The sequence below is a fragment of the Mesorhizobium sp. B1-1-6 genome, assembly GCF_006443035.1.
Lineage (GTDB): Bacteria > Pseudomonadota > Alphaproteobacteria > Rhizobiales > Rhizobiaceae > Mesorhizobium.
The window spans coordinates 1-56,111 of sequence record NZ_VFWR01000006.1 but is presented as its reverse complement, the minus strand read 5'-3'; the positions used below and the strand labels follow the sequence as shown (position 1 = coordinate 56,111).

Below are 56,111 nucleotides of genomic sequence, written 5' to 3'. Positions count from 1 at the left end.
AAGACAATCGGAGCGGTCATCGTAAGCGTGCCGCGTGGGACGCTGTATTCTCCGGCGGCCTGCGTTTCGGCCTCCTCGACCTGTTCCAGGATGCGTTTGCATGCGGCAACGTAGGCGACGCCCGCCTCTGTCAGCGACAGTTTCCGCGTGGATCGAACCAGCAGCTGGGTGTTGAGGTGCGTCTCAAGTTCGGCAACCTTCCGGCTGATCGTCGGCAGCGGGACGCCGAGTTGCCGGCCCGCCGCCGAGAAGCTGCCTGCCTCGGCGGACGCCACCAAAATCGACATTGCATCAAGCCGGTCCATTTTCTCTCACATTCCGAGAGGCCATTTCTCACGATTACCGGATTATGTCGTGGAGCGGTAGGGGCTACACAGCGGTTCGAAGGCCAAGCGTGCCAGATTTGAATGGAGAGGAGAGAGAATGTCCCGCATCGCTATTCCCGGGCGCGATGATGCACCCGCCGAGTCTCAGCCGATACTCGACAACGTCAACAGGATGCTGGGGTTTGTGCCGAATCACTATCGCCTCATGTCCATAAGCCCGAATGCGCTCAGCGGTTGGGCGGGGCTGATGGGGCCAGTGTCGAAGACCCTCGATCTGAAGACCCGGGAAGGGATCGCACTAGCAGTCTCGGAGGCTAACGGTTGCGATTACTGCCTTGCCGCGCACAGCTACGTCTCGACAAATTTGGCGAAGATTCCCCCGGAGGAGATTGCGCTAAACCGTCAGGGCTGCTCCAGCGACCCCAAACGCAAGGCTGCGGTTGCTTTCGCGAAGGCGCTCATCGAAACGCGCGGCAAAGTCTCCGACGCCCAGTTCGAAGCTGTCAGGGATGCAGGCTGGACCGATGCCAACATCGTCGAAATAATCGCGCTGACCGCTCAGTTCCTGTTGACCAATTTCATCAATAATGCGGTAAGGACCCCGATCGATTTTCCAGCGGTCAGCCCCGCGAAGACAGATTAGCGGGGTGAATTCGATTGCTGGGCCGAAACAGCGGATGGCCGGGCGGCCCTCCTAGTTCCGATGCCAACTTAGTTTGCTCGCGGGCGCCAAGCGTCCAGTAGCGGCTCGGGGCGCTTCGGCGCGTCCACGAGACCGAGCGCGGCAATTCTGTGATAATCGGCGCGAACCTTGCCTGGCGCTAATCCGGGTCGATATTCGGAATGGGAAGCTCGCTCAGGTCGTCATCATAGTTGGCTGCCGGCCCGACGCTGACGCTATCGTTGGTGCGGATGTCGGCGCTGAGGCCGAGGGTTCGCCCGACAGGACACAGGTCGGCGGCCTGCATCAGCTGGGCCCGTTGATCTTTGCTCAGGTTTCCTTCGAGCGCGATGGATCGCTCGAACACGTCGCGCTCTCCCTCTTCACCGTGGTGATACGACACGGCCACCTCGAGGTGGGACAGAGGGAATTTGCGCCTTTGCGCTTGGAATCGTATCGTCATCGCTGTGCATGCAGCGAGCGAAGCGCTCAGTAATTCGTATGGATTCGCACCAGCCGCCCCGCCGTTCACGGCGCCGATCGAGAACTCCGATGCACCGGCACGCCCGTTGAGTGCATCGGCGCTATTTAGATCGCCCGCTACCACAGCCTGTGGGCCGGGGGTGCCACCACTGCCTGAATGCGTCATCCTGCTCTCCTTTCAGATCCTGACAGGACCCCTGGTGAGCCCGTCACAGACACTTCTCATTCACTTCAAGCGCTTGCCGCCATCTCGCGAGATCGGTAGTCGTTGGTGCACGTTTCTTCTCCGGCAGTGCCGTGCCGAACGCTCAAGGGACAGATCCTCCCGTTGCAGGCGGTCAGGAGTGCGGACTGTCTCCGCGTGTGGCGTCCGCATAATATTGTGGCGCCTCGCGCCGATCGTATTTCCCATAGTCCCGCACGATGCGAACCGTCCGGATTCTCGCCTTGTCGTTCGGCGCAGAAGCGTCCTCGTAGGCTTGCGCGGCCGCGGCGTCCTTCCAAGTTATCAGGAGGATCAACTCGCCGGGTGTGAGGACGGCGTCGAAGATGTCCCACGACGTGCTATCGGCGGCGAAGGGATTCAGGCCGAGCCATTCAGCGCAATCGTATGGATTGTTGGTCTGCTTCCACTGTGCAGGTCGAGAGGCGTTGATCAGTGTCACGGTCGTTCCCTCGCCGACCTCCGTCTCGTCGAGCCTCTGTTCCGTAAGGGCGTACCCTTCCGGGAGGTGATTGTCGGCGGTGACTTGGCCAACGCGCAGGCGATAGTCGGCTAGGATTTCGTCGCGGCCTTTCTGCTGGAGCTCGTGGTGATGTATGCGGGTGCGCCAACGAACCAGCGACTTCTCGTCTCGCCAGTTCGACAGTGAAAGGATCCAGCCTTCACGAATCAGGCTCTTGTAACGGATGTTGTCGACGAAGCCTTCTTCTTGCTCCAGTTCGGGACGCAGCTTCTCGGCATTGTCGAGGTAGTCGTCCCTTTTGTCAGTGTTTGGGAGAACTTCGAAAATTACTGAAAACATGGCCGTATCCCGTTTCTATAACCCGTGACGCTGTTGATTTCGATTTCGAAGTGACCCGACCCGTGCCATGACACGGCGTTGACGAAGGTTCCAGCCGATGGCGATCGAGATGGATAATGGCCGGCAACAACTAAGCTGGAGCCTTCCAACCGCAAATAAGAGGATCGAGCTTTGCCGGTTGGGCTGGTAGCCCTTGCAGTCGAATTTGATAAATTCACCGTACGCATGAGTAGGCTCTCTAAACCTCTCGTTTAGGTTGCGTTTTCGCATGGGTTGGACGCGGCCGATTATCCCGCTGACTGCGGCATCTCGCCTGATGCGGAGCGGTCGTACGCGAGAAGAAGCGCTTTTCAGGCACCGTAGCGTTCGGTCTTGATCAACCCGGGCTCCAACTCCAGTGCGAGAGCGGCATCCGCCGCGATGTTGACGAAGGGATTTGACCCACACACGAAGACAGCGCCAGGCGAGGCGGGCAGCCTCCTCGTCACATCGGCGACCATTTCCGCGTCGATTCTCCTGCTGAAATCCTTGCCACGCTTTGCCGGCTCGCGGGTCAGCGCCAAGGCAAAGGCGAAATCGGGCAGCGAACTCTCGAGTCCGAGGAGCTCATCCCTGAACAGGACGTCGTTCCAGGTCCGCGAGGAAAGCAACAGTGCGACCGGGACATGCTCACCGCTTGCTTTTCTATGCCGGATCATGGCCATAAGCGGTACCACGCCGGAGCCGGCGCCAATCAAAAGCACAGGCTTCTCGGTCGGCCCGGGCCAAAGAAAATGCCCGCCAAGTGGTCCGCGAAGCTCGATCGTATCGCCGACCTGAGCGACATCGTGGAAAAACGGCGAGACCTCACCATCCGCGAGGCGCTCGATGGCGAGTTCGATCACGTCCGAACCGTCCGGGGCGGAAGCGATCGAGTAGCTGCGCATAGCCGTGTAGCCGTCGGGCGCAGTCAAGCGGACATCAACGTGTTGGCCGGCCTTGTAGTCGAACGATTTCGCGAGGCGGAAGCAATAGCTCTTGATGGTTGGCGTTCTCGCGACAATCTCGACAATCGCGCAGCTCTGCCAACGCGCTGTGGCCGAAAACGCATCAGTCATTCGTATAGCGCTGCTCACGCCATGGGTCGCCATACACGTGGTAACCGCGCAGCTCCCAGAAACCGGGCTCGTCCCGTTGGGTGAACTGAAGTCCGTTCACCCACTTCGCCGATTTCCAGAAATAGAGATGAGGCACAAGCAGGCGCGCCGGCCCTCCGTGATCGCGCGGAAGCGGCTGCCCTTCATATTTAAGCGCGACCATCGCCTTGCCCGTCGCAAGGTCCGCGAGGGGCACGTTGGTTGAGTATCCGTCGTAGCAATGCGCGAGCGCGAAAGAAGTCGGAGCGCCAAGACCGGCGTCGGCGAGAATGTCGTCGATGGCCACGCCCTCCCATGCCGTATTGAGCTTCGACCACGACGTCACGCAGTGGATGTCTCTCGTCATCTTGGTTTTTGGAAGGGAATTGAATTCCGACCAATTCCAGACCTTGACCGGACGAGGTCCGACCTTGAGCGTGAAAGTCCAGTCCCCGGTTTCGATGCGCGGCGTGGGGCCGGCGGTGAGCACCGGAAAATTATCGACGAGATGCTGTCCCGGGGGGATCCGGTCCGATAGGTCCGATCCGGATTGCGGGCCTGTGAAACCACGAGTGACCATGGCGGATTTCCTCTGTCCTTGGTAAACATACGCCGGTCCGCACAAAACGCTAAACTGTCGTGGGCCGGGCGCGAATGCATGGGCGAGAATGAAACGGGCCGCGCCGAAAGAGAAATGACCTCGCGCCATGGAGTCGATAGCCGCGCGTTATGATGATCGTCCCGAAGCTGCGTCGACCCCACATCTGCCTGACGTGGACTGCTCCAGCAGCTCAGTCAGCATCCTGACGGCCTCCGTTAGCTCAAGGACCTCGCGCTCCCGCAGTTGGTCGATCTTCTCATGCAACAGCTCGATTTCGAGCTCCGCCTTCACATTGATGCGGTAATCATTCTCGGCCGCTTTGCGATCGATATCCCGTTGCCTGTTCTGGCTCATCATGATGATTGGCGCGGCATAAGCCGCTTGGAACGAAAGCGCGAGGTTGAGAAGAATAAACGGATAAGGATCCCAGCCCCTGATTGCGCCGAGGATGTTGGCGGCGATCCAGACGAACAGGATCAGGCTCTGAATGATGATGAAGGTCCACGATCCCATCACGGTGGCGACCGCGTCCGCGATCCGTTGCCCTAGCGACATGCCCGCGACGGCCGTCGGCTCATCCATGTCCTGAAGGCGAAGTGAGCGGCGCGCTTGCCTGAGATCAGCGAGCAGGTCGCGCTCGGCTTCTTCCATGCCGTCCTGATCTTCTAGCTTCTCGTTCACGCTGCCAATACCATTTCGCTCGAATGCACGGCCGACACCGCCGGGCGTTCCCGATGTTTGATTATCGCGTCGTTCAGCCGCGCGTCGCCGTGAGCGTTATGTTTCGGAAGAGGCAGGGTAAAGGTATTGTATCAATAACTGCCGGGAATGCCGTGAAGCACCGGCACCTGCAGCGATCCTAGGCAGCACGAAGTTCTTTGAGAAGGAAGTCTGTAAATACTCGCGCGGCAGGCTTGACGGCCTTTCCGCTGACGAAGAGCGCATTCACCTCCATCGAGCCGAAATCCCAGTCGGCCAGCACACGAAGGAGCCTGCCGGTCTCAAGTTCCGGGCGCACGCTGTTTTCGCTCGACGCCGCGATACCCAGCCCGGCCACCGCGCTTGCGACGGCCACTTCGTTGGTGGTGATGTCCAGTTGGCTGTCGACACGCACGGTGGTGATACGGCCGGCCTTGCGGAAGGAGAACGTCGGGGAGGGATGGGCCGGACTGATGATCACCGAGTGGTGAGCGAGGTCCGACGGCATCGTCGGGGCGCCGCGCTTCCGCAAGTATTCCGGGGATGCGGTGAGTATTCTCGGCTGATGAATGAGCTTGCGCGCGGTCGCGCTCGAATCGGGGAGGGGGCCGAACTGGAATGACACGTCGAGCCCTTCGGTCACGAGGTCCGGGTACCGGTCAGTCACCCGAAGCTCGACCTTCAGTGCCGGATGCTGCTCCACAAATGCGGGAAGGCGTGGGATGATTTCCCTAAGCGCAAGGCTTATTGGTGTGCCGATGCGGAGAGAGCCGCGCAACTCTCCCGTTCCGCGCGCTTCGTGGTCGGCCTCGTCGAGTGCCCCCAGGATGGCCTCCACGCGCATCAGATAGGTGGCTCCGGCTTCCGTCAGCGTCACCGCTCGTGTCGTGCGGCTGAAGAGCGTCGCGCCAACCTCCTCCTCGAGCGCGGCGATCAGCCGGGATGCCGAGGGCTGCGACAGACCGAGCTCGCGACCGGCACGAGAAAAGTTGCCGACGCGCGCGGCCCGGACAAATAATCTCAGTGCTGATAGTCGGTCGCCCATCGCTCGGTACGCTCGCACCGCGCTAGCCGAAGGCCTGGATGTAGGCGGACGCAGTTTCGGTCGATTCGACCATGGTAGCGACCGCCGCGGCCAGGCCGGCGATCCAAAATCCTCGGCGCCCGTCTGAAGCGAAAACTGCAAGTTGCGCTATCGAGCGTGGCTTTCCAAGCATTCGTCGGTCTCCTCGGCGGCTCCGTTCATTTTACAAGAAAATAGCGCCTATCGACTTTATGTATAATCGTACATTTGCGAGACATTGTCTCTCAAAAAATGAGAGACGATTGCTTTCGTGCACATCATGTGGCTATCGGTACCGCCAGCCAACGGAGTGTGAACCATGGCGGTGGGGTCCACGGCATCGCCGCGCATCTGGACACAGCACAAGATTGTCTCGGCGAAATCGCCAGGATGAAGGTGCGGCCGCGGCGCAACGGCGAGACAAGCTCACCATTTCGAATGCTACTGCCTGGGTGTGTCCGATCGCATGGCTTGGACGATCGGACACCGTGGCCGATCCTTTCGCAGCATCGCCAGCGTCATCATCTCGGCGATCGTCTCGCTTGTGACGAGACCGACCAGCTTGCCGGCGCCGTCGACAACACCAACGGTCGCGGCGGAATTCTCATGCATCAACTTCAACGCCTGCTCCAAGGTGGCGCGACTGGACACAGTGAGAACCGGTGAAGCGGACAAGGCGTCAGATACGCGCGCGTCGGTCCCCGCCTGTTTCACAAATTGAAGGGTGTTGGCGCGATCGAGCACGCCGACAAGACTACCTCTGACGTCGACAACCGGGAAAACCCGCTGCGAGGTTTGCAAGACGAGGTTTACGGCTTCCTCGATGTGGGCGTCGGGTTTCAGAGTGACGAAGTGACTCTGCATTGCCTGGCTTACGGGCACGCCGCGCGAGACAGCGCGCAGGGCGACCGAATGTGCTTCCGACGCGGCGGCCAGATAAACGAACACAGCGATAAAGACGAGGATCGGGTTATGGAAGAGTCCGATGAAGCCGAGCACGAAGGCCGTGAACTGGCCAATTGCCGCGGCGCGTTCGGTCGCGCGCACGTACCCCATCCGGCTCGCGAGCGCTGCACGCAGCACACGACCACCGTCCATCGGGAAGGCGGGAATGAGATTGAACAGCGCGAGAAACAGGTTGAGCGTGGCCAGCCGATCCACAATAGGGATCTGCATGTTGTCGATGCCCATCGCGGCGCTTGCGTGCGGCTCCGCATGCGCGAAGGCGATCAGGGCGCCCGCGATCACCACATTCACCGCAGGGCCGGCGATCGCGATGAGGAATTCCTGCCACGGCTCCTCGGGAATGCGCTCGAGCTGAGCGACACCGCCGATCGGCAGCAACGTCACGTAAGGTGTCGCAACCCCAAAAGCCCTGGCGGCAAAGATATGCCCGAATTCGTGGAGCAACACGCACAAGAAAAGGAGCACGACAAAGAGCAGGCTGCTCCAGGCGATGGTTGCGCCGCCCGCGGTATAGCTCGCGAAGAAGATCCACGCGAGAAACAGAACGAATGTGATGTGCAGGCGAACGGTGGTTCCCGCGACCCTTCCAATATTCAGCGACCAGGACATATAAGCCTCACTCGATCAATTCTGCTGTCATTGCGCACGCGCTTCCCGCACTACTTCGTTGCCGTCCAATCGACGAGCAGGGTGTCCCTGCGGCGAGCAGCCAAGACCGTCTTTGCATTGATATGGGTGGAAGCATCCAAGCCCCGGCGCTCAACGCCGCGGGCCCGCTCGGGTTTCAGCGACGTCTCGGACAAACCGGTTGAGGTTGATATCGAAACCATCCTGAAGGACCACCCCGTCAGGCCCGATGGCAACAAACCATGGCGTACCACCGGTCCGGAAGTTCTCCATCGTGGAGGGATAGGCGCCGAGCGGCGAACGCCCATCATATCCGAAGGGAATCCGGAGGCTGTAGCGCTGCTGGTCCACCTGCAGCGTGTCGCGAGTGTTCACGGAGTCACCTTCGAAGACCGTCTGGACTGCGGCGAAGCCGACATCCTTCATGCGCGGATCATTGACCAATGCCTGCAAGGCCGGGAAGCCGCGCGAGTGGCAACCGGGGCACCAGTGCTGGTAAAAAAAGAGAAGCCTGTGCCGGTCACCGAGCTCCTTCAGGGTCAGCGGCGGGCGCGCAATTCCATCCGCGTCAATCCAATAAGGAACCGCGAGTTCAGGGGCACGTCGTCCTGCGATGCTCTGAGTCATGATTATTCTCGCAATTCTTATTGCGGCGGCTGCATGCCCTTCAATTCGCCTGACCGCGCTCGCGCATAATCGTTATTGTCGTGCAAGCCGCTGGTAAAGCTATGGTCTCCATAACCCCCCGTAATGCCGCGACCGTCGCGAGAACAACGGACGGCAACGTCTCGGCCGTTGTGGGTCGGCTCGCAAAGAGCCATACGCGGAGCCTGGCCGAGCGCGGCCTATAAGCAACCCGCGCGCCCGCGTTCATTCCGATAACAGACGGCTATCAACTCCATGGCGAGAGGTGATTTTCCTTTAGGCCGCAGTGAACTCACTCTTCGACCAATCGTCGGCCCCTCGCTTACGGGCTGTAGTCGGCGTTCCATCGAACGATCGCAGGCCAGGAGGCTCGGAATGCAGATCAATGAGACAAGTGAATCGCGCCCTCGCACCCTCGACAGCGAGCGGCTGGAGGACATTGTCGTATTGGGCGACCGCGCCGGCCTTGCACTCGGCGTTCAGCCTGCGTTCAGTGCGAGAGACCTGGTCGCTGATGGCGACAATAACGGCACCTTCGCATCCAGGTGCGTGGAGATTCCCGTCATCGGGGCCAATGGCGAAGTGTCAGGTGTCTTGTGCCACACCAGTTGGTACGATACGCGCGGTATGAGCGCACTTCGCCCGCAGCAGGAGATGCACACCACGGGGGATCCAGCGCGGTTCATCGTTCACGACATCAATAACGTTCTGGCCGTGATCGCCAGCGGGTTGCGGCTCATCGAGCGTCAGGGCAGTGCCGAGCACCGACGGGCCATCGTCTCCAGATTGCAGGACGCTATCACGAGAGGTGCGATGCTCAGTCGCCAGTTTCTCGACACGGCGCGGCAGCAGTGCAACGCAAGCGACGGGTCGGTGGCAGGCAGTCGGCTTGCGGCGATGGCTGGAACGCTCGATCGCGCGTTGCACCCAGACGTCGCGGTCCGAACCGCAATCGATTCCGACCTATGGGCCATCAATGCCGACTGCGAAGAGTTATATTACGCTTTGCTGAATCTTTGCCGGAACTCGGCCGATGCGATGCCGAAGGGCGGCACAATTACCATTTTGGCGCGGAACGTCGAAGCGACCGCCGGATCGGCGGCGGGGTTCGTCGAGATCGCCGTGGTCGACGACGGAATCGGTATGCCACAAGACGTTCTCTCGAAGGCGGCCATCCGGTACTTCACCACAAAGCCCGTTGGGAGCGGATCCGGTCTAGGCCTTTACCAGGTCTACCGCTTCGCGGAGGGACGAGGCGGCGCGATCCGCATAGAAAGTGAACCAGGAGTCGGCACGGCGGTGAGGATCGTTTTACCTCGAGTGGCGGCATCCGCGCTCCCCATTAGCGGCGTTGCCGAGATTGCCTACACGCCGTCGCCCGATGGCGGCGTATTCCACGTCGTCGACCCGCGACTGCAATACCGACGTCTTAGTCGGCAGGAATGGTTCGGCGATGCAGCTCACGTCCCCGCCCGGCCGTCTCGATCGTCCGGTCGACCACAAGACGGAACACGTGCTTGGCCCTAGCGACGCCGAGATTACGCTTGTCGAGTATGGCAGCTATGCCTGCCCACACTGCAGGGCGGCCAATGAGCGTATCGCGCAGGCGCGGGATCAGCTTGGCGATCGCGTGTGCTACGCCTTCCGACATAGGCCACTGACGGACAACAACCTTTCTTTCAGAGCCGCCGTGCTCGCGGAACTCGCGCCTACACGGGATGCATTCTGGGCCGCGCACATCAAGCTGATGACGAGATCAATGCAGCTTACCGAGGAAGATCTCCTCGCGGTGGCTGCCGACCTCGGCGTGGACCCGAATTTTGCGGACAACGACACTTCGCGGCATGCAAGGACAAGGGTAGAGGCAGATATCGCAAGCTCCCGCGCAAGCGGCGTGAGGTTCACGCCCACCTTCTACATCAACCAGCGGCGCTACGACGGGCCGTGGGACGAGAGCTCTCTCGTCGACGCGATGCTTGGCACCCTCGGCCACCGCGTCCGTACGGCCGCCCTTGATTTCGCGAGCTGGGGCCCTTCCGCCGGCATTCTGCTGGTGCTTGCGACTGTCGCGGCAATCGTTTTGACGAACTCGCCGATCGGACCGGCATTCATGGCGTTCTGGCGGCAAGAGCTCGGCCTGAGCGTGGGTGAGATATCCTTTCGGATGTCGATCCTCCATTGGGTCAACGACGGCTTGCTGACGTTGTTCTTCCTCGTCGTGGGACTGGAAGTGAAGCGCGAAATGACGGTCGGCCACCTGGCAAGCCGATCATCGGCCGCACTTCCCATCTCGGCCGCTATCGGTGGCATGATCGCGCCCGCGCTTCTGTATGCGCTGGTCATTCCCGCAGGGGCGTGGTCGCACGGTTGGGGCGTTCCGATGGCGACCGATACCGCGTTCGCGGTGGCCTTAATTGCCGTGATGGGAGCTCGTGTCCCCGTCGAGCTGCGCATCTTTCTCACTGCGGCCGCTATCGTGGACGACATAGGTGCGATCATCGTCGTCGCATTGTTCTACTCCACCGACATCCACCCGGGCTACCTGGCCGCCGCTGGCGTGGTGGTCGTCGGGCTGGCCCTATTGAGCCGGGCAAAGGTCTATATTCTCTCGCCTTACATTCTGATGGGCGTCGCGCTGTGGGCTTTCGTTTACGCCGGCGGCCTTCACGCGACGCTCGCTGGCGTAGTGCTGGCGATGTTCATCCCGACACGTCCGCCCGCCGACCTGGAGGCTCTGATGATGCAAGCGAGCACCATCATCGGGTCCGAAGCCCGGCATGAGGGAGAGGTTCTAAGGCACGGCCCCTCCACCCCCGCCCTACACGCGCTCGACGCCATCTACGACAGGCTAGAGTCGCCCGCCGACCGCTTGCTGCGGCACGCCGGTGCGCGATCGAGCTATGTGGTCCTCCCGATCTTCGCCCTCGTGAATGCGGGAGTAGCAATCAACCCGAGTGTCTTCGTTGGACATAGTCGGCTCATGGCCGCGATCGTAATCGGCCTTGCCGTAGGCAAGCCGGTCGGCGTCTTTCTCGCGGCGGTAGCCGCAGTTCGCACGGGCATAGCCGCCAAGCCATCAGGGTATACGTGGCGGCAGTTGGCTGGAGCGGGAGCACTCGCGGGCATCGGTTTCACGATGTCGCTCTTTATTGCGGGCCAAGCGTTTCCAGACGCCACTGCATTCTCGGCCGCCAAGATCGCCGTTTTCGCGGCGTCGGTTCTTTCGGCTGTCATGGGAACCATTCTGCTTTGGGGCGCGTCCCACCAAGAGCTCAACGAAGAGGTACCGCAGGACGCTTCCGAGCACGGCTCATGCCCCAAACGTTTACGCTGCATAGCGAACAGGAGGTTTCTAGATGATCCTACCGACAGGTACGACGATAGCAGTTGCTGATGGTGAGACGGTCCGGCTGTTCCACAATACCGGCGTGAAACCTGGAGTGCATTTGGTCGAGATAACGGAGGCACCGCCCGCGCCCCATAACTCCGGGTCTGGCGCGCGCCATCACAACGGATCGAACAATCACGATGGCAGGCGGCTCGCCGAGGACGATTTCGCGGCTGCGACGGCCGCGTTCCTGAACAAGCTCAGCCTCGACGGTACGATAGAGCACCTCGTCATCGTATCGGATCCCAGGACCTTGGGCGAGATGCGAAAGCACTTCGATCGCGGCCTGAAAAGCAAAATCATAAGTGAGCTCGCGAAGGACTTCAGCCGGCGTTCGCTAGAGGACATCGCCTCACTGATCGCGAGCGCCTGAAGCATTGATCCGAAAGGCGGAGGCATAGAGTAGCTCAGTCATAATCGCGATGAATAACTCAAAGTTGCCGACAACGGCTACTGCTCGCGAGCGACCTGAACCAGAGTTCCCCAGGGTAAATAGCGGCCATGCGGGAGGAAAGACCGGCAATGCGAAAAAGCAAGAGCACGTCTGATGCGGCTTCGCCTCCGGTGACAAGGCGAAAAACGCGTGACGTCGCGGACCTGCTTCATAGCGCCACGGAATACCTGATCGCGACTGGGCAGGCCGAGCGCGCGCTCAAGGCAGGCAACAGTGCGCCGTCCTTTCGACTGCCGGGCCACGATGGCGTTGAGGTCGCCTCGGAAACACTGCTCCGGCATGGGCCGATGCTAGTTACTTTCTACACCGGGTTGTGGTTTCCCGCATGCAATCGCGACCTGCAAGCATTCGAGTCCCTTCGCCCGTCGATCGAAGCGCGTGGCGCGTCACTCGTGGGCATCTCCCAGCAGACCGTCGCCGAGAACGCAAAAGCACACGCGCAATTGAAGCTCGGCTTTCCGATTCTTTCAGATCGAGGCGGTCGCGTTGGCCAGCTCTTCGGCGTGCGATGGCGCATACCTGAATTGCTCCGAGACCTTCACAGGAAGAATGATATCGACCTCCCCGTTTTCAACGGCGACCAAAGCTGGACGTTGCCGATACCGTCCCGCTTCATCGTCGATAGGGCAGGGCTTATTGCCTTCTCGGAGATCAACCCCGGGCAGTCCAGTCGTTCTCCACCACGTGACGCGTTACCGGTGCTGGATCATCTGCGCCATCCGCATGCTGCATAGGCCGCGAAGAAGAAAGTCCCGAGTTGCGAAAGCGTTGCCTCGGCTCCGCGTGATCGAAATCATACGACACGACGCACAATGAGAGCTGGCAGGCGGGTCACGCCAAACCTGAATCTGGTCGTCTGGGGAAGGGAGCACCAAGCCGCCCATCGCCTTTGATAGCACGCAAGAAACCGCGATCTCAGGCGGGCGTGGGAGCGTATCGACCGTCGAATGTTGCCCCGCTAATCGGGTCAGTGAACCTCACTCCTACAGCCTTTCCGTCGGAACCGGCTATCCAGAACACATCGTATGTGGTGTATACCGACGGCGGCCAGAACGACTGGAACCTCCCGTCATTGTCCACTTTCCATTCTCCCGACGACCGACCTCCGGCGTCCGTGTAAACGGTGCGTCCGTCCGAGTAGAACTCCTGTGTTGCGCCGTCCTCATACGCAAATGGTGCTCGTGTCACCGCGATGGCGATGTCGGCTCGGTCAATACGATCGCCGTCTTTGACAGCAGAACCTTCGATATCGGACATGTCGTTCTCCTATTGAAATGGAGTTTTGTTGACGGCTCGTTTCCAAGCCCCAGCTTGCCATCAGCGAATGGCTCCCCGGGATTACACATGAACGAGAGTTGTATCTTGGCGGGATGGATCGATGCTTCCAACTACCGCCGGGCATGGTTTTCATAGCGATTGGCAATTAGGGATTTCGATGAACTGCCTCTTTGTCTGCGCGGTAGCGCACCGCCTAGGGGATGATGACGCTTCGCGAAGGAAGACATTTACACAGCGAAGCAACCAGCTGAAATCACTGAGCCGAGCGACAAGCGTTCCCGAATGCGTCTTCCTCATCGCAGTCGAGATCGGAAGCGAGGCGCGCAGCGGCATCGGTTTATGGATCGACTATTATAACCGGCGACCCACACTCGATTTCTGGCGGTAGGACACCCAACGAGGTCTATGCTACGTCAGAAATGGGAGCAACTGGCCGCGCAGAAACCAACCCGATCCATCTTAGTCAAGCCGCCAAGCTGTCTCATCAGGCGGGCCTACCTCACAGACCACTTCAATTCCCGTCTGTTATGAAATCCATACAATGGTTTCATTCGCTTGGAGCGTCAACTTCTGGCGAAACCTAAATGCGCCGAAGAGAACGCAGTTTTCGAGCTGGCGCAGACACACTTTGCATAAGAACTCCCGCAAACTAGAAGGACACCTACTAATGAATCTGAGACCCATTCTGTTCGGAGCATTGGCTTTCTCAACGCTTGGAGGCGGGGCATTGGCAGGCGCTCTCGACTCGCCAGCGATGATGCAGCCGTTTTTTACTGATTCAGCAATGAAAACGATGAAGCCGAAGGCTGCGTTCGAGGCCGCTTGGAAAAACATGGCAAAGAGTGATCAGGACGCGATGATGAAAGAGTGTCAGGACGCCGCTATGAGCAAACCTTACGCGGAATTTTGCGCGAACCTAAAACCCTTAGGCGGCGCAAACCACTAGGGCCGAAGCCACTGATTAGCGGCGGGCCTCGTGCCCGTCGCCCATGATTCGACCATGCGGGCCCGGGCCGAGATCGCGCATGTAAATGCAGTGTGAATGCCGAACTGACCAGCCAACGCTGCGTCGATTGGTCGGTAACTTTACGGTGCCGTCTCGTCTCATCCGTATGGGAGAACGTTGTCATGCCCGAAAAGTCCGTTCGGAACTTCAATATAAACTTCGGTCCGCAGCATCCGGCAGCTCACGGCGTGTTGCGCCTGGTGCTCGAACTGGACGGCGAACTCGTCACCCGCGTCGATCCGCACATCGGGCTCCTGCATCGCGGCACGGAGAAACTGATCGAGCACAAGACTTATCTTCAGGCCGTGCCCTATCTCGACCGGCTCGACTATGTCGCGCCAATGAATCAGGAGCATGCGTTCGCGCTGGCAGTCGAGCGGCTCCTGGACATCGACGTGCCGATCCGAGGGCAGCTGATCCGCGTCCTCTATTCCGAAATCGGCAGAATACTGAGCCATCTCCTCAACATCACGACACAGGCTCTCGATATCGGTGCGCTTACGCCTCCGCTTTGGGGTTTTATCGAACGCGAGAAGCTGATGGTTTTCTATGAGCGCGCTTCCGGGTCACGGATGCACGCTGCCTATTTCCGTCCGGGTGGCGTACACCAGGATCTGCCCGAACGGCTGATCGAGGACATTGGCAACTGGATTGACCCGTTTCTTGTCACAGTTGCAAATCTCGACGAGCTTTTGACCCCCAACCGCATCTTCAAGCAGCGCAATGCCGATATAGGTGTCGTCGCGTTGGACGATGCTTGGGCGTGGGGCTTCTCGGGCGTTATGGTGCGCGGCTCGGGCGCAGCCTGGGACCTCCGGAAATCGCAGCCTTACGAATGCTACGCAGAGATGGATTTCGACATCCCCATCGGAAAGAATGGCGACTGTTACGATCGCTATCTAATCCGGATGGAAGAAATGCGTCAATCCGCAAAGATCATCCGCCAGTGCGTCGACCGCCTTCTGGGCAAAGAGCGCATTGGTCCGGTGTCAACGGAGGACGGCAAGGTTGTGCCGCCGAAACGGGCCGCAATGAAAAGGGCGATGGAAGCCTTGATCCATCATTTCAAGCTCTACACTGAAGGCTATCATGTGCCCGCCGGCGAGGTTTATGCGGCAGTCGAGGCTCCGAAGGGCGAGTTCGGCGTCTATCTCGTCTCCGACGGCACCAACAAGCCCTATCGCTGCAAGCTTCGCGCCCCGGGTTTTGCCCATCTCCAGGCGATGGACTTCATTTCCAGGGGCCACATGCTTGCCGACATTTCGGCGGTTCTCGGTTCGCTCGATATCGTATTCGGTGAGGTCGACCGATAAACGACAACATAGCTCATGGATCCGTGTAGTCGCTACAATCAGGCAAGGGTGGCATCCGGCAAATATTGCTCGCGCGTTAGGTCGTAGCGGAAGCTACGCGAAAAGGTACAACGTGGGTCTTCCTCCCACGTCAGATCGCCCTTATGGATGGGCGCCAACCTCGTTGAATCGTCAAAACGCGAGATGCCTCGCGGAAAGTGCGACGCCTCCAACTTAAAATGCAAAACGGGGAGATGCTGTCCGTCCGATTTGTCGGCGCTCAGGACCCCGGCAAAACTGAATTCGGCGGAGCACGCTCCAGCGCGGCGTTTGTAATCTTCTTCGGAAAAGCAGCTGTCGCCTTCGGTATCCAGCGTCCAGCGAGCGATCTCCTTTTCGCCGCGCGCCACCGTAAAGACGCTAGGCTCCGCCCTCTCGACGCAGATCCTCAACATCGTTACATGCGAGTTCGTGATCGCCGGTGGGCGAAAGCGGTTCGAAGCCCGGATGGGGGGCGGTGTCGCCGCTGCGAGTAGCAGAAGCGCGGTCAAAGGCAGCGATCATTGCCTGTTCCTGCGTGTCATCGAAGCGCGCCTCTCATCATGGCGCATACCGCCGATTTGAGAGGCAGCCTGGGGGCTGTTGTCCTTCGGAGATGTGAGCGCAGGCGGGGAGGGGTTGATGCTTGCCGATCTCAAGCACGACTGGCAAGCCGACGAAGACAACCGCCATGATCGACAGCAAAAGCCCATCGACCGGTCCCGATGACCGCAGCCTCGACCCGAAACCGTATCGACGCAGCATCGTGCCGAGCAAAAGGTCCCCCCGCTGAGGATCATGGCCGAGACGATCTCAGATCGTTCGGGGCTGAAGATCAGTTGCCCTCCATAATCGTCTAGATAGTGCCATAGCGCCAACGCGCCGAGGACGATCGGCAGTGCTCCGTCCACGGTCCACGCTAAGCCGAAGCCGGGGAGCCGCAGCAGTGCGGTGACAAGCACGCCGCACAGCGAAATCACCCAGAGCAACCCGTCCGGCGGCGCGCTCATCGCTCCGCCGAGGAGTGTCCGCTTACGTCGATAGGCCTCAGTGAATAGCTCGTCCACACGTAGAGCTGAACGATGATTCCGGCGACGACCACCGCGCCCACTGTGCGATAGACTCGTCTCAGAAATCGGACGATCAATCCGATACCTGGCTGAGAAGCGGGGTCTGAGGATTTTGAATCAACAAGGATCATTCTCTCACACTGCTTCGGACGGCGAGCTAGGTCCAGTTCCTGGCGATCCAAAGCAGGTTCAAGTTGGACGGCAAAAAGCATTGTCCGATCGACCTCGTAACGCCAGTTGCCATCTTCGGTCTTGCGGCGTTTTCGTTCAGGTCGATCTGCGAGTAGGCGCATTGCATCGCTTCGTTGCTGCGATCGCTCGCTCGCAGGTCGCATCTCAAACTTGAACCTACCCTTCTTAAATTGCCTGTGGCGGCGATGTAGAAATGTCGCCAGCTCTGCAAAGAAGAAATGTCGCATTGGCCGTTCCAAAGGGCAGGGTGCAGCAAGTTAGAAATGCGACAGTGGCGCGCTTCCTGGCGCCGACTTGAGCGCCCGATCGGGCGTCAGCCGAGGTTTGCGGCTGAGTTGCGTAGTCAGTCAGTCTCGACCGCGCACGTGTCCAATATCGAAGGCCTGGGACCGCTATAACGCGCGGCTATTAATTTCATGGCGTGACGTCATTTCTCCTTTGCCGCCCGCGATCCCATGCTGATGGACGTGAGCGACAATTGTTCATCGCTACTGCGATACCCAAGCAAAGGTCATGATTAGGAGGCCACAAATGGCAGTCAAAAAACCAGTTCTGACACCGCCGCAGGGCGGCGAGACAATGACCGCCAGCGGCGGTTCGAAAATCGAGATCAAAGTGGAAAGCGGCCAGTCCGGCGGCGACTATAGCGCGGTCCTGTGGACGGTGCGCGCCGGAGAGGAGCCTCCGATGCATACCCATTCGCGCGAGGACGAGTTGGTCTATGTCGTGGAGGGAAAGCTCATCGCGACGGTCGGCGATACCCGCGTCGAGGTCGGCCCTGGCGCCTACGCCGCACTTCCACGTGGCGTGCCGCATACGATCGAGATTGTCGGCGACCAGGCGGTCCTGCTGGCCACTTACGTGCCGGGAGGCTTGGAGCGCATGTTGGTTCCCCGAAAAGGTGAGAAGCCGGATCCGGCCGCGTTCGGCATAACGTTCCCGTAGAGGACATGGGCAGCGGCGCGCCGTTGATGACTTTGCGGTCTCACGGCGCCGCTAGCCTGTTGTTTCAGACGCAATGCGTTCGCTCCACGGGGTTGGCCCAAAACGCTGCTATGATCGATAAGTCGAAGTCTCCCTCCCGCGACTATTCCAAGACACTTTATCTGCCGAAGACGGACTTCGCGATGCGCGCGGGTCTGCCGGAACGCGAGCCGAACTTGCTCGCCCGCTGGAACGAGATCGGCCTGTACGACCGGCTGCGCGAGAAGTCTAAGGGCCGTCCGAAATTCGTGCTGCATGACGGCCCGCCCTATGCCAATGGCAACATCCACATCGGCCACGCGCTCAACAAGATCCTCAAGGATTTCGTGATCAAGAGCCGGCAGATGGGTGGCTTCGATTCGAACTACGTCCCAGGCTGGGATAGCCATGGCCTGCCGATCGAATGGAAGATCGAGGAGGCCTATCGCGCCAAGGGCAAGAACAAGGACGCGGTGCCGATCAACGAATTCCGAGGAGAGTGCCGGGCATTCGCGCAGAAATGGATCGACATCCAGCGCGAGGAATTCAAGCGCCTCGGCGTGATCGGCGACTGGGCGCATCCCTACACCACCATGAACTTCGGCGCCGAAGCGCAGATCGCGCGCGAGATCATGAAATTCGCCGCCAACGGCCTGTTGTATCGTGGCTCCAAGCCGGTGATGTGGAGCGTGGTCGAGAAGACCGCGCTTGCGGAGGCGGAAGTCGAATATGAAGACCAGATCTCCGATACGGTGTGGGTGAAGTTTCCGGTGAAGGCCGCGTTCGGCCGCCTCGCTAATGCCTCGGTGGTGATCTGGACCACGACGCCATGGACGTTGCCCGGCAACCGCGCCATCTCGTTTTCCTCCAAGATCGCCTACTGCCTTTACAAGGTTACCGACGCGCCCGCCGACAATTGGGCGAAGACCGGCGACCTTCTGATCCTTGCCGACAAGCTTGCGCCGGATGTGTTCAAGCAGGCGCGCGTGACGTCCTATGAGCGCACCTCCGACATCGATTCCGGTATCCTCGACGCGCTCGAATGCAGCCACCCGCTGAAGGGGCTCGACGGCGGCTACGAATTCACCGTGCCGCTGCTCGATGGCGATCATGTCACCGACGACACCGGCACCGGCTTCGTCCACACCGCGCCGGGCCATGGCCGCGAGGACTTTGACATCTGGATGGCGAATGCCCGCGACCTGGAAGCGCGCGGCATCTCATCGACGATCCCCTACACCGTCGATGCTGACGGCGCGCTCACCGCGCAGGCTCCGGGCTTCACCGGCAAGCGCGTGCTCACCGACAAGGGTGAGAGGGGCGACGCCAACGACGCCGTCATCAAGGCGCTGATCGAGCGCGGCGCGCTGCTGGCGCGCGGTCGCCTCAAGCATCAGTATCCGCATTCGTGGCGCTCGAAGAAACAGGTGATCTATCGCAACACGCCGCAATGGTTCATCGCGATGGATAAGGACATTTTGAACGGTAGCAAGGCGAAGTCCGGCGACACGCTGCGTCATCGCGCCTTGCAGGCCATTCAGGTTACGCAATGGGTGCCCGAACAGGGACAGAACCGCATCACCGGCATGATCGCGGGCCGCCCCGATTGGGTGGTCTCGCGCCAGCGCGCCTGGGGCGTGCCGATCACCGTATTCGTGCGCGAGAAAGGGGACGGCTCGGTGGAGATCCTTCGGGATGAGGCCGTCGATCTGCGGATCGCGGAAGCCTTCATGAGCGAAGGCGCCGACGCCTGGTACGCCGAAGGCGCGCGCGAACGCTTCCTCGGCGATCACGCCAAGGACGATTGGAAGAAGGTCGACGACATTCTTGATGTCTGGTTCGATTCCGGCTCGACGCATGCGTTCGTGCTGGAAGACGCGCAACAGTTTCCCGGCCTCGCTGGCATCAAGCGCAAGGCCGATGGCGGCAACGATACCGTGATGTATCTCGAGGGAAGCGACCAGCATCGCGGCTGGTTTCATTCTTCGCTGCTGGAAAGCTGCGGCACGCGCGGCCGCGCGCCGTATGACGTGGTGCTGACGCATGGCTTCACGCTCGACGAGCACGGCCGTAAGATGTCGAAGTCGCTCGGCAACACCACCGCGCCGCAGGACGTCATCAAGCAGTCCGGCGCGGACATCCTGCGCCTGTGGGTCGCGCAATCGGACTACTTGGACGATCTGCGGATCGGGCCGGAAATCCTCAAAGGCACCATCGAGACCTATCGGAAGCTACGCAATATCATCCGCTGGATGCTGGGCAGCCTCGCGCACTTCCGCGACCAGGATCGCATCAAGGCCGATGAAATGCCCGAGCTTGAACGGCTGATGCTGCATCGGTTGAGCGAGATCGATGCCGTCGTCCGCCGGGCCTATGCCGAGTTTGGATACAAGGCGGTGATTGGCACGCTGTCGCATTTCATGAACACCGAGCTCTCGGCCTTCTATTTCGAAATCCGCAAGGACACGCTGTATTGCGACCCGCCATCATCCGTCGCGCGCAAGGCCTCGCTGACGGCGATCGACTATTTGTTCCGGCGCATCGTCACCTGGCTTGCGCCTATCCTGTCCTTCACCGCCGAGGAAGCGTGGCTCTCGCGCTATCCCGGCGCATCCTCCGTCCATCTCGAGCCGTTCCAGAATGTCCTTGGCGCATGGAGCGACGATGCGCTGGCGCAGAAATGGGACGCGATCCGCGACGTGCGCCGCGTCGTCACCGGCGCGTTGGAAGTCGAGCGCGCCTCCAAGCGGATCGGCTCGTCGCTTGAGGCCTCACCGCTGGTCTATGTCTCGGACACGACGTTGCTGGGCACCCTCGCCGACATCGACCTGGCCGAGATCTGCATCACCTCCAACGCGATGGCGAGCAACGAAGCCCCGCCCGCGGGTGCATTCACGCTCAATGACGTGCCGGGAGTTGCCGTGGTGGTTGAGAAGGCGGTCGGCAGGAAATGCGCGCGGTCATGGAAGATCCTCCCAACCGTCGGCGACGATCTCGAATATCCCGATGTCACGCCGCGCGATGCGCAGGCGCTACGTGAGTGGAAGGCGCTGGAAAGAGCCGCCTAGCCTGCATCCTTGGCAGTTAAAGTCCCGGCTACGAAACAACAGTTGCGCGCATATTGTCCGGCGTGCTGTCGAACGTTGCTATTTGACGTCGACGCCATTCCAGAATGCGACGTAGTCCTTGATGTTTGCGGCCGCCGTCGACGGCTGTGGGTAATACCACGCCGCGTCCTCATTGGTTTTCTCGCCCACAACCAATGAATAATAGCTCGCTGTTCCCTTCCACGGGCAGCGGCTTGCCGTCGAACTGGTTTGCAAGAATTCCTTATGCACGCTTTCAGGTGGGAAGTAATGATTTCCTTCGACGACGATCGTCTTATCTGATTCCGCGATGGTCGCGCCGTTCCAAGTCGCCGTTGTCATTGAATTCTCCTGGCCGTGCCACGTTGTTTTGATGGCCAGAAGGCTACCGCAGGCTGTCGGCCCGGCGAATTAACGAACGGGAATGGATTGCATAGCGTTACGGATCCGCTCTGGTCCTATCTTTCGTCCTTCCCAAAAGATCGGTGCAGCGCGTCGAGCGTCTCGATGGCCTCGCGGACCGTCGGTCCGTGTTCGTTGCGAACGGTGGCGCTCATTGCGTTGAATTCCGCGTCTTGCTCTTGTGCCGCGGCGGCCAGGATTTCGCGAACGTCGCAGGTTTCTCCCGCCGGCGCCGAAGGTTGTGTGCCGAGGGAAAGCATCTTGCCTGGCAGCGGTTTGGAGGGTGGCGCGGCAGGACGCGGCACAAACGCCAGCGCGGCGTTATCACCTTGCATCGCCGGAGCGGCCTTGGCGTTTGCCTTCGTGCGGCGCGACGCCCGACGTGCGGCGGTTGACGTGGCTTAGACCTAGACCGCGTCTTCGTACTCGGCGCCTCTTGAGTGTTCTGCGGCTCGGGCGCCGGGCTGATGGCCCCTTGCAAGGGCTCGTCTTGCCAAGCCTGCAGCCGAGGCAGGACAGATGGCGATCCTTTCGCGCGCTCGTAATAGCCGCGGTAGGGCTTGTCTAAGGAGTGCCGGATCTTGGTCAGTTCGAAGGACGGGGAGTTCGTACCATAAGGATCGACAGGAGCGGTGACATCTCGCGCAGCTCGAGCGGACTTCGCAGCGGCCGCGGTGTATAGTGCGGGGCCCAGACGCGGGGCGCGAATATCCCCTGCCCCGGCCGCTGGATCGGCGTCTTGTAAACCTGGGTCGTCTCGCCGAGCATCTCCGAGACAAATTTATTCATCCGATGCGACCGTTCATGACGAGATTGTCGGCAAGCAGGGTGCGCACGAGGGCCTTTTGCGAAACCTTGGATTTCTTTGCAGGACAGGCGCGCAGATCGAATTGCGCACAGTGCTGATGCAACCGAACGCGTCCAATCTTTCAGCACTTGCACGCTTCATCGCTACGATCCTGCCGTTTATACACACATGGGCAATCATGCAGCTGAAAAACATCGGCTACGGTCGGCAGAATTGGGCAAAGCTATTTTACGACAGCTCAAGTGGCTTTGACGTGATTTCGCGAGCCGTGAATTTCGTCACCAGCCGCGGGATAGAGGCGCGGTTGTATAATTTTCCGCTCTGCACGGTGCCCGAGGAATTCAGGCACCGTGCGCCGGGGACAATTTCCGACTGGAAACGTACCTATTTGAACGATACGCGAATTTGGGGGTAGGGGCATGAAGAAGCGATTGTTTGCGATCCCGTCGCTCCTAGCGGCCGGCTTCCTTCCGACCCAGACGCATGCATTTCCGACGAAACCGACATTCAGCGACGGCGGAAAGTCAACGCCTTTGTTCGATATCTTCAAACTCAATCACGAGTATACGCTGGCGGGGCATAGTAGCCACAGCAGTCACAGCTCGCATAGCAGCCATCGTTCGTCGACCGGGGGATATTCAGCTCCTGACTATCAAAGCCCATCCCCAACTTACACCGCTCGGTTGTACAGTCCGCCGACACCCCCTCCGACATATCAAGCCCGAAGACCGTGCCTGCCCCGGCACCGCTCAAGATCCTTCCGGGTAACGCCGAGCGTTTCAAGGACATTGTCCTTGAGGTGCAGTTCGCCATGCTGGCGTTCGGCTATTACAACGGGAAACTCGACGGCATATTCCGTCCCGAAATGAGGGCTTCCTTGACGAAGCTTCAGACGGACTATGGTTTGAAAGTGACAGGTACGATCACACCTGAGACATTGGATGCGTTGAGGACAACGGACGGATCAGGGATATGAAGACGCGCAGCGCCAAGCATTTCTGGAGTGACCCGTTGCAGACGTTCTTTCAATGGCCGGCTTTGTGACGCAGAGCCGTCGAGGCGGAATGCTGACATCATCTGAGCGGCCGGCCGGCTTCCTCTGAGGAGCTGGCGGGAGCCCTGATAGAGCCGGTGCAGCCGTCAGCGCAACAGCGGCTTACCGGTGACTTCACTCCAGAAGCGGACGAACAGTTTTCGGTCCCAAGCCAGCCGGCCACGGGCCCTTGTTTCGGTGACTCAAATCGCTCCGCCGATATCCGAAAAACTGTCGATCCGTTGAGCGGTGGCACCTGCCCGCTCCCAAATCGTTCCCATTGGTGGCGGCTCGTTAATTGAACTGATAGCCGCACGTTATGGCAGTGTCTGATACAGGGTCCACGGTTCTGATTGTCGAGCGCTCGATGGCTCGCGCACGCTCCAGCGCTGGTGCGGCCCCAGGTTTGGAGATGTGGCCGAGAGGTAAAGCCAAAAGGCTGTTTCGATAAGAAGCGTCGCTGTTTCAGGTTGCCGAGGTTTTATGTCTGAAGTGGACTGGCTCAGCCGTCTCTTGCAAATCATTACCGTGACCGGGCAGCTCGAGGTTCGCTGCGCGTATGGTGCGCCGTGGCGCGTAGCCTGGGGCCAATCTGCGGCGAACGAAATTCCCTACCACGTTATCGTCAGTGGCCGGGCCATTTTAGAGAATCCGGAGACGAGAACGGCGCGGGAGCTGGCGAGGGGAGATGTCGTGCTGCTCCCTCACGGCGCGGCGCACGTACTGCATGACGGCAGCGGCGGAACGCCAATCCGTACACACGAAAGCGTTGGCTCTGCCGGATGGACGTTGAGTAAGAACGACGGCCGGGGCGAGCAACTGGATTTGTTGTGCGGGCGATTTTTCATTGGGCCGCCGCACGATCGGCTGATCCGCAACTACATGCCCGCCGATCTCGTCGCTCGGGCAATGAACGGTGATGGAGAAGACGGCATCGGCTCTGCCTCCAACCAACTGGCGAGTCTCGTAAGGCTGATGCGAATGGAATCCGCGGGCGACAGAGCGGGAGGACGGGCCATTCTCAACGCACTTTCTTCGGCACTGTTCACGCTGGTATTGCGCTCGGCGAGCGAGGCCGAGGAAGCCCCCGAAGGCTTGTTGGCTCTTGCCGGCCATCCGCGGCTGGCGCCAGCAATCGCGGCGATGTTCTCCGATCCGGCGCGATCCTGGAAGCTGCCTGATCTGGCGGATATGTGCGGCATGTCGCGGGCCACATTCATGCGGCACTTTCAAGACAGGTTAGGTTGCTCCGCCCTCGATCTGTTGACCGATCTCCGCATGAGCTTGGCAGCCAATGAGTTGAAGAAGCCCTCCATCAGCACCGAGGCAGTGGCCGAGACGGTCGGCTATCAGTCGGTATCGGCATTCAGGCGCGTATTTGCCGAGAGGATGGGGATGACGCCGGGGGAATGGCGTCGAGCGGCGCACACCGGCGAGCAGATGCGCGGCGGCTGAGCATGGGCATGTTTTGATCCTTTAACGCATCTTATTGAGCCAATCCAGTCTCGAACTAATCACCGCCACACGTAAATTGATCTTTGTAATCACTTGATGAGGGAGCTACCCCAATGAACTGCATCAACACCGCCGCCACCAAACCCGCAACGCGCGTCGTTGGCGACGCCGATTCTGAGACCGGGAATAGCGAAAATGCTCTCGCGACGAACGTCGTAATCGAGACCATTTTGAGCCGTAGTGCCACTAAATACTACGACCCTGCCGCGACCCTGACCGACGATCAGATCCGTCAGCTGGTGCGCATCGGCACGTCCGCACCGACATCCTTTCATCTGCAGAACTGGCGCTTCATCGCCGTACGGTCGCCTGAAGCCAAGGCTCGGCTGCGTCCGATCGCCTGGAACCAGCCTGCGATCACCGACGCTGCCGTGACCTTCATCGTCATCGGCAAGTTGGCCGATGCCAGCACCGTCCCCGATCGCCTGGCGCCGGTGGTGGAAGCGGGCATCATGCAGGCGCAGATGGTGCCGGATTGGGAACGGGACGCGCGCCGGATCTATGACGATCAACCGCAACAGGACCGCGACGAGGCGGTCCGCACCGCCACCTTCGGCGCTGCGGCGATCATCTATGCGGCCCGCTCGCTGGGCTGGGGCTCGACGCCGATGATCGGCTTCGATGCCGAACCTGTGCATCGCGAGTTCGAGCTCGCCGAGGATGAAATCCCGGTGATGTTGCTGACCGTGGGACCGGAGAGAGCGGGCAACTGGCCGCAGAAGCCGCGCATGCCGGTGGCCGACGTTCTCGACTTCGCATGATCAACCACACAATCAAGAACTTATGGAGCCTATGATGGCGAGAACTGTCGCTCTGAAGCCGGACCAGGTGCCGGCTGACTCGAAACCCACTCTCGATGCCTTTACCAAGAACATCGGGTTCACCCCAAACATGATGGCGGCGTTCGCCCAGAGCCCCATTGCATTTAACTCATGGGCGACACTACTCGGATCCCTGAGCAAGGCGCTGGATGTGAAGACACGCGACAGCATCGGCCTCGCGGTCTCCGAGCTGAACGGCTGCAATTATTGCCTGACGGTTCACAGCTTTACGGCCGAACACATGGCCAAGCTGTCGGCCGAGGACATCATCCTCGCCCGAAAGGGTCACGCCAACGACCCGAAGCGGGACGCCGCCGTGCAGTTCGCGCGCAAGGTCATCGAGACCCGAGGGCATGTTGGTGACGCCGATCTGAATGCTGTCCGCGAGGTTGGCTACACCGACGCGAACATCATCGAGATCGTCGCGCTGGTCGCCATGTACTCCCTGACGAACTTCTTCAACAACGTCTTCGATCACGACAAGGACTTCCCTTGGGTCGCACCGGCTGGCTCGATCTGAGCCCTGTCTTCTCGCCACCTCGTGAAGCCATCGGAACAATCACATGAACATTCTCCATATCGATGTCAGTCCGAGACAGGAATCGCATAGCCGCAAGCTTTCGGCGGCGATGGTCGAAATGCTTCTCGAGGTTGCGTCCGGGGCGACCATCACGCGGCGTGATGTGGGAGCGCAACCCCTGCCTCACGCCGAGGCGGATTACGCAGTCACCCTGTCGTCGCCGGTCACATTGGCGGCCCCGCTGCAGGGTTCTCTGGATCTTTCCGAAACACTCATTCGAGAAGTCGAAGCGGCCGATGTGATCGTCATCGGAACGCCGATGCACAATTTCACCCTTCCCTCGGTCCTCAAGGCCTGGATCGATCAGGTCCTGCGCGTCGATCGCACGATGAAGTCGACGCCGGCCGGAAAGGTGGGAATGCTCAGGGATCGTCCGGTGTTCATCGGCGTCGCTTCCGGCGGCGTCTTCACCGGCGAGCGAGCCAACCAGCCGGATTTTCTCACGCCGTATCTGACGCTGGCGCTGAACTCCATCGGGCTGCAAAGCCTGCAATTCCTCCCGCTAGAGGCCACCGCCTTTCTTGATGGGGACAAGGCGGGACTTGCGAGGAAGAAGACTTTGGCAGCGCTTGACCTGACGGTCGTGCGAGAGCTTCCAGGTGTCGGTTCGCCTGCAGTGATTTCGCGGTGCCCTGCCGCTCCGGAAAGTATCGCCAAGAACACCTTGGCGGCGCGTCGCAACCTCCTGGCACGACCATGCGACAACCTTCCGGCCGCCGCCGGTCTGTGAACACGAGGTCTCCCGATGAGTTTACCTACCGGTCCGCTTCCCCAAATCGGTGACAGGATCACCGGCAAATCGGCGCCGCCCGATGACAAAGTCGTCCGCGAATGGATCGGACCAGATCCGTTCAAGCGTTGGGCCGAGCTGCGGAACTGGATCGACGAATCCTACCCTGGGGTGTTCGCGCCGGACTGGCTCTACGGTGGCAAGAACCGCGGTTGGTCCCTGCGCTTCAAGAAGACCAGGGCGTTCTGCACCTTGATTCCGGAATACCGCCGGTTTTCGGCTTTGGTCGTCATGGGGGGAGCAGAACGAGAGAAATTCGAGGAGCGGCGTTACGTCTGGCGTCCGCAATTGGTGAAACTCTACGATGAAGCGAAAACATACATAGACGGGAAATGGCTGACGATTGCCATCTCGTCGAAGGATGATTTGCATGATGCGAAGGAGCTTCTGATCATGAAGCGCCCGCCGCCGTCGCGAGGTTAAGGGTCACAAAAAATGCCGGACTGTCGTCTCGGTGGTTCTGAGGTATCCGAGCCGTGTTCGTGCCGACATCACACAGCAATCGATGCGAACGGACCCAGCCGCAATCGTCATTGTTTTGCGAACCGGAGACACCATATTAGCGCCATGCAGAAAGATGGAATTTCCTTTCGCGAGCATCGTGAGCTTGGCGATGTCACGTGGCTGCGCGATCATGACCGCGCCCTGGCGCTTGCGGCCGAACAGGGCAAGCCTGTCCTGCTGCTTTTCCAGGAAGTGCCCGGCTGTTCGACGTGCGTGCGGTTTGGCCAGGATGTGCTGACGCATCCGTTGATGGTAGAACTGATCGCCGACCGGTTCGTGCCGGTGGCGATCTTCAACAACCATCCGGGCTCCGATGCCGAAGTCCTGCGGCGATACGACGAACCGTCCTGGAATAATCCTGTCGTCCGGTTTCTCGGACCCGACGGAGCCGAGCTCCTGCCGAAACTGGCAGATCGCTACGATGCCTTGGGTCTGCACGAAAAGATCGTCGCCGTGCTCGAGAGGCTTGGCGAGGATGTCCCCGGCTATTTCCGCCTTCTCGGGCGTGACCTTCTGGTCGAATACGGCCTCAGCAAGCGTGCAACATACGCAACACCGTGCTTCTGGTCTGGCGAAACGAGCCTTGCCCAGCACCCGGCGGTAATCACGACCGATGCCGGTTGGGTCGACGGCGAGGAAGTCGTACAGGTGCAGTTCGATCCGCGCGAAATCTCTCGCGCCGGTCTGGATGCCTTTGCAACTGCGGAAGGCTTCAACGTCGTCGAAAGCGGCCGCTTCGAATCGGATCGCGAACCGCAGTTCTATCTGCGTAAGAACGCGGTTCGTCATCTACCTTTAACGCCGGCCCAGCGTTCGAGGATCAACCGGGCTGCGCCTTATCGCGAACCGCTTGCGAATATGCTCAGCCCGCAGCAGAGCGCCTGGCTCGCCGATCCGCATCTGCCGCGCGCGAGCGAGGATGAAGTCTATCGCGAGGATATACGTCGGAGTTGGCCGTCGCTGGTGGCGCAGCTCGGTTCTATCGGCAAAGGGGCGTGATCATGGACGTTGCCTCCATCGGCCTGATCGAGGATGAGGACATTCTTCTCGACTTGGCGTCGCTTGCGCTGAGCCACCTTGATCATGAGCACACGGACATCGCGCCGTATCTCGAAAAGCTCGAAGAGATCGAGGATCGGGTGTGCCAGGAAGGGCGCAGCGCACTTCTCGTGAGAGAACGTGCCGCCGTGTTGTCGAGGGTACTCAATGGCGAGTTTGGGTTTGTCGGCGATACCGAAACCTATGATGCCCCGATCAATGCCGACTTCATCCGGCTGCTCGACCGCAAACGTGGTCTGCCGATTGCGTTGTCGATCCTGTACGTTGCCATGGCGCGCAAGGCTGGATGGAGCGCCTATGTGCTTAATCTGCCGGGTCACGTCCTTGTCCAGATTGGTGACAAGAGCCCTGTGGTGATCGACCCCTTTTCGGGTGGCAACCCGGTGTCGCAAGACGCGGTCGCGGCGATCTGCCGGGCGTGCCTCGGTGAGGAAGGCGGCGCTTCCGCACTCAGTGTCGCGCGGATGAGCAATCGTGACGTGCTGGCCCGCTTGCTGAACAATCAAGCGATTCGTGCGGCAAACGACAACAAGCCCCTTCGGGCCATGGAGCTCTATCGGCGGATCACTCAAATCGCGCCGGGAGTGCTCGATGCGTGGGAAAATCTGGCGCGGCTACAATCGGCGCTCAACGATGTTGCATCTGCCAGGGAAAGCCTGTTCGCGATGTCGGAAGTGGCGCCCGATAAGTATACGCGCGATCGAATCCTGAAGGCCTTTAAAGCGCTTGGGTCAGCCAAACCTGTCCCGCGATAAAGCGCGTCGCCCCTCGGCTTGGCTACGTCATGCGCTTCGTCTCGCGCTCCGTTCTCACGGGCTTCGTCAACGCACTCGCCATCCTCATCTTCATGGCGCAGATGCCGGAACTGATTGGCAAGTCGTGGGAGAGCTACGCCATGATTGCTGCCGGGCTGGCGATCATTTACCTCTGCCCCCGGCTCACCAAGGCCGTGCCGTCTCCTCTGGTCTGCATCGTGGTTCTGACCGTCGCGTCCCTGACGCTCGGACTTGATGTCCGCACGGTCGGTGATCTGGGCGAGCTGCCATCGAGCCTGCCGACATTCCTCATCCCCAACGTGCTCTACACACTGGAGACGCTGTGGATCATCTTTCCCTACTCAGTCGGCGTCGCTGCTGGAAAGCCTGCTTACCGCATCCATCGTCGATCAGATGACCGACACAAGGAGCGACAAGAATCGCGAGTGCGTCGGCCAGGGTGTCGCCAACTTCTGCACCGGACGGCAATCTTCTGTCCGCTGCGCGTCCATTCCTCGCGATCCAAGAAAGCCTCGCGCCGCCGTCTTTCACTTCGTTTCAGCCCCTTCAGGGGTGCGGACCGATCGTCTCCGGTCTCACGACCACCATCGAGGCTGCGATGGGCGCGGCCCGAGTAACCAGAAGGAACTACCACAATGGCTACGATCGGCACTTTCTCCCGCACCGCCAAACGGCTTCTCCGGCTCGGTCAAGACCCTCAATCTCAACGTCAAGACGGTGACGCTCTCTCCGGCCGATGGCGAAAATGAAAAGGGTCCCGACTACCGCATCTTCGCCGGCGCCACCGAGTTCGGGGCGGCATGGAAGAAGACCTCGCGCGAGGGTCGCGACTACCACTCCGTCAAGCTCGACGATCCCAGCTTCCCCGCTCCGATCTATGCGAGCCTGGTCGAGACCGACACCGAGGGCGACTTCTCGCTCATCTGGTCCCGCCGCTCCGCAGAGTGATCCGACTTAACACGAAGCCCCGACGCAAGGCGGGGCTGCGCTATGTTCTGGTCCTACACAGCCTGGCACGTCCGCCAGGTGCAGCGCGCTAGGTTTTGGCTGGTGCCTTGCGTGTCTTCTTCAGCGGCGACTTGATGGCTGCCGCAGTCGTCGTCGCTGCTGCCGCACGAGCAGGCCGTTTTGGTTTTTCCGCCGCGGCAGGAGTGGGCGCCGCCTTGCGCCCGAGCCCTGATGCCTTCGCCAAGGCCGAACGCGTGGCGGCGTAATTCGGCGCCACCATCGGATAGTCGGAGGGCAGGTTCCATTTCTGCCGGTATTCGTCTGGGCTCAGATTGTAGTGGACTCCGATATGGCGTTTCAGCGATTTGAATTTTTTTCCGTCTTCCAGACAGATAATGAAGTCCGGCGTCACCGACTTCCTGATCGATATCGCCGGTTCCTGCTTGGTCACAGGTTCCGTCGCCGGCGTGCCGATGCCTTTCAGAGCGGCATGGATATCGCCGATCAACTTCGGCAACTCGCCGACCGGCAGTGGATTGTTCGACACATAGGCGGCGACGATGTCGGCCGCTATCGACACGGTATCCAGTTGACCGTCTTGTTCGAGAGCAGTGGTCATATAAGTTCCTCTAGTTGTATCGGACGAATTGAGTGATATTTGATTTCCCCGTCCCGCCGCCGAGGCAAATAGTACATCTCGTTGTAAAATCCACGTCTTTTGCGCAACATTATAAGAGTAAGCTTCGCTTTGATCATTCTGATCGACTGCGGATACCCTTTTCGATCGGTTGGGAAGCGAGGAACTTCCCCTCGCTTCCCCGCCATTGCCGCCTGTGCAGAGCAGGGCTGCCGGCTCGCAAAGCTGCCAACCGCAGCAATAGTTGCCATCAGCTCCGCTCGACCGTGCGTAATACCCCGTTCAGGCCGAAGTGATTGTTGGCCCAGTGTGACTTAATGGGTGGCTTGGATCGTCCGCCGCTTGCTGACCACCGCTATGTTCGCTTGGCCATTTGGTCTTCATGCCATTCTGATGCAAACGCCAGCTTTCCCTTCGCGGCCCACAGACCCCGCGCTTGCTCGCCTTCATGGCTTTGCAGTTTGTCCGCCATCCAGAGCAGCGCGCCGTAGATGATGGCGCGATCGTCATTGGTGAGCTCGACAATGCCTGCCTTGACGACGAGACCGCCAAGTTCGATGAGCTGCCGCGTGCGCTTGCGGCGCTCGATCTGCCAGGTGCGCATGTCATTGCGAGCCAGAGCCGCTTGCCGGCGATTGTGAGCTGCCCGGTTGCGCTTGAGCGCTGCGTGGGTTGCGCTCAGATGCCAAAGCAGTTCGCCGGGACCTATTTTCGAAAAACATTACTCCACGCTTGGCCCATGCCTCACGCTTTGAGGTGTCTTTCGTCTCGGCAATTGCGACCAGTGCACCAGCCAGTTCGTCGCTGCTGAGTTGATCGGCGCCGGTGGCGATCACCAGCTCGCCAAGCTGCTGCACCTTTCGCGTTTTGAGTTCCCGCGCCTTGTCTTCCAGTACCTTCAGTTCCGCGTCGAAATCCCGTGGTTTGCGCATGGCTGTCTCCATCGATGTCGATGCGGCCATGATAGGCGAGCGTGTGCCGGAAGGCTTCAGGGTTGCCGAGACAGCCCGGGACGGGCTGGTCCATCCCGAGATTTTTTCGAGGGAGGGCGCGCTTATACGTCGTGCCGACGTGCGGTTTGACGTGCAAATGATCTGGTCGCGATGGCGATCTTTCATCTTCATGTCAAAGTCATTGGCCGCAAGGCTGGGAGCAGCGCTGTAGCATCTGCTGCTTACCGCTCGGCCGCGAGGTTACGCGACGAGCGCATCGAACGCAGCCACGACTTCTCGGCCAAGCGCGGTGTCGTCCATTCCGAGGTGATGTTGCCTGAGGATGCACCGGAGGCCTGGCGCGACCGCGAACGGCTGTGGAACGATGTCGAGGCCTTCGAGATGCGCAAGGATGCGCAGCTTGCCCGCGAAGTGGAATTTGCCCTGCCGCGCGAGCTAAGCAAGGCGCAAGGCATCGAACTGGCGCGCGACTTCGTTCGGGCGGAGTTTGTCAGCCGGGGCATGGTCGCCGATCTCAACGTGCATTGGGACAGGGCGGAGGATGGCAGTCTCAAGCCGCATGCTCATGTCATGCTGACCATGCGGTCCGTGGACGAGAACGGTTTTGGTGCCAAGGTTCGAGACTGGAATGCTACCCAGCTGGTCGAACGCTGGCGCGAGCGATGGGCGGAGCTGGCCAACGAATGCCTTGCCGAACGCGACATCGACGCCCGCATCGATCATCGCAGTCTGGAAGCGCAGGGCATTGCCCTGGAGCCGCAGACCCAGATCGGCGCTCCGGCTCAACGCATCGGGGGCAATGGCCTTGCTGCTGGCGACATTGAAGCAGATCGCGCCGAACTGCATCGCGAGATCGCGCGCAACAATGGCGGGCGCATCATTGCCGATCCATCCGTGGCGCTCGATGCCATCACGCATCAGCAATCGACCTTCACCCGAAAGGACATCGCGAAGTTCTCGCATCGCCACAGCGATGGCATCGAGCAGTTCAACCAGGTGATGAGCGCGATCGGCAACGCGCCCGATCTGGTCGAACTCGGCAAGGACGGACGCGGCGAAGACCGTTTCACCACAAGGCAGATGATCGAGAGCGAACAGCGCCTTCACCGCGCGGCAGAGCGTATCGATTTCGACGAGCGACACGCGGTGAGCAACGCACATCGCGAGGCAGCGCTGGCGCGGGCTGCGCAACGCGGGCTTTTCCTTTCGGGCGAGCAGATCGATGCGCTTGCGCATATCACCGATGGTCGCGGTCTTGGTGTCATTGTCGGTTTTGCGGGCACGGGCAAGAGCGCCATGCTGGGCGTTGCGCGCCAGGCATGGGCAGCGGCGGGCTACGAGGTCAAAGGCGCCGCACTCTCTGGTATTGCCGCCGAGAATCTGGAAGGCGGTTCAGGCATCCCGTCACGCACCATCGCCAGTATGGAGCACAGCTGGGGACAGGACCGTGATCTGCTCACCGCGCGTGATGTCCTGGTGATCGACGAAGCCGGCATGGTCGGCACGCGCCAGTTGGAGCGCGTGCTTTCCCATGCGGCGGACGTTGGCGCAAAAGTTGTCCTCGTCGGCGATCCACAGCAGCTACAGGCAATCGAAGCCGGCGCTGCATTCCGCTCTCTCCACGAGCGACACGGCGGCGTCGAAATTGGTCAGGTGCGGCGGCAGCGCGAGGACTGGCAGCGCGATGCCACGCGCGATCTGGCAACCGGCAGGATCGGTGCCGCGATCAGCGCTTACGACGCGCAAGGCATGGTGCATCAGGCTGCAACGCGCGAGGAAGCGCGAGGTGAACTCGTCGAGCGCTGGGATCGCGACAGGCAGGCGCATCCAGAGGCCAGCCGGATCATCCTCACCCACACAAACGACCAGGTGCGCGCGCTGAACCAAGCAGCGCGCGAGCGCATGCGCATTGCCGGCGATCTCGGCGACGAGGTTCAGGTGACTGTCGAACATGGCCCAAGAAACTTCGCCAAGGGCGATCGCGTCATGTTCCTACGCAACGAGCGTGGCCTCGGCGTCAAGAACGGCACGCTCGGCGTGATCGAAGAGGTCAGCTCACAGAGCATGACCGTGCGCACCGATGATGGCAGGTCGGTGCGCTTTGACATGAAGGACTATGCCCATATCGACCACGGCTATGCCGCGACCATTCACAAGGCGCAAGGCATGACGGTCGACCGCACCCATGTCTTGGCGACGCCAGGCATGGATGCGCATGGCAGCTATGTGGCTCTATCGCGTCATCGAGACGGGATGGACCTGCATTATAGCGGCTGTGACTTCGCGACCCGCGAGCGGCTTGTCCGCACGCTGTCACGCGACCGCGCTAAGGACATGGCGTCGGACTACGAGCGGATCGACCCAGCGCAGAGCTATGCCGAGCGGCGCGGCATCACCTTCCGCGAGCGTGTGGTTGAGATCGTGCGTCGTCTCGTTCCGGAGAAACTGCGCGACAGGATCGGCGAGTTGCTGGATGGATTGCGCTCGCCCGCAGACGCCGAGCCCGGCCAGGACCGTGGGCGCGGGCCGGAAAGGGAGAATGTTGGGGCGTTAAGCGCAGACGGCGGCGCGGCGCCTGAAAGAGATGTTTCGGTCAGGGGAGCGCAGCGCTACGCGGATGCGGCGGTGAGCCCCGAAGCAGCGTTGCGCAGCGCTCGCACGAAGGCGCTTGTGCGTCACGCGCGAGCGATCGATGCGATCCTCAGCAGTGGAAACGCGAATGGCCAAGGTAATCCCGAGCAGATGCGCGAACTGAGAGATGCCCGTAGCGCTTTCGAGAAGGTGCGGCCGTATGGCTGGCGCGATGCCGAAGCGGCTTATGTGAAAAATCCCGAGCTTGTCCGCGAGGCGGGCGCCGGCCGCGTCAGCCGCATCGTGCTTGCTCTGCAGCTTGAAACGGAAATCCGTACCGGGATGGACATCGATCCCAGCCGCCGCGCCGACCGGTTCGTGGAACGTTGGCAAAAGCTCGATCGGACGGGACGGGAGCAATATCAGGCCGGCGACATGTCCGGCTACAGGTCCACGCGGTCGGCCATGTCCGACATGGCCAAGAGCCTCGAACGCGATCCGCAATTGGAATCTCTTCTCGCCAACCGCAAGCGCGAGCTTGGCATCAACATCGATTCCGGCCGGCGCCTTGGTGCGGAACTGGCATTCAGCCATGGCATCGGTAAGGGGCGGAGCCTTGGGCTCTGACACCCCTCCGATTTGCCGCCGTTTTCACGCCGCAGACGGCTGAAGCGACAAACCTGATTGCGTCCAGCATTCGTTCCGTCCTGTCTGGTCCCAGCAGGTGTCAATTGCAGTCAGCGAAAGGCAACGCAGTCATGCCCGAACCGGATCGTATCATTCGCCTTAAAACCGTCCTTGCCCGGACCGGCCTGTCCCGCTCGACCGTCTATCGCAAGATCGCCGAAGGCACGTTCCCAGCTCAGATCAAGATAAGCATCAACGGGGCGGGCTGGCGCGAATCCGATATCAATAGATGGGTGGGCAATCCGACTGCATGGCGAGCGGAGCGTCAGGTCTGACTGAAAGTCAGGATCTTCCGATCTCGACAAACGATCGCTTAGGAAGAGTCCCATCGCACTCAGAATGATCGCTTGCGTCAGTTGCCGTCCAGTCGACGGGCAAGTCGGACGCCAGGTCCTCCTCCATTCTGTGAAATGAATTCGATCCCCGCTGCTTCCAATGCTGCGGTTAACGCTTCAAGTGTAGCCGGTCTAGGGGTCGTTTGAGAGCTCTCAATTCTGGCAAGCGTACGAACGGTCAGGCCCGATGCGTTCGCCAGGTCCTCTCTTGTCCAGTCAATCAAGGCCCGAGCCGCGCGGAGCTGCTGGGGCAATATGTCCTTTTTCATGACATTAATCTTGTTAAAAGTCACAAAAAGTGACATAAGTGACGGAGACTGTGCGGCCGCACAGGTGCTCGCTACACCTAGTGCGGCCTGACCACAACCCAAGCTGTTTGGAGCTCGGATCATGGCTGATTCCGACAATACCACGACTTTGTCTCTCGTCACGCGGAGGAGCCTACTTGGGGGAACAGCAATTGCGATTGCGGGATGGCAGCCAACAGCATTCAGACGCGACGATCTGAAAGTAGGCCAATCCGCTGACCCTGCGGTTGCAGCTTGGCGCAAATGGCAGGCTGCCCAACAGAAGACTGAACAACTGTGCCGCCTGCAGCAGAGCATGGAGAGCAAGCTTGTCGCAACGGTCGAATTGCCTTGTTCGACCATCCGGCTGCACGACAGGGACGGCGTAACGCTGCATTCCGTCGAAGCCGAAGCGCTGCCCAATCCTTCTCCTAAGGAGTTGCAAACCGCGCGAAGGCTGAGACCGATTTGGCCGCTCATCAAGCGCGCTGGGATGCGGCCGATAGGGAGATGGGCTATTCAGCGATGTTGCTCGCCGAAGGCGAGGCTGCCGACCGAGCGGAGGAACTGCTCGAGCTGTTGTCCAGAACCCCCGCGGCCTCACTTGCCGGCGTGGCGGCTAAGCTTGATGCCGCGTTGACGGAAGGGGAACCTTCGGAGGGCAGCAGTGAGTTTCCCTGGCCGCAGATTCGTTCGGCGCGCGACGACCTTGTTCGGATCGCCAAGGAGGCAATGCCCGAGCAAGTGTTTCCCGAAGAAATTGGTCAGCAGCAACATTGCCGAAGGCCCGGAGAGGGCGGCTTTGCTTTTGCGCGTGGCGACGATGGGACCGAGGCATGACAAGGCTCGCCTACGCATCCCAGTTCACAGTCATAAGGTTCCCAACCGTGTTGCGAGGACTCTCGCGAGACTTCGTTAGTCTGGCACCTATCCGATTTCTATCCTGCAGGGTCTCAATTGCACGATCGAAGGAGTGGGCCCCTTTTATTGCCTGTAGTCATCGTGATCCTGGCCTTCGTGACGGCTGCAAAAGACAAATACAATGGTGGATTGCCCCACGGAACCACCCCAGCGGCGACGGCGGGGGAACTTCGCAGAGCTATGGTTAAGTTCGTCGAAGCGCTTGCCGTTGCTGATGCCAGGCGCGATCATCTCATTTCAATCGGAGTTGCGGACAACCGACATTCCGAGTTTGATGCAGATCAGTGCCAGAAGAAGGGTTCCGACAGACGAGGCGGGCCGCCGTCTACGCACGCTTTTCGACAGAGCTGCAAAACGAAAAGTCCACCGAGGACCAGATTGCGCTGTGCCGTGCATATGCAGATCGCAACGGCCTCGATGTCATTGCCGTCTTCGAGGACAAGGCGCGCTCCGGTGCTTCGGTATTGGGTCGCGACGCCCTGATGCGTTTGATGGAGGCGGCAAGCCAGAATGCGTTTGATATCCTGGTCGTCGAGGCGCTCGATCGTCTGTCGCGGGACATGGCGGACCTCGCGGGCATTTACAAACGGCTCTCTTTTCTCGGCATCCAAATCCAGGCTGTTCATGACGGGATTGCCGATGCAGTTCTCATAGGTATTCGTGGACTTGTCGGTCAGATGCAGAGGGAGGATGGCGCCAAAAAAGTGCGTAGGGGTATGGCCGGAGTCGTCCGTGACGGACGTCACGCGGGAGGCCGCGCCTATGGCTATCGACCTATCTTGGGCCGCCCAGGCGAACTGGAGATTGTCAAAGAGGAGGCTGAAGTCGTCCGGCGCATTTTTGCCGCCTATGTCACCGGTCGAACTCCAAGAGATCTAGCAGGCGATCTCAACCGGGATGGGATAATGCCACCGCGGGGAAAGCGATGGAACGGTTCTACCATCAACGGAAATGCACGACGTGGGGTCGGACTGCTCTTCAACGAACTCTATGTCGGCAGAATCGTCTGGAACAAAGTCCGGATGGTGAAAAATCCGGATACTGGAAAGCGCGTCTCCAGGGCAAATCCGAAGGACCAGTGGCAGACGAAAGAGGTTGCGCATTTGCGAATTGTCGATGACGAAATCTGGCAGAAGGCACAGGCTCGCAAAGGCGCGAGGGTGAACGCGCCTACTAATAACAAGCGTCGGCCGGCCCACCTGTTGTCCGGTCTGCTTCGTTGCGGAGTGTGCGGATCGGGCATGTCCGTTCACGATCGTGACAAGACCGGTAAGACGCGTATCCGGTGCTCGGCAGTTCGTGAAAGCGGGAGCTGTTCCAACCGGCGCATCATTTATCTGCCCGAGATCGAGAAGGCGGTCCTTGATGGCATGCGCGAACAGCTGAAAGCGCCGGACCTGATAGAAGCCTACATCCGCAAATACAATGAAGAGCGTCGGCAGCTTGCTGCCCAGGGAAATGGAATTCGGACAGCACTGGAGACCAAGCGAGATCGAATTGAAGGCGAACGGCAGCGCACGATCGACCTGGTGATCAGGAGCGTCATTGCTGAAGAGGATGCAAAGCAACGTATTGCGGAACTCAAGGCACAGCTCTCTCACATCGAGGCGCAACTTTCGAATGTCGATGAGCCACCGTCGACCGTCGCACTCCACCCAGCGACCCTGCAGCGTTACAACGAAACCGTCGATGCTCTTTCAAAGGTCTTGGCTGACCACGCAACTGCCGCCGATGACCGTGGCCCGCTCATCGAAAGCTTTCGGAGCCTTGTTCACAGTGTCACGGTGCAGCCCAAGCCTGCACGAAAAGGCTTCGAGATTGAGGTCAAGGGCAAGCTTTCCGCCCTTATTGGCGGGGCTGCATTCCCCAGCGCTCGGTATACCGACAGGCACACCGCATTGGCCGGCCGCCACATTGCCGCCATTACGTACGATAGTGGGTTTGAAGTGGTAGCGGGAGAGCGCTACCGCTTTCCCCCCACTCAGAAGACTGCAGTATTTTGTACGGTGTTGGGCGTGATGGACCTGTCTTGGTGCTGCAAAGACTGGTGGGGAACGGGAAAGTCTGACCCGAAGCCGACGAACGTTTCCACGACGCGAACGACAGCTTCGCGCCTCCAATCGGTCGTTCGGGTGACCCCGCCCTTCTCCAGAAGCGGATATCGCTGGTGTCAACGCCACGGGCGAGTTTGCGCCAACCGCCGACATTTGCGCGGGACGCAGCGAGCGTCGCGATCCGCGGGAAAGCTGTGCATCGGGTGTCTGTGATCTGTCGCGAAGAACAGCGGCAATAAATGTTCATCGGCCTCCATTTCGTTCGCATCCCGCCCTGGCTCCTATCCCGTAGATCCGGGCCTGCAACGATACCCGCGCAGATTGTTGTATTATGGTAACAGGCCCCGACAAAGCGGCATCATAATCACGTCATAGACAGCTCATTCGCCACCTCTGCGGGGACGACAGCTTTGGGTTGAGTTAACGTGCGCGAACGCGGGTGACGGGCTGGCGCGGGTGGCGACTTTTGATCGCCTCCGCGCCTCCGCTGGTCTTGGGGACGACAGGCTTTCGGGGGGCCGCCTTCATCGGGTCGGGAATGCCGAAGCCGGACATAATGGAGGGGCTCATGCCTCGGAACCTGTCCTGGCGCACCGCGCTTGTAAGCTCCACTGCACTTGTTTCCTTGACCGCAACGCTGGTCGGCCCGCTGGCGTTTTCGGCTCCAGCGCTGGCACAAAGCGGCGGCACGGGTGGTGGAAACTTCATCGACGGCGACAGCGTGGGTGGACCTGGCGGTGCGAGCAAGGCGACGACTGCCGGCGTGAATGGCGGGAACGGCCAAACGAACACGGCCGCCGGCGGTGGCGGTGGTGGTGGCACGACCGGCGGCACCGGTGGCACCAGTCAAAATGGCGCTTTTGGCGGCACCGGCGGCGTCTCGGGGATCAACAACGGCAACGGCGTGAGCGGCGCGAATGCCGACGCCTTTCTAACCTTCAACGGCGGCGGTGGTGGCGGTGGCGCGCACGGCCACATGGTGACGACGAATTCCAGCGTGTCCAGCCCAATCGCTGGTGGCAATGGCGGAAATGGCGGCAATGGGCTTGGTAGCGCAGGCGGAGGCGGCGGCGCCGGCGGCTATGGCGTGGTGGTCGAAAATGGCGCGACTGTCAGAGTCGACGCCTCAATCACCGGTGGCAACGGTGGCAACGGCGGAATTTCTCAAAATCCGTTTGGCGCCAACGGCGGCGATGGAGGTATCGGACTTGCCACGGCGGGCGCCTCGACAATTACCAACGGCTCCACAATTTCCGGCGGCAACGGCGGCAACGGCGGCAACAACGTCGGCTGCTGCTCGACGCAAACGATCCCGGTGCTCGGCGGTCATGGCGGCAATGGAAGCGCCGGCGTTTCGCTTGTCTCCGGAGCCACATTCACTAACCTCGGGACGATCACCGGCGGCAATGGCGGCAGCGGTGGCAACGACAATGCGGCTCCCACCACGGGCGGCAATGGCGGCAATGGCGGGATAGGCGTCACCGGAAGTGGCGCAACAATTAGCAACAGCGGAACAATCACGGGAGGTACTGGCGGCGTTGCCGGGACCGGAGGCACCAATGACGGTACGGCTGGGTCCGCCGGCTTCGGGGTGAGCGGAAGCGATCTGACGATTGTCAACAGGGGCTCGATTTCGGGCGCATCCGGGACCAACGCGATTGTCTTTGCTGGCGGTGCCAACACACTGATGCTTGAAGCCGGCTCGATGATTACGGGCAACGTCGTCGCCTTCAGCAGCGCCGACACCCTAGCATTGGGCGGCAGCGCGAATGCCAGCTTCGACGTCTCACAGATCGGCGTGGCCGCTCAGTACCAGGGCTTCGGCGTGTTCTCGAAGACAGGCACCAGCATTTGGACACTGACGGGAGCAACAGGCACGGTGACACCCTGGACCATCAATCGGGGCACGCTGTCGATCTCCTCCGATGCCAATCTCGGCGCCCCGTCGGGCGGGCTTACCTTCGACGGGGGTACGCTGCGGAACACGGCGGCCCTCACGACAGCGCGAAACGTCACGCTGAACGCAGGCGGCGGCACCTTTTTGACTGGGGCCGACCTCACCGCCGCCGGTGTCGTCACAGGCGGCGGCTCCCTCATCAAGACCGGCGCCGGCACGCTGACGCTGTCCGGTGCCAACAGCTACACGGGTGGCACGTCCATCCTGAACGGCACACTGCAGGTTTCAGCCGACGCAAATCTCGGCGCCGCCTCGGGCGGGCTGGCCTTCGACGGTGGCACACTGCAGAATACGGCGGCGCTTGCAACGGGACGCAGCGTCACGCTTGAGGCTGGCGGCGGCATCTTCCAGACCGATTCGAATCTCACCGTGACCGGTGCGATCTCCGGCTCCGGCAGCCTGACCAAGGATGGCGCGGGCACGCTGACGCTCACCGGCTCCAACAGCTACCAAGGGAACACGCTTATCGAGGTCGGTACACTTGTCGGCAATGCCGCATCGTTCCGCGGTAATATCGGCAATGACGGCACGGTGGTGTTCGACCAGAATGGCAACGCGACTTTCGCTGGCGGTATCGGCGGCTCGGGGAATATGGTGAAGGACGGCACTGGCACACTGGTTCTCGCCGGCATGAGTACGCTCGACTGGTCCGTCGATGCCGGCGACCTCGTCAGCGCGGGCGAGCGTTTCGGCGGCGATGTCGCGATCGGCTCCGGCGCGTCGTTCACGTTTGAGCAACGTGCGAATGCAACCTACGCCGGCAGCATCTCGGGCGCCGGCGACTTCCTGAAGACAGGTGCGGACCTTCTGGAAGTCACCGGCAATTCCGCTGCCTTCGCCGGCGCCACGACCGTCGATGCTGGTACGCTTGCGGTCAACGGAACGCTCGGCGGCACGATCGATGTTCTGGCGAACGGCCGTTTGCAAGGCAACGGCACGGTTGGAACCACAACGGTGGCGGGCACCATCGCACCAGGCAACTCCATTGGGACGCTTACGGTCGACGGCGACTACACCCAGCTTGCCGGATCCACCTATGAAGCCGAAATCGACCCGGACGGCAGTTCCGACCTGATCGATGTGACCGGTGCTGCCGGGATCGAGGGCGGCACCGTCTTTGCGCTCAAGGCGCCAGGCGGCTACGACACCGGCACCCGCTACACCATCCTGACCGCCGCTGGCGGCGTTACCGGCACCTATGGCACACTTGACCAGAACGCGCCTTTCGTCGACCTTTCGCTCGCCTACGATCCAAACGCCGTCTATCTCGACGTAGCCCGCAACGACGCGTCGTTCTGCGATGTCGCAATCTCTGCGAACCAGTGTGCGGTCGGCGATGGCGCCGAGGGCCAGGGGCCTGGCAATCCGATCTATGACGCGATCGTCGGCTTGCCCGACGAGGAAACGGCCCGGGATGCCTTCGATCAGCTTTCTGGTGAGATACACGCTTCGATAAAGGGCGCCATGCTGGACGACAGCCGCTTCGTGCGGGAGGCGGCAACGAACAGGGTGCGGGCCGCCTTCGGGGATGGCTCTGGATCCTCCATGCCGGTGCTGGCTTATGGGCCGGATGGTTCCGCCCTGACGCCTGAGGAACAGGCGCTGGTGCGAGAAGGCAAGAGCGCGCGCTATAGTGCTCCAGGGGCAGCGCCCGCTCCGGCCGATACGGAGCGCTTTGCGGCGTGGGGGCAGGCCTTCGGTTCATGGGGAACATGGGACAGCGATGGCAACGCCGCTTCGCTTGACCGCTCGACCGGCGGCTTCCTTGTCGGCGCAGACGGAATGATCGCCGAAAACTGGCGGCTGGGCCTGCTTGCCGGTTACAGCCGCAGCTCGTTCGATGTCGATGATCGCGCGTCCTCCGGCGACAGCGACAATTACCATCTCGGTGTTTATGGTGGCGGCCAGTGGGGCGCGCTTGGCCTGCGGGCCGGTGCGGCCTACACATGGCACGCCATCGAGACGGCGCGCTCCGTCAGTTTTCCCGGCTTCACCGACCGTCTCACCGCCGACTACGACGCCGGCACGGCTCAGGTCTTCGGCGAGCTCGGCTACCGGATCGACCGCGGCTCCTTCGCCTTGGAGCCTTTTGGCAATCTCGCTTACGTCAACGTGCATAGCTACGGCTTTACCGAGGATGGCGGGGCGGCCGCGCTCACAGGCGCCAGCGGTACCACCGACGCCACCTTCACCACGCTCGGCCTGCGTGCTTCGACCGAGTTCGGGCTTGGTGGGATGAAGGCCACGGCGCGCGGCATGCTCGGCTGGCGACATGCCTTCGGCGACGTCACGCCGCTCGCCGATTTTGCCTTCACCGGCGGTGAGGCCTTCACCGTCGCCGGGACACCGATCGCTGAGGACGCGCTCGTGCTCGAAGCTGGGCTTGATCTCGCCCTCTCGGAAAAGACCTCGCTCGGCCTCTCCTATTCCGGCCAGATCGGCGACGGCACCAGTGACCACGGGTTCAGGGCGGATCTTTCCGTGAAATTTTGATCGGTGGCGGAATCTTTGAAGGCTCCTATTGCCAGCGAAATTGGCATTCGCCGCGAATGCTTGGTCGTCAGGATCGGGTCAATTCGTTGTTACGGTTCCAGTAGACTTAATGTCGGCAATTTTCGTTGCGAAAGCCAGAAGCTGACCGTCAGCTCGCGGCTAACGAAGATTGTGATGCTTAGATGTTGAACTTCAATTCACCGGCAGGACAGGCAACATTTCGCCGGTGTCATATACACGATCGCACCGCGTGGCGCCGAAGCTACCTGAAGGTAGCGCTGCATCTGCTGGACATACGCAGCGCGGTGCAGGTTTGTGTCGCTATCGCTCTTGGACGTCAACCGTCCCGACGCCACCAAGGCACATGTCCTCGACGCCGCGCGCGACGCTGCTTTTTCAGGTCTGACAGCCCCACTGCCGCCTCTTCGCCGGCGGCCAATGGCGGAAGCCGCCGAGCAGTTGCTCGCCAGAGCCGGATGCCTGCCTTCTGTCTTGGGGACCCAGGAACCTGTGGTGGTTGGTGAACGGCAGGAAGGTTCAGATGTCAGTTCGGCGAACGTTGCCGAACTGGAGCCGGAAGTCCCCGAGCCGGCCAGGATGAACGGTGCGCGCTCCGACAGCAGCGCTTTGGCCGGGGGGCGAACCCTTCAACATCGCCGCCGAGTAAGCGCGACGGCCGGAGCTGCCGCGCGGTTCCGGCCAGCCTGCTGTTGGAGAATTTTCCGGCCGCGCATTGGCGCGCGGCCGGGGACCTCGACCTAAGAACGGCAGCAATGAGAAGCTGATGATCTTGGCATGAGACACCGTCGCCCAACAGGACAGCGCGTTACCATCAGACGAGATGTATCGTCATTGAATGATCAGCCGTTCACCGAGTCCTTGAGAGCCTTTGCCGGCTGGAAGACGATCTTCTTCGATGCGGCGATCTTGATCGTGGCGCCAGTCGACGGGTTGCGGCCATCACGTGCTGGTTTGTTCTGGACCTTGAACTTGCCGAAGCCATTGAGGCTAATTTCCTCGCCCTTGGCAGCGGCTTCCGCAATGCCCTTCAACACATCCTCGACCACGGATTTCGCTTGGGTTTTTGACAGGCCGTGCGCGTCTGCAAGGCGTTCGGCAATATCGATCGTGTTTACAGCCATCGTTTCCATCCCTTCTGAGTTGATTCAACGATTGGCCTTATGGCACAGGCAATTCCACATTGTCATCGCGTCAAGGAACGGAATGCGGTGCGAACCAACGCTCAAGCCAGGAATTTCCACCACTCTGTCGCGAAAGTCACGCAGCGCATCACCTCGGCATCAGACGTCCGGCGTGGATGCGACCCGTCCCACCAGTGCCTCACCGTGTGTGAGGCGTGACCGCAGCGGGATCATTCAGCCATACGGTGGAGGATCAGGTGTGACGCGGCTATGGGCAGCGCTCTAAGTGCCATTGCGCTCCAACAGGCGCTTCTCGCGGGTGGTCATGCGCTAAAGATCTGATCCTCACCAACACTTCAACGACTGACATCGACGCGCGGCCGGCTGCGATCTCTACGCAATGTCGCATCACATCCGTGGCTTCAGGCTTTGGCTTTGCCGGCGAAGCACTCGACAATGTTCCACACCTTTTCCAACTCCTCGACTGCTGCGACATCGATATCGGAGGAGGCGACATGGGCGCCAAGCGTGGGCCGGCTCTGCACAGTCCTGTTCTAGCGAGAAAGTGATCTTTACTTGCCGGTGAACGGCACCGATCAAAACGGGTGATATTCCAGCGCGTATCCACCAAGCCGTACGGTGCGAATGATATCGCCATGTGAGGAATGCTTGAGCGACTTGCGCAACCGGCTGATATGAACATCCACCGTGCGCGGACCGACATAAACATTGCCCGGCCAGGCCACCGCAATCAACTCGTCGCGGCTGACCACTTTTTCCGGGTTCTCGAGCATATGACGCAGCAGCCTGAACTCTATCGGTCCCAGTAGAATTTCTCTGCCGTTGCAACGCACGTGATGGCTGTCGACCTGCATTTCGACGTCGCCATATTTCAGCGACATGGCAGGCGGGGTCCGTACGCCGGGTTCTGGACTGGTTCCAAGTTTGAAGTGCAGGTAGTCAAGCAGCTTAGACGGCGCCAATGGCCTCACGAAACTTTCGTTGATTCCGGACTTCAACAACGCCAGATGCTGGTTCTCGGCACCAGCTGCAATCAGCGCAACGACGGGGAGGGCGCTTGTCCGGGCGTCCTGCCTGAGTCGGGCACAGTTGTCGGCCATACGATTGTCTGGCCGGCAATCGAGCACACAGGCCCGCACCGTTGTCTCGGCTGCCAATTCAAAGATTTCATCCACGTTGCTGGTCAGCGCACTGGTGAATCCGTCCACGGCAAGAATGTGGCTGAGCACGAGATAAAACTCCGCGTCATGCGTGCATATCACGATGAGTGGCTTCATAGTCGCGGTTCAGTTCTCTCAGGCGGCGTGGCGCAATGCCCGTCTCTTGGCACACCCCAACTGCCAGGCAACTGCCGGATTTCCGAAACGTCTCCGGTTTTCAGTCGATTGGCTTCGTGCCTCGCAGGACCTGCGATACGGGTCACCAGTCGGCCCTCAGGCGTCGCTTAGCCTTTTCGAACGAGTACGACCTGCGCGCCCACTAAATCCCTAGTTGATGACCGGCATCCGTTCGGGGGAAAGTTCACTTAAGAACTCGATTTCCTTCTCGCGAACGTAGATCACTTCCTCGAATTGAAAGACGGCGCCATTGATTTCCAGCTTGGGCTCAAGGTGAAGGATCATGCCCGGCCTTATAATTTCGGGATTATCTTTAGAAATGGATGGCGGCTCGGTGACGTCGAGCCCTCCGCCGTGGCCGATCCGGGAAACGAGACCATAAGCGGGGGGCAAGCCTGCATCGCGCCAAAGCTGCTCAAAGGCCCAAAAAACGTCTCCGGACGTCATCCCCGCCCTGACGCCATTTGCGAGCGCGACCGTGAGCCCGCGCGTTCGTTCGTATGCATCGATCTCCCAGCGTTCGGGTAGGCCGCCGCGGGCAATGCGATTTCTATCAGCCGGATAGCCACCATAGGTGGACCGGAAATCGGTCCAGGCGTACTGGCCGACCGCAAGGGGCTGCATCCGGGGTGGGCGGCTGTAGTTGAACTCCCCCCGGCAGAAGGTCATTGCAATCGGATCGGCGCATTCCGCTCCATTCATGATAATACGCGACTGGATCTGCCGACAAAGCTCGACTTCGGTAATGCCTAGACTGGCCTGCGAAACGGCATCATCGAAGGCGGCGTTGACGATCTCGAAGGAGATGCGCTTGAGGCCAGCTTCGAACGGCGATTTGATGATGCGGGTTCGCCACAAAAGATCCGTGGCGCTCTCCAGCCGGCCACCGCGCGCTCTCAAGCCATCCACGATCTCCAGAGAACCGCGACCAAGCATGTCCTGTCCATAGTCGATCGCGGCTTTTGTCGTAGCAGCCGGATCGCGAGCGGAAATCTCCTGGACGATGGCGCGCGCGCCTTCCGCAAGATAGCCAGCATAGTAGACGATCGAAAAAGCCCTCGGCCTCGATTCAAGGTTTCTGGACTCAATCCGGTTGGCTATGACGAGTATGTCGCGCTGGTCGATCACCACGAACAACGGCCGCGAATGATAGCCCCACGACAATGTTCGGTAGTCGGTGAAATACTCGATGTTTTTCTGATTGGTGAGAACCAGGAAGTCGACCGCGTCATGGGCCATTTCGCGCCGGACGGCGGCGAGCCGCGTGGCCAGCTCGTCAAGGGGCACATCGGGTGATGGTGGTGCTGGAAGCATGGTCGCCTGCTCCTGGACTGTCTCTGATTATCGTCGCTTTGCGCAGCCCGGTTCGCCGAGCTGTTCACTCGCCCCCTACCTTTTCGACTTCGAGCCTTTGCTCCTCGCATCCAGTTCCACCACGCAGGCCAGGCGGTCGAAGGGCGATTCCGTTACGCCGAAGACCGAGAAGGACTTGTCGGTCGTGCTCAACCGATAGAGGCGACGCAGCGTTGGATATCCGTTCTTGATCGTGAAGGTCTGTTGGGCTTGCTCGGAAGCCGGTGCGGCATCGATCAGCAACTTGGTTTTGGTGAATTGTGTTCCATGAGCGCGCAACGCGTCGCTGATGAACTTTTCCCCGAACTCACCAACCACCTCGTCGCTCAGGGAACGGGGCAGGTATGAGGTGTCATACATAATTGGCGTGCCGTCGGTGGAAATCACCTTGCGAACACACAACATCAGCCCATCAGGCGGCTCAAGCGCATCAAAGGCCGGGTCCTGTATCTTTTCTTGCGTCAGCGAGAGGAGGCGAATCGTGGGCTTCAGGCCAAGCCGCAAAGCGTCGTCGTGAGAGGTAAGCGAGAAATCGAGGTCACGAACGAACCTTCGTTGCTCCCGCACGAAGGTCCCCAGCCCGGGCACCGAACGCAAGATCCCGGCAGGCTGGAGATCGCGCAATGCCCGTTTGATGGTGATTGGGCTTACCGCGAACTCCTCTGCCAAAGCCGCTGTTGAGGGCAGGGATTCGCCGATCGCATATTCTCCAGCACGTACCCGGCGCATGATTTCATGGCGTACGTTCTCGTGAAGGACCGTCCCGGTTTGTCCGTTCATTTCAACTCCCACCTTGGTATACTAGGGATACCTAGCGCATGCAGTGGGGGATGTCTATCCCCGTCACGTTGCTCGCATTGCTGGATCCATCGCGCAGCGGAATTTTACAAAACTCAAATATCATCTTCATAAAAATTTGACATACCTGTTATACCTGGTCTACCTTTAAGGACATTCGATGCTCAGGGAGTAAGCCGCATGGCAAGCAAGTACCGGCTCTTCAGCAAGATCACGGCCGCAGCGGCAGCCTGCGCTTTTCTCTTTTTGACGGCTGGCGCTTCGAGAGCCGAGACGACGCGCGAAAGGGTCTTGCGTGAGGGCAAGATCGTCATCGGCATCTCCAATGGCGCTCCTTGGGGATTTCGCGACAAGAATGGCGACCCTGCGGGCTTTCATCCCGATCTGATCAAGGCTGCCTTTGAGGGTCTTGGGGTGGGTAAGGTGGAAATCGTCGTCACCGAATTCGGCGCGTTGATCCCCGCACTTACAGCACAGCGTTTTGATGCGATCGCCGCCGGTCTCTACATCACGCCGGAGCGTTGCGCGGTCGTCGCCTTCAGCGACCCCGATCTCAAGCTTGCGGATGCCGCCCTGGTCGCCGAGGGCAATCCGAAGAAGATTCACAGCTACGCCCAAATCGCGGCAAACCCCGAGATCAAGTTTGGTGTGGGGCGCGGCAGCACGACTGCGAAGAATGCGGCGGCCGCAGGTCTGGTGGAGCAACGCACGCAGCTTTTCCCCGATATCCAATCAAACGTTTCCGCGCTGCTCACCGGCCGGATCGACGTTGCGGCATTTTCGGCGCCGACAGTGGCCCGCATTCTCGCCGACGAGAACATCCATAGGGTCGAACGCGCCTTGCCCTTCCAGGGGGTGCAGGAAGGTGGCAAGGAACGGTTCGGCTATTCGGCGATTGCGTTTCGCAAGGACGATGGTGACCTGCGAGACCTGTACAATTCCCGGCTCGAGGCGCTCAAGCTCGATGGCACGGTCGCGCGCATAATGGCCAGGAACGGATTTACCGATCAGGAGAAGGCGCCGGATCTGACCAGCGATCAGGTGTGCAAGGGGCAGGACTGACCGGCTGCAAGGCGGCGGGAGAAAATCGGGGCGTCAGGCGAGATTAAGCGTTGCTGGACAGCCTGCATTCCTACGGCCTAGCCCCACCGCATCTTGGCCAGCGAAGCCCAATATACGACCGAGCGAACGCCCCGCTTCATCGAGGCGTTCAGGATCCAGGGACGTTCAAGCGTGACCATTATCGAGATTTTCGTCGGCATTTTCCAAGGGTTCCGCATAACGGCCGTGGTTACCGCGTTGGGCGTGCTGTTTGCCGTGCCCTTCGCCTTGATTTTCGGCGTAGCCCAATATCTGACCAGCGGCGTCGCACGCTTCGCCATCACTGCCGTCATAGAATTCTGGCGTAGCTCCGCGGTGATCATTCTGCTCTTTGTCTTCTACTACGTCCTGCCGGTCGTCGGCATCCAACTTCCAGCGATCGCCGTGAGCGCTATGGTGCTGGGGTTGAACGCCGGTGGGTATGGAAGCCAGGCCGTCCGAGCCGGTCTCCAGTCACTCGATCGAGGTCAGATCGAAGCCGGTTCTGCGCTCGGGCTGCCGCGCCGGCATATCCTCAGCCTGATCGAATTGCCGCAAGCACTGACCAGGATGGCGCCGACCTTCATCAACCAGTTCATCCAGTTGATCAAAGGCACTGCATTGGTCTCTCTTGTAACTCTAACCGACATGACGTTCCGGGCAAAGGAAATCGCGGAACTCCAATACAACCCTGTCGGCGTCTACACGTCACTTCTGCTTGCCTATTTCGTGATCTGTTATCCTGTCACGGTGTTTGGCCGATGGGTGGAGCAGCGCATTGGCGCGGGGAGGGGCCTGACAAATGAATTTTGATCTTGCCTTCGCCGCCTCGACCCTTCCGACGATCCTTAGCGTCATCGGGACCACCATCGGCGTTGCGCTGCTGAGTTGCGCCGGCGCCTCTATCCTCGGATTCAGCTTTGAGATCACTCGGCGAGCAGGATCCGTGTCCGGATATCTGATGCGTTTCGCAATCGACTTCATCCGCTCGACACCCGTGCTGGTCTGGCTCTATTTCCTTTATTTCGTCCTTCCTCATTGGGGTTTCACGCTGCCGGCGTCCGTGGTCGGCATACTGGGCCTGAGCATCTATTTCAGCGGATATCTGGCTGAGGTATTCAAGGCTGGCATCGACGCCATTCCTAAAGGCCAAGCCGAAGCCGCCAAGGCAGTGGGATTGAACCGGATCGATACCGTGTTCTTCATCCTGGCTCCCCAGATGCTGCGCAACGTCGCGGCCCCTGTCGGGAACCACTTTGTCTCGATCCTGAAAGCGACTCCTTATCTGGCCGTCATCGCCGTGCCGGAAATGCTGGGCAGGGCACTAGACATCGCCTCCGACTCCTATCGCTATGCCGAGCCGCTAACGGTCGTCGGCATTGTATTTCTCGTTCTGGCCCTGACGATCGCTCAGATGGTCAAGCTTCTCGAACGCAAGTTGCTGGGCCCAGAGAGCCGATGAACGACGCTGTCCATGCAATGCAACACCCGATCCTTGGGCCGACTGAAATCGGGCAAGGCAGTAACCCGGCCCGCCCGGATCAACCGGCCGTCGAGATCATCGCACTCAACAAGTGGTTTGGCAGCTTCCATGCTCTGAAGAACATCGATCTTGCCGTTCCGCAAGGCGCCCGGTTGGTGATTTGCGGTCCGTCAGGATCGGGAAAATCAACCCTGATCAGGTGTGTAAACGGGCTGGAGCGCTTCCGCAGCGGCGCCATTCGCATTGGCGGCGCCGATATCACCCGGGATCAGAAACAGCTGCAGAAAATTCGGCGCGAAATCGGGATGGTTTTCCAGCAATTCAATCTGTTTCCACATCTGACAGTCATGTCTAACTGCACGATTGCCTTAAGACGTGCCCTCGGCAAGTCCAAGGCCGAGGCTGCCGCCATCGCGCTTCACTATCTCGAGCGGGTCAGGATACCGGAGCAGGCGCACAAATATCCGGGCGAGCTTTCCGGTGGTCAGCAGCAGCGCGTAGCGATAGCGCGCGCGCTCTGCATGAATCCGAAGATCATGCTCTTCGACGAGCCGACATCGTCGCTTGATCCGGAGATGGTCAAGGAAGTGCTCGATGTCATGGTCGGCCTCGCCGCGGACGGCATGACGATGCTTTGCGTCACCCATGAAATGGGCTTCGCCCGCAAGATCGCCGACCAGGTGGTGTTCATGGATCAGGGAACCATCGTCGAGATGGCGTCGCCCGCCAACTTCTTCGCCGCGCCGAGCCAGGAGCGGACGCGGCTCTTCCTGGAGAAGGTGCTTCGTTGAACAAAGAGGATCGACCATGACTGGCGAAACACGGATCTGGACACCGATCGACTATGAGGCTGAGGGAAAGCAGTCGGACTGTCTGAGATTGCCCCATTCGTCCGACCTGTCCGCCTATGGCTGGATACCGATCCCGCTGGTGTGCATCAAAAATGGGTCCGGGCCGACGGCGTTGTTGGTCGCCGGCAACCATGGCGACGAATACGAGGGCCAGATCGCCCTTTCCAATCTGGCTCGAGAGATCGACGTCGACCAGGTTTCGGGCCGGCTCCTCATCCTTCCGGCGCTCAACTTTCCCGCGGTCACGGCGGGACGCCGCGTATCGCCACTTGACCAAGGCAATCTCAATCGCCTGTTTCCAGGCGATGCGAACGGAACCCCGACCGAGATGATCGCCCACTATGTCTGCAAGGTCTTGATCCCGATGGCCGATGTCGTCGTCGATCTCCACTCGGGCGGCCGTTCGCTCAACTATGTGGCGAGCTCCCTGGTGCGTCCAGGACGGACCTCCGACGAGCATACATCACTGCTCAGGCTGTTGCGGCTATTTGGAGCACCAATCAGCTTCGTAAGCGATGGAACCGGCGGCGGCGGCCTTACAACACTTGCAGCGGCCGCGCAGGAACGTGGCGCGCTGGCGCTGACCACCGAACTTGGCGGGGGCGCAACCTTGTCCAGGTGGGGGCTGTCGCTTGCCGAGGCGGGACTAAGGCGCGTGTTGAAAGACCAGGGGATTCTGCGCGATGTCGCCGTCGAGCCCGCTTCCCCCACGCGCCTCATGACGGTCAGCGGTCACAGCGCATTTGTCTATGCGCGCGATCGAGGCGTTTTCGAGCCGGCCGCGAACATAGGCGATGAAGTTGTGACGGGCCAGATCGCAGGTCGCATCCACTTTCCGGATTTACCGACCCGCGAACCTGAAACGCTGTTCTTTGAATCGTCCGGTCTCGTGGCGTGCCGTAGGGTGCCATCGCTCACGAACCGCGGTGACTGCCTGTTCAAGGTCATGGCCGATATGGACGGCGGCTCCTTGCATGCTTAGCCCAATTCCGAGCCTCAATCCGCGTGTGATTGGTCTGCGCTGCATTCGTTGTCGGATTGTCTTTCCGATCGCGGATCACTTCGAAGGCTGCCCGATTTGTCTGAGCCAAAATCTGCCGGCGAGCTTGGCGATCGAATATCAGGGACTGCCCAAATCCCTGAAGCGCATCGATGACTGGCAGGTCTACAGCAACTAGCCAACGCTCGGGGAGGGCAACACACCGCTTGTGCGACTGGAGGGACTCGCGAAAGAGATCGGCGTTCGCGCGCTTTTCCTCAAGAATGAGGGCGCCAACCCGACTGGATCACACAAGGACCGCATGAGCAGGTTCGTCGTCCAACGTGCGCTGGAGATCGGTGCGTCGACGGTAGCCGCGGCCTCAAGCGGCAATGCCGGTGTGTCGCTGGCTGCTTACGCGGCTCATGTCGGGCTCGATTGCGTGATCGTGACGACGCCCGACATCAGCCCGAACTGGCGCCACGCGATCGAGATGCACGGGGCGACGTTGCTCGCCAGCGAAACCGCGCAGGGTCGCTGGCAGGTGCTCGCAGATCGGGTCAGAGCCGGGGAGTGGTACCCGGCCACCAATTTTGCTGTTCCGCCCGTCGGCAGCAATCCTTTCGGAGTGGATGGCTACAGGTCGCTCGCCTTTGAGATCTTTCTCGAGCTGGGCGCCAGCGCATGCAGCGATATCCTCGTTCCGACATCGAGAGCGGACCTGCTGTGGGGTGTTGCACGCGGATATTGCGACCTGCAGGCCGCCGGGCTTGTCGAAGAACGGCCCCGAATCCATGCCGTTGAGCCGTTCGGCCGGATTTCGAGAGTGCTTGCCGGGGAGGACTATCGCGGCAATTTTGCAGGCAGCTCGGCCTTGACTTCAATCGGTGGTTCGACCGTGACCTACCAGGCATTGGATGCGATCGCCTCTTGCAAGGGATCGGCAGTGGCAGTTGACGATATGGCCGCGCGCGACGATCAGAAGCGGTTGGCGCGTTGCGGGTTTTATCTTGAACTCTCGAGCGCCGCGGCTTTGACTGGCCTGAAGAAACTCGTTCCCCAAGGTGTGATTTCATCGGACGCCGCGGTCGTGCTTGTCGGCACGTCGAGCGGCTTTTCCGATTTCCAGACCTTCTCGTCCCCTATCGCCGCACCCGAGGAACTCGCTCCATTTGAGGCAGTGCCGGTTGCTCCGCCCCCAAGCAGTTCGTGTACTTTCATCTGATCGGCTAGAGCAGGCGCACACCGCGGGTAAGGTGATCGCAAGAATGTTGACGCACATTCCTACAATTGAAACGAAGGGTCGCCGTCCTCTGTGTCCAACATGGGTTTGTTGGATCAAAACGAATAGTCGGGAACCAGTTCATTCGAGCGGCAGTTTACATTTTAGAAAATCTGAGGACGCCCCAGCCGGATGGGACAGGTGTGCTCGATTCTTAAATTAAAGTTATATAATTCTAACCCGGATCTGTTCCCGCCGGCCCCTGCGATACCGGCCGAAAGTCAACAATAACCAAGCTCAGCGGTCAGCAACTACTCGCGACTCTACTGCCTCGTTTTGGTCGCGAGCGCCGCCAATACGATACCGTCAGCGTAGCCAAAATACGGATAGGGGCTAGATCGGTTCGCCATGGTGGCCCGATCCTGCGCAACCGCGAAGCCTGGCATCGAGGTGATTCTGTTAGTGTTTAATTAGCCAACACCACAACTCTGTGGACAAAGATCGAGTAGAATTTGCTCCGTCGGCCGGCCTATGCCTATTCTGACGGGCTGGACCTCGTTACCGGCACAGGGGGCATCTATGGAATTCTTGCCGACCAAAGATGGGCCTTGCCTAGACTTCATTGTCGTTCCGCCGATTGGCACAAGATTTGATGATTCGTTGTTGTTGACGAAGATCGAGGATGGACTGAATGCTGAATTCACCGGCTTCAGATTCGTCGTCACGGCCGATGGACTCGACCGCTCCCAGGATTTTCTTCTGATCCCGGTCTTTGGTGTTCTTGGAGAACACACCTACGAATCCATCATGCGAGCGGCGCCGGACTTGGAAACATGCCGGGGGATCGCAATCTTTCTTTGCCGTTACCAAATCGATGGGCTGACAATGCATTGAGCGTGTTTGGCATACTGAATGCAACGTCATGGAAAGCAGCCGCTTCCTTGAGGCTGCTTGCTGAAACGCCCGAACAGACTGATTGACGGCCCGGGAAGGCTGCCGCCTTCGACGAAGAAGGTCGGCCGGGAAAGGATCTTCGGCAGATGACAGGAGAAGTCCCCTTGCCGATCCGGCCCGCATGATTGCCCGCACCTCCGCCGTTCGGAACCTGGCCCGCCCGAGCACGTTGTGGCCCATCAGCCTGGGTTACCCATGCAAGAACTTTTCGAAGAATTCGGCCATCCGACATACGTCCCATTTCCGGTTATCGCGGCGAGGCTTCTGTTGGCCTCGATCTTCGGCGCTGTGATTGGTTTCGAACGCGAATGGCGAAATCGGCCTGCTGGGCTTCGCACCCACATCCTGATCTGCGTGGCAGCGGCTACTTTCGGTATTCTGACGATTGAAATCGTACATGCTCCGCTGTTTGTGCAAGAATCCGTCAAGGTCGATCCGATCCGAGTTGTCGAAGCGGTTACCGCTGGCGTCGCCTTCCTTGCTGCCGGGTCCATTTTGTTTTCGAAAGGCGAGGTTCACGGGCTGACGACCGGCGCAGGAATGTGGCTGGCTGGTGCTATTGGCGTGGCATGCGGGCTCGGGCTGTGGCAGGTCGCGGCGCTCGGCACGTTTTTGGTGCTTGTCGTGGCAGGCCTTCTTTATAGTCTTGCGGCCAAATCCGGGATTCGCGAAAACAACGGCCAAAGAACTCCAAAATCGGAAGAAGATGGGTCAAAGTGGCAATAGGCTGCGGATTGGGATCATGTTCCTTGTCACAGAGCTTCTTCAGTTTGGCGTGACACGCCCCTGCTGCTGTAGTGGCCCCGAGGTGCCGACGTGATGAGAAGCGTATGCTTGTGGTTGACTGTCAACGCAAATCTGACGACTTGACCCAATCACTGCCAAGTGATGGATCGTTTAGCGCGGCTTGTTATTACGGCGGGTCGCCTCACCTCGGGAACTTAGCATGGAAAAGATCTTCAACCATCTGGCAGGTGCCGTCGCGCATGCGACAGGCCGTCCTTGGGCTTTCGCGCTTTGTGTCGCATCAGTTGTCATTTGGGCGGCAACCGGTCCCATATTCGACTACTCCGAGACGTGGCAGCTCATAATCAATACAGGCACGACCATCATCACGTTCCTGATGGTGTTTTTAATCCAGAATACTCAAAACCGGGACGGGGCCGCGCTCCAGGCGAAGCTCGATGAACTGATCCGCTCGGGTGCGGCCAAGAACGATTTTATAGGCATCGAGCACCTGACCGAGGCAGAGGTCGAGCAATATCGATCGCTCTGCGCGCGAGCCAAAGACAGAAAAGAAGCTAATCTGGGTCGAACTAACGCCGACACAGGAGTCAAGGCCGGTCTTTGAGAAATCGGCTTCGCGCAGCAACGAATTCCAGCCTGGGCCGATGATCAGATCCAGTGCATGCAATTCGGGAATGCCGGCCACATTCCCGAGCAATCGAGCGAGGTGTCCTAACTTGCCCGAGGCGGTTTCGTTTTGCCCCCGAACAAAAAAACCGCTGGCCGGAGCCGGCGGGCTTGGTTCCAGTGCTGGCGCTTTGTGGGCCCGCACCACTGGCGGGGCGATGCGGGCCCGACCAAGGTTTGAGAACCTCGGCCAGCAGCGTGAGGGAACGCTGCCATCATCGAAACCAATCGCCGAATGTCAGGTTCCGCTTACATGACCAAAGGCCCCGCCACCTTTCGGAAGCGGGCGAGGATCGTGTCCCGGGGAGTGGTGTAGCTGACGGCATTGGTCGCCGTGCTCTCCGGCATGGGCCGGGCTGATCAGCGCG

General features: G+C 60.2%; 55 protein-coding genes and 4 pseudogenes (1 of these 59 running past the window's edge). 35 read left to right on the top strand and 24 right to left on the bottom strand.

The genetic code is table 11. The annotated features are described in order from the left end of the window. Positions 1-305, bottom strand: partial view of a LysR family transcriptional regulator gene (locus FJ979_RS13545; protein WP_140581439.1) — the 5' end (the start) only. 643 nt of this gene lie to the left of the window's left edge; the window shows 305 of its 948 coding nt (coding positions 1-305); the start codon lies at positions 303-305; its stop codon lies beyond the left edge, outside the window. 118 nt (positions 306-423) lie between these two features. Between FJ979_RS13545 and FJ979_RS13540 the strand changes: the two genes are divergently transcribed. Continuing rightward, positions 424-969 (top strand): peroxidase-related enzyme, encoded by a 546-nt coding sequence (locus FJ979_RS13540; RefSeq protein ID WP_140581436.1) that lies wholly within the window; start codon positions 424-426, stop codon positions 967-969. Between the two features lie 178 nt (positions 970-1,147). Here FJ979_RS13540 and FJ979_RS13535 read toward each other — a convergent pair whose 3' ends face one another. The 8 genes from FJ979_RS13535 to FJ979_RS13500 all read right to left on the bottom strand — a co-directional run bounded on the left by FJ979_RS13535 (position 1,148) and on the right by FJ979_RS13500 (position 8,193). After that, entirely contained in the window at positions 1,148-1,636 is a 489-nt protein-coding gene (locus FJ979_RS13535; protein WP_140581434.1) for an OsmC family protein, read from the bottom strand. 172 nt (positions 1,637-1,808) lie between these two features. After that, positions 1,809-2,495 carry an antibiotic biosynthesis monooxygenase gene (locus tag FJ979_RS13530; protein ID WP_140581431.1) on the bottom strand — a complete coding sequence of 229 codons (687 nt, stop codon included), beginning with the start codon at positions 2,493-2,495 and terminating at the stop codon, positions 1,809-1,811. Between the two features lie 350 nt (positions 2,496-2,845). Continuing rightward, positions 2,846-3,592 (bottom strand): ferredoxin reductase, encoded by a 747-nt coding sequence (locus FJ979_RS13525; protein ID WP_181171894.1) that lies wholly within the window; start codon positions 3,590-3,592, stop codon positions 2,846-2,848. Further along, positions 3,585-4,190, bottom strand: a complete 606-nt coding sequence (locus tag FJ979_RS13520; RefSeq protein ID WP_140581428.1) for a sulfite oxidase-like oxidoreductase — start codon at positions 4,188-4,190, stop codon at positions 3,585-3,587. The genes FJ979_RS13525 and FJ979_RS13520 overlap by 8 nt, the downstream gene beginning before the upstream one ends. Positions 4,191-4,337: 147 nt before the next feature. Then, the gene (locus tag FJ979_RS13515; RefSeq protein WP_140581425.1) at positions 4,338-4,892 is read right to left on the bottom strand and encodes a DUF1003 domain-containing protein; all 555 of its coding nucleotides are present in this window, start codon (positions 4,890-4,892) and stop codon (positions 4,338-4,340) included. A gap of 178 nt (positions 4,893-5,070) precedes the next feature. After that, a complete protein-coding gene (locus FJ979_RS13510) occupies positions 5,071-5,955 on the bottom strand; it encodes a LysR family transcriptional regulator (RefSeq protein ID WP_140581423.1) in 885 nt (294 codons plus the stop codon). Positions 5,956-6,414: 459 nt separating this feature from the next. Next, positions 6,415-7,548, bottom strand: coding sequence for a site-2 protease family protein (locus FJ979_RS13505; protein WP_140581420.1), 1,134 nt, complete (start codon positions 7,546-7,548; stop codon positions 6,415-6,417). Between the two features lie 150 nt (positions 7,549-7,698). Then, positions 7,699-8,193, bottom strand: a complete 495-nt coding sequence (locus FJ979_RS13500) for a redoxin domain-containing protein (RefSeq protein ID WP_140581417.1) — start codon at positions 8,191-8,193, stop codon at positions 7,699-7,701. Between the two features lie 393 nt (positions 8,194-8,586). On the opposite strand from FJ979_RS13500, the gene FJ979_RS13495 reads away from it, so the two are divergent. The 4 genes from FJ979_RS13495 to FJ979_RS13480 all read left to right on the top strand — a co-directional run bounded on the left by FJ979_RS13495 (position 8,587) and on the right by FJ979_RS13480 (position 12,787). After that, complete coding sequence (locus FJ979_RS13495; RefSeq protein WP_246679308.1) at positions 8,587-9,738, top strand: ATP-binding protein; 1,152 nt, start codon at positions 8,587-8,589, stop codon at positions 9,736-9,738. Next, entirely contained in the window at positions 9,665-11,605 is a 1,941-nt protein-coding gene (nhaA, locus tag FJ979_RS13490) for a Na+/H+ antiporter NhaA (RefSeq protein ID WP_140581414.1), read from the top strand. The genes FJ979_RS13495 and nhaA overlap by 74 nt, the downstream gene beginning before the upstream one ends. Continuing rightward, positions 11,568-11,972, top strand: coding sequence for a host attachment protein (locus FJ979_RS13485; protein ID WP_140581412.1), 405 nt, complete (start codon positions 11,568-11,570; stop codon positions 11,970-11,972). Before nhaA ends, FJ979_RS13485 begins: the two co-directional genes overlap by 38 nt. Before the next feature lie 149 nt (positions 11,973-12,121). Beyond that, a complete protein-coding gene (locus FJ979_RS13480) occupies positions 12,122-12,787 on the top strand; it encodes a peroxiredoxin-like family protein (RefSeq protein WP_140581409.1) in 666 nt (221 codons plus the stop codon). Between the two features lie 181 nt (positions 12,788-12,968). Here the strand turns inward: FJ979_RS13480 and FJ979_RS13475 are convergent, their stop codons facing one another. Then, the gene (locus FJ979_RS13475; RefSeq protein WP_210239509.1) at positions 12,969-13,310 is read right to left on the bottom strand and encodes a hypothetical protein; all 342 of its coding nucleotides are present in this window, start codon (positions 13,308-13,310) and stop codon (positions 12,969-12,971) included. A gap of 301 nt (positions 13,311-13,611) precedes the next feature. Here FJ979_RS13475 and FJ979_RS13470 point away from each other — a divergent pair. The 3 genes and pseudogenes from FJ979_RS13470 to FJ979_RS13460 form a co-directional block, all read left to right on the top strand. Further along, positions 13,612-13,738: pseudogene (locus FJ979_RS13470) on the top strand (IS3 family transposase); the annotation flags it as partial. A gap of 260 nt (positions 13,739-13,998) precedes the next feature. After that, positions 13,999-14,277, top strand: a complete 279-nt coding sequence (locus FJ979_RS13465) for a hypothetical protein (RefSeq protein WP_140581406.1) — start codon at positions 13,999-14,001, stop codon at positions 14,275-14,277. 182 nt (positions 14,278-14,459) lie between these two features. Further along, positions 14,460-15,650 carry an NADH-quinone oxidoreductase subunit D gene (locus FJ979_RS13460; protein WP_140581404.1) on the top strand — a complete coding sequence of 397 codons (1,191 nt, stop codon included), beginning with the start codon at positions 14,460-14,462 and terminating at the stop codon, positions 15,648-15,650. Between the two features lie 38 nt (positions 15,651-15,688). Here FJ979_RS13460 and FJ979_RS13455 read toward each other — a convergent pair whose 3' ends face one another. Then, positions 15,689-16,039: a hypothetical protein gene (locus FJ979_RS13455; protein ID WP_140581401.1), complete on the bottom strand. Its 351-nt coding sequence runs from the start codon at positions 16,037-16,039 to the stop codon at positions 15,689-15,691. A gap of 635 nt (positions 16,040-16,674) precedes the next feature. Further along, entirely contained in the window at positions 16,675-17,157 is a 483-nt protein-coding gene (locus tag FJ979_RS13450) for a hypothetical protein (protein WP_140581398.1), read from the bottom strand. 304 nt (positions 17,158-17,461) lie between these two features. Here FJ979_RS13450 and FJ979_RS13445 point away from each other — a divergent pair, with 304 nt between their 5' ends. Both FJ979_RS13445 and ileS read left to right on the top strand, forming a co-directional pair. Next, positions 17,462-17,875, top strand: a complete 414-nt coding sequence (locus FJ979_RS13445) for a cupin domain-containing protein (RefSeq protein ID WP_140581395.1) — start codon at positions 17,462-17,464, stop codon at positions 17,873-17,875. A 110-nt stretch (positions 17,876-17,985) separates the two neighbouring features. Then, positions 17,986-20,961 (top strand): isoleucine--tRNA ligase, encoded by a 2,976-nt coding sequence (gene ileS / locus FJ979_RS13440; protein WP_140581392.1) that lies wholly within the window; start codon positions 17,986-17,988, stop codon positions 20,959-20,961. A gap of 78 nt (positions 20,962-21,039) precedes the next feature. On the opposite strand, the gene FJ979_RS13435 is transcribed toward ileS, so the two are convergent. Continuing rightward, the gene (locus tag FJ979_RS13435; RefSeq protein ID WP_140581389.1) at positions 21,040-21,321 is read right to left on the bottom strand and encodes a DUF427 domain-containing protein; all 282 of its coding nucleotides are present in this window, start codon (positions 21,319-21,321) and stop codon (positions 21,040-21,042) included. Between the two features lie 950 nt (positions 21,322-22,271). On the opposite strand from FJ979_RS13435, the gene FJ979_RS13430 reads away from it, so the two are divergent. The 7 genes from FJ979_RS13430 to FJ979_RS13400 all read left to right on the top strand — a co-directional run bounded on the left by FJ979_RS13430 (position 22,272) and on the right by FJ979_RS13400 (position 27,351). After that, positions 22,272-22,604 carry a hypothetical protein gene (locus FJ979_RS13430; RefSeq protein ID WP_140581386.1) on the top strand — a complete coding sequence of 111 codons (333 nt, stop codon included), beginning with the start codon at positions 22,272-22,274 and terminating at the stop codon, positions 22,602-22,604. Positions 22,605-22,919: 315 nt separating this feature from the next. Beyond that, entirely contained in the window at positions 22,920-23,165 is a 246-nt protein-coding gene (locus tag FJ979_RS33450; protein WP_224704912.1) for a peptidoglycan-binding domain-containing protein, read from the top strand. 540 nt (positions 23,166-23,705) lie between these two features. Further along, a complete protein-coding gene (locus FJ979_RS13420; protein ID WP_140581384.1) occupies positions 23,706-24,677 on the top strand; it encodes an AraC family transcriptional regulator in 972 nt (323 codons plus the stop codon). A gap of 113 nt (positions 24,678-24,790) precedes the next feature. Next, positions 24,791-25,498, top strand: coding sequence for a nitroreductase family protein (locus FJ979_RS13415; protein WP_140581381.1), 708 nt, complete (start codon positions 24,791-24,793; stop codon positions 25,496-25,498). 34 nt (positions 25,499-25,532) lie between these two features. Beyond that, positions 25,533-26,078 carry a carboxymuconolactone decarboxylase family protein gene (locus FJ979_RS13410; RefSeq protein WP_140581378.1) on the top strand — a complete coding sequence of 182 codons (546 nt, stop codon included), beginning with the start codon at positions 25,533-25,535 and terminating at the stop codon, positions 26,076-26,078. A 43-nt stretch (positions 26,079-26,121) separates the two neighbouring features. Then, positions 26,122-26,868 carry an NAD(P)H-dependent oxidoreductase gene (locus tag FJ979_RS13405; protein WP_140581377.1) on the top strand — a complete coding sequence of 249 codons (747 nt, stop codon included), beginning with the start codon at positions 26,122-26,124 and terminating at the stop codon, positions 26,866-26,868. Positions 26,869-26,883: 15 nt separating this feature from the next. Then, complete coding sequence (locus FJ979_RS13400) at positions 26,884-27,351, top strand: DUF3788 domain-containing protein (RefSeq protein ID WP_140581375.1); 468 nt, start codon at positions 26,884-26,886, stop codon at positions 27,349-27,351. Between the two features lie 3 nt (positions 27,352-27,354). Here FJ979_RS13400 and FJ979_RS32995 read toward each other — a convergent pair whose 3' ends face one another. Beyond that, positions 27,355-27,675: a hypothetical protein gene (locus FJ979_RS32995; protein ID WP_246679042.1), complete on the bottom strand. Its 321-nt coding sequence runs from the start codon at positions 27,673-27,675 to the stop codon at positions 27,355-27,357. Here FJ979_RS32995 and FJ979_RS13395 point away from each other — a divergent pair. The 4 genes and pseudogenes from FJ979_RS13395 to FJ979_RS13380 all read left to right on the top strand — a co-directional run bounded on the left by FJ979_RS13395 (position 27,574) and on the right by FJ979_RS13380 (position 30,215). Then, the gene (locus tag FJ979_RS13395; protein ID WP_246679310.1) at positions 27,574-28,431 is read left to right on the top strand and encodes a VPGUxxT family thioredoxin-like (seleno)protein, type 2; all 858 of its coding nucleotides are present in this window, start codon (positions 27,574-27,576) and stop codon (positions 28,429-28,431) included. The two genes, FJ979_RS32995 and FJ979_RS13395, sit on opposite strands and share 102 nt — an antisense overlap. Positions 28,432-28,433: 2 nt before the next feature. Next, complete coding sequence (locus tag FJ979_RS13390; protein ID WP_140581374.1) at positions 28,434-29,246, top strand: transglutaminase-like domain-containing protein; 813 nt, start codon at positions 28,434-28,436, stop codon at positions 29,244-29,246. Between the two features lie 14 nt (positions 29,247-29,260). Further along, positions 29,261-29,729: pseudogene (locus FJ979_RS13385) on the top strand (SulP family inorganic anion transporter); the annotation flags it as partial. A gap of 173 nt (positions 29,730-29,902) precedes the next feature. Next, positions 29,903-30,215, top strand: a pseudogene (locus FJ979_RS13380) (DUF736 domain-containing protein). An 88-nt stretch (positions 30,216-30,303) separates the two neighbouring features. Here the strand turns inward: FJ979_RS13380 and FJ979_RS13375 are convergent. From FJ979_RS13375 to FJ979_RS13365, 3 genes are all read right to left on the bottom strand, one after another. After that, entirely contained in the window at positions 30,304-30,834 is a 531-nt protein-coding gene (locus FJ979_RS13375; RefSeq protein ID WP_140581372.1) for a MucR family transcriptional regulator, read from the bottom strand. Positions 30,835-31,207: 373 nt separating this feature from the next. Next, positions 31,208-31,456, bottom strand: coding sequence for a conjugal transfer protein TraD (locus FJ979_RS13370; RefSeq protein ID WP_140581370.1), 249 nt, complete (start codon positions 31,454-31,456; stop codon positions 31,208-31,210). A 1-nt stretch (position 31,457) separates the two neighbouring features. Continuing rightward, positions 31,458-31,784: a conjugal transfer protein TraD gene (locus tag FJ979_RS13365; RefSeq protein WP_181171907.1), complete on the bottom strand. Its 327-nt coding sequence runs from the start codon at positions 31,782-31,784 to the stop codon at positions 31,458-31,460. 171 nt (positions 31,785-31,955) lie between these two features. Here FJ979_RS13365 and traA point away from each other — a divergent pair, with 171 nt between their 5' ends. Both traA and FJ979_RS13355 read left to right on the top strand, forming a co-directional pair. Continuing rightward, positions 31,956-35,003 carry a Ti-type conjugative transfer relaxase TraA gene (traA, locus tag FJ979_RS13360; protein WP_140581368.1) on the top strand — a complete coding sequence of 1,016 codons (3,048 nt, stop codon included), beginning with the start codon at positions 31,956-31,958 and terminating at the stop codon, positions 35,001-35,003. A gap of 131 nt (positions 35,004-35,134) precedes the next feature. Beyond that, a complete protein-coding gene (locus tag FJ979_RS13355) occupies positions 35,135-35,338 on the top strand; it encodes an AlpA family phage regulatory protein (RefSeq protein WP_140581367.1) in 204 nt (67 codons plus the stop codon). A 77-nt stretch (positions 35,339-35,415) separates the two neighbouring features. On the opposite strand, the gene FJ979_RS13350 is transcribed toward FJ979_RS13355, so the two are convergent. Then, on the bottom strand, positions 35,416-35,667 hold the full coding sequence (locus FJ979_RS13350; RefSeq protein WP_140581365.1) for a helix-turn-helix transcriptional regulator: 252 nt from the start codon (positions 35,665-35,667) through the stop codon (positions 35,416-35,418). Between the two features lie 528 nt (positions 35,668-36,195). On the opposite strand from FJ979_RS13350, the gene FJ979_RS13345 reads away from it, so the two are divergent. The 3 genes from FJ979_RS13345 (at position 36,196) to FJ979_RS13335 (ending at position 43,110) form a co-directional block, all read left to right on the top strand. Beyond that, a complete protein-coding gene (locus FJ979_RS13345) occupies positions 36,196-36,525 on the top strand; it encodes a hypothetical protein (protein ID WP_140581364.1) in 330 nt (109 codons plus the stop codon). 365 nt (positions 36,526-36,890) lie between these two features. Next, complete coding sequence (locus tag FJ979_RS13340) at positions 36,891-38,873, top strand: recombinase family protein (protein WP_140581362.1); 1,983 nt, start codon at positions 36,891-36,893, stop codon at positions 38,871-38,873. A 355-nt stretch (positions 38,874-39,228) separates the two neighbouring features. Continuing rightward, a complete protein-coding gene (locus tag FJ979_RS13335) occupies positions 39,229-43,110 on the top strand; it encodes an autotransporter domain-containing protein (protein WP_140581361.1) in 3,882 nt (1,293 codons plus the stop codon). A gap of 860 nt (positions 43,111-43,970) precedes the next feature. On the opposite strand, the gene FJ979_RS13330 is transcribed toward FJ979_RS13335, so the two are convergent. The 6 genes from FJ979_RS13330 to FJ979_RS32990 all read right to left on the bottom strand — a co-directional run bounded on the left by FJ979_RS13330 (position 43,971) and on the right by FJ979_RS32990 (position 48,075). After that, positions 43,971-44,252: an HU family DNA-binding protein gene (locus FJ979_RS13330; protein ID WP_095089546.1), complete on the bottom strand. Its 282-nt coding sequence runs from the start codon at positions 44,250-44,252 to the stop codon at positions 43,971-43,973. A gap of 422 nt (positions 44,253-44,674) precedes the next feature. Next, entirely contained in the window at positions 44,675-44,797 is a 123-nt protein-coding gene (locus tag FJ979_RS33330; RefSeq protein ID WP_263493742.1) for a hypothetical protein, read from the bottom strand. A gap of 51 nt (positions 44,798-44,848) precedes the next feature. Beyond that, on the bottom strand, positions 44,849-45,550 hold the full coding sequence (locus tag FJ979_RS13325) for a response regulator transcription factor (protein ID WP_140499732.1): 702 nt from the start codon (positions 45,548-45,550) through the stop codon (positions 44,849-44,851). 210 nt (positions 45,551-45,760) lie between these two features. Continuing rightward, positions 45,761-46,924, bottom strand: coding sequence for a M24 family peptidase (locus FJ979_RS13320; protein WP_140581359.1), 1,164 nt, complete (start codon positions 46,922-46,924; stop codon positions 45,761-45,763). A gap of 75 nt (positions 46,925-46,999) precedes the next feature. Continuing rightward, complete coding sequence (locus FJ979_RS13315; protein ID WP_140581358.1) at positions 47,000-47,743, bottom strand: GntR family transcriptional regulator; 744 nt, start codon at positions 47,741-47,743, stop codon at positions 47,000-47,002. A gap of 182 nt (positions 47,744-47,925) precedes the next feature. Then, positions 47,926-48,075 (bottom strand): hypothetical protein, encoded by a 150-nt coding sequence (locus FJ979_RS32990; RefSeq protein ID WP_246679311.1) that lies wholly within the window; start codon positions 48,073-48,075, stop codon positions 47,926-47,928. Here FJ979_RS32990 and ehuB point away from each other — a divergent pair. From ehuB to FJ979_RS13270, 9 genes and pseudogenes are all read left to right on the top strand, one after another. Then, the gene (gene ehuB, locus FJ979_RS13310; RefSeq protein ID WP_246678977.1) at positions 48,008-48,823 is read left to right on the top strand and encodes an ectoine/hydroxyectoine ABC transporter substrate-binding protein EhuB; all 816 of its coding nucleotides are present in this window, start codon (positions 48,008-48,010) and stop codon (positions 48,821-48,823) included. The genes FJ979_RS32990 and ehuB overlap by 68 nt on opposite strands. A gap of 171 nt (positions 48,824-48,994) precedes the next feature. Next, positions 48,995-49,654 carry an amino acid ABC transporter permease gene (locus tag FJ979_RS13305; RefSeq protein WP_140499739.1) on the top strand — a complete coding sequence of 220 codons (660 nt, stop codon included), beginning with the start codon at positions 48,995-48,997 and terminating at the stop codon, positions 49,652-49,654. After that, complete coding sequence (locus tag FJ979_RS13300; protein WP_140499741.1) at positions 49,644-50,303, top strand: amino acid ABC transporter permease; 660 nt, start codon at positions 49,644-49,646, stop codon at positions 50,301-50,303. Before FJ979_RS13305 ends, FJ979_RS13300 begins: the two co-directional genes overlap by 11 nt. Continuing rightward, positions 50,300-51,115, top strand: coding sequence for an amino acid ABC transporter ATP-binding protein (locus FJ979_RS13295; protein WP_224646666.1), 816 nt, complete (start codon positions 50,300-50,302; stop codon positions 51,113-51,115). Before FJ979_RS13300 ends, FJ979_RS13295 begins: the two co-directional genes overlap by 4 nt. 16 nt (positions 51,116-51,131) lie before the next feature. Then, positions 51,132-52,157 (top strand): succinylglutamate desuccinylase/aspartoacylase family protein, encoded by a 1,026-nt coding sequence (locus FJ979_RS13290; RefSeq protein ID WP_140581354.1) that lies wholly within the window; start codon positions 51,132-51,134, stop codon positions 52,155-52,157. 211 nt (positions 52,158-52,368) lie between these two features. Continuing rightward, positions 52,369-53,379: pseudogene (locus FJ979_RS13285) on the top strand (pyridoxal-phosphate dependent enzyme); the annotation flags it as partial. Positions 53,380-53,955: 576 nt separating this feature from the next. Next, positions 53,956-54,270 carry a hypothetical protein gene (locus FJ979_RS13280; RefSeq protein ID WP_140560120.1) on the top strand — a complete coding sequence of 105 codons (315 nt, stop codon included), beginning with the start codon at positions 53,956-53,958 and terminating at the stop codon, positions 54,268-54,270. Positions 54,271-54,525: 255 nt separating this feature from the next. Continuing rightward, positions 54,526-55,056, top strand: a complete 531-nt coding sequence (locus FJ979_RS13275; protein ID WP_140499748.1) for an MgtC/SapB family protein — start codon at positions 54,526-54,528, stop codon at positions 55,054-55,056. A 220-nt stretch (positions 55,057-55,276) separates the two neighbouring features. Next, positions 55,277-55,681, top strand: a complete 405-nt coding sequence (locus FJ979_RS13270; RefSeq protein ID WP_140499750.1) for a low affinity iron permease family protein — start codon at positions 55,277-55,279, stop codon at positions 55,679-55,681. The last annotated feature ends 430 nt before the right edge of the window (positions 55,682-56,111 follow it).

What these genes read in the sequence shown, in the direction of transcription:
- FJ979_RS13345 (WP_140581364.1), top strand. Translation starts at nt 36,196, where the DNA reads ATGGGCTATTCAGCGATGTTGCTCGCCGAAGGCGAGGCTGCCGACCGA.
- FJ979_RS13475 (WP_210239509.1), bottom strand. Translation starts at nt 13,310, where the DNA reads ATGTCCGATATCGAAGGTTCTGCTGTCAAAGACGGCGATCGTATTGAC.
- traA (WP_140581368.1), top strand. Translation starts at nt 31,956, where the DNA reads ATGGCGATCTTTCATCTTCATGTCAAAGTCATTGGCCGCAAGGCTGGG.
- FJ979_RS13300 (WP_140499741.1), top strand. Translation starts at nt 49,644, where the DNA reads ATGAATTTTGATCTTGCCTTCGCCGCCTCGACCCTTCCGACGATCCTT.
- FJ979_RS13445 (WP_140581395.1), top strand. Translation starts at nt 17,462, where the DNA reads ATGGCAGTCAAAAAACCAGTTCTGACACCGCCGCAGGGCGGCGAGACA.
- FJ979_RS13375 (WP_140581372.1), bottom strand. Translation starts at nt 30,834, where the DNA reads ATGACCACTGCTCTCGAACAAGACGGTCAACTGGATACCGTGTCGATA.
- FJ979_RS13495 (WP_246679308.1), top strand. Translation starts at nt 8,587, where the DNA reads ATGCAGATCAATGAGACAAGTGAATCGCGCCCTCGCACCCTCGACAGC.
- FJ979_RS13320 (WP_140581359.1), bottom strand. Translation starts at nt 46,924, where the DNA reads ATGCTTCCAGCACCACCATCACCCGATGTGCCCCTTGACGAGCTGGCC.
- FJ979_RS13290 (WP_140581354.1), top strand. Translation starts at nt 51,132, where the DNA reads ATGACTGGCGAAACACGGATCTGGACACCGATCGACTATGAGGCTGAG.
- FJ979_RS13525 (WP_181171894.1), bottom strand. Translation starts at nt 3,592, where the DNA reads ATGACTGATGCGTTTTCGGCCACAGCGCGTTGGCAGAGCTGCGCGATT.
- FJ979_RS13400 (WP_140581375.1), top strand. Translation starts at nt 26,884, where the DNA reads ATGAGTTTACCTACCGGTCCGCTTCCCCAAATCGGTGACAGGATCACC.
- ileS (WP_140581392.1), top strand. Translation starts at nt 17,986, where the DNA reads ATGATCGATAAGTCGAAGTCTCCCTCCCGCGACTATTCCAAGACACTT.
- FJ979_RS13390 (WP_140581374.1), top strand. Translation starts at nt 28,434, where the DNA reads ATGGACGTTGCCTCCATCGGCCTGATCGAGGATGAGGACATTCTTCTC.
- FJ979_RS13510 (WP_140581423.1), bottom strand. Translation starts at nt 5,955, where the DNA reads ATGGGCGACCGACTATCAGCACTGAGATTATTTGTCCGGGCCGCGCGC.
- nhaA (WP_140581414.1), top strand. Translation starts at nt 9,665, where the DNA reads ATGCAGCTCACGTCCCCGCCCGGCCGTCTCGATCGTCCGGTCGACCAC.
- FJ979_RS13315 (WP_140581358.1), bottom strand. Translation starts at nt 47,743, where the DNA reads ATGAACGGACAAACCGGGACGGTCCTTCACGAGAACGTACGCCATGAA.
- FJ979_RS13450 (WP_140581398.1), bottom strand. Translation starts at nt 17,157, where the DNA reads ATGCGACATTTCTTCTTTGCAGAGCTGGCGACATTTCTACATCGCCGC.
- FJ979_RS13485 (WP_140581412.1), top strand. Translation starts at nt 11,568, where the DNA reads ATGATCCTACCGACAGGTACGACGATAGCAGTTGCTGATGGTGAGACG.
- FJ979_RS32995 (WP_246679042.1), bottom strand. Translation starts at nt 27,675, where the DNA reads ATGCGTCAGCACATCCTGGCCAAACCGCACGCACGTCGAACAGCCGGG.
- FJ979_RS13365 (WP_181171907.1), bottom strand. Translation starts at nt 31,784, where the DNA reads ATGCGCAAACCACGGGATTTCGACGCGGAACTGAAGGTACTGGAAGAC.
- FJ979_RS13350 (WP_140581365.1), bottom strand. Translation starts at nt 35,667, where the DNA reads ATGAAAAAGGACATATTGCCCCAGCAGCTCCGCGCGGCTCGGGCCTTG.
- FJ979_RS13415 (WP_140581381.1), top strand. Translation starts at nt 24,791, where the DNA reads ATGAACTGCATCAACACCGCCGCCACCAAACCCGCAACGCGCGTCGTT.
- FJ979_RS13410 (WP_140581378.1), top strand. Translation starts at nt 25,533, where the DNA reads ATGGCGAGAACTGTCGCTCTGAAGCCGGACCAGGTGCCGGCTGACTCG.
- FJ979_RS13540 (WP_140581436.1), top strand. Translation starts at nt 424, where the DNA reads ATGTCCCGCATCGCTATTCCCGGGCGCGATGATGCACCCGCCGAGTCT.
- FJ979_RS13460 (WP_140581404.1), top strand. Translation starts at nt 14,460, where the DNA reads ATGCCCGAAAAGTCCGTTCGGAACTTCAATATAAACTTCGGTCCGCAG.
- FJ979_RS13355 (WP_140581367.1), top strand. Translation starts at nt 35,135, where the DNA reads ATGCCCGAACCGGATCGTATCATTCGCCTTAAAACCGTCCTTGCCCGG.
- FJ979_RS13420 (WP_140581384.1), top strand. Translation starts at nt 23,706, where the DNA reads ATGTCTGAAGTGGACTGGCTCAGCCGTCTCTTGCAAATCATTACCGTG.
- FJ979_RS13370 (WP_140581370.1), bottom strand. Translation starts at nt 31,456, where the DNA reads ATGCGCACCTGGCAGATCGAGCGCCGCAAGCGCACGCGGCAGCTCATC.
- FJ979_RS13280 (WP_140560120.1), top strand. Translation starts at nt 53,956, where the DNA reads ATGGAATTCTTGCCGACCAAAGATGGGCCTTGCCTAGACTTCATTGTC.
- FJ979_RS13480 (WP_140581409.1), top strand. Translation starts at nt 12,122, where the DNA reads ATGCGAAAAAGCAAGAGCACGTCTGATGCGGCTTCGCCTCCGGTGACA.
- FJ979_RS13275 (WP_140499748.1), top strand. Translation starts at nt 54,526, where the DNA reads ATGCAAGAACTTTTCGAAGAATTCGGCCATCCGACATACGTCCCATTT.
- FJ979_RS13520 (WP_140581428.1), bottom strand. Translation starts at nt 4,190, where the DNA reads ATGGTCACTCGTGGTTTCACAGGCCCGCAATCCGGATCGGACCTATCG.
- FJ979_RS13270 (WP_140499750.1), top strand. Translation starts at nt 55,277, where the DNA reads ATGGAAAAGATCTTCAACCATCTGGCAGGTGCCGTCGCGCATGCGACA.
- FJ979_RS13535 (WP_140581434.1), bottom strand. Translation starts at nt 1,636, where the DNA reads ATGACGCATTCAGGCAGTGGTGGCACCCCCGGCCCACAGGCTGTGGTA.
- FJ979_RS13405 (WP_140581377.1), top strand. Translation starts at nt 26,122, where the DNA reads ATGAACATTCTCCATATCGATGTCAGTCCGAGACAGGAATCGCATAGC.
- FJ979_RS13500 (WP_140581417.1), bottom strand. Translation starts at nt 8,193, where the DNA reads ATGACTCAGAGCATCGCAGGACGACGTGCCCCTGAACTCGCGGTTCCT.
- FJ979_RS13530 (WP_140581431.1), bottom strand. Translation starts at nt 2,495, where the DNA reads ATGTTTTCAGTAATTTTCGAAGTTCTCCCAAACACTGACAAAAGGGAC.
- FJ979_RS32990 (WP_246679311.1), bottom strand. Translation starts at nt 48,075, where the DNA reads ATGACGATCTTGCCCTCACGCAAGACCCTTTCGCGCGTCGTCTCGGCT.
- FJ979_RS13505 (WP_140581420.1), bottom strand. Translation starts at nt 7,548, where the DNA reads ATGTCCTGGTCGCTGAATATTGGAAGGGTCGCGGGAACCACCGTTCGC.
- FJ979_RS13330 (WP_095089546.1), bottom strand. Translation starts at nt 44,252, where the DNA reads ATGGCTGTAAACACGATCGATATTGCCGAACGCCTTGCAGACGCGCAC.
- FJ979_RS13335 (WP_140581361.1), top strand. Translation starts at nt 39,229, where the DNA reads ATGCCTCGGAACCTGTCCTGGCGCACCGCGCTTGTAAGCTCCACTGCA.
- FJ979_RS13295 (WP_224646666.1), top strand. Translation starts at nt 50,300, where the DNA reads ATGAACGACGCTGTCCATGCAATGCAACACCCGATCCTTGGGCCGACT.
- FJ979_RS13435 (WP_140581389.1), bottom strand. Translation starts at nt 21,321, where the DNA reads ATGACAACGGCGACTTGGAACGGCGCGACCATCGCGGAATCAGATAAG.
- FJ979_RS13325 (WP_140499732.1), bottom strand. Translation starts at nt 45,550, where the DNA reads ATGAAGCCACTCATCGTGATATGCACGCATGACGCGGAGTTTTATCTC.
- FJ979_RS13465 (WP_140581406.1), top strand. Translation starts at nt 13,999, where the DNA reads ATGAATCTGAGACCCATTCTGTTCGGAGCATTGGCTTTCTCAACGCTT.